The organism is Oerskovia sp. PE-21s (assembly GCF_056158145.1).
This window is the reverse complement of record NZ_JBUXJM010000009.1, coordinates 1-57,671: the sequence shown is the minus strand read 5'-3', so window position 1 is coordinate 57,671 and position 57,671 is coordinate 1. Positions and strand designations below refer to the sequence as shown.

52 protein-coding genes (1 of these 52 running past the window's edge) are annotated in these 57,671 nt (G+C 72.4%); 16 read left to right on the top strand and 36 right to left on the bottom strand.

Translation table 11 applies throughout. The features are described 5' to 3' along the window. A protein-coding gene (locus ACZDYF_RS16435) for an MFS transporter (protein WP_475059626.1) crosses the window boundary here: on the bottom strand, positions 1-462 show its 5' end (the start). The gene continues 843 nt to the left of window position 1, outside the view; 462 of the gene's 1,305 nt are visible here — the first part of the coding sequence; it begins with the start codon at positions 460-462; the stop codon falls past the left edge of the window. A gap of 435 nt (positions 463-897) precedes the next feature. Then, a complete protein-coding gene (locus ACZDYF_RS16430) occupies positions 898-1,755 on the bottom strand; it encodes a TrmH family RNA methyltransferase (protein WP_475060006.1) in 858 nt (285 codons plus the stop codon). 592 nt (positions 1,756-2,347) lie between these two features. Between ACZDYF_RS16430 and ACZDYF_RS16425 the strand changes: the two genes are divergently transcribed. Continuing rightward, positions 2,348-2,776, top strand: a complete 429-nt coding sequence (locus ACZDYF_RS16425) for a hypothetical protein (protein ID WP_475059623.1) — start codon at positions 2,348-2,350, stop codon at positions 2,774-2,776. A 99-nt stretch (positions 2,777-2,875) separates the two neighbouring features. Here ACZDYF_RS16425 and ACZDYF_RS16420 read toward each other — a convergent pair whose 3' ends face one another. The 6 genes from ACZDYF_RS16420 to ACZDYF_RS16395 all read right to left on the bottom strand — a co-directional run bounded on the left by ACZDYF_RS16420 (position 2,876) and on the right by ACZDYF_RS16395 (position 10,564). Further along, positions 2,876-4,810 (bottom strand): ABC transporter ATP-binding protein, encoded by a 1,935-nt coding sequence (locus ACZDYF_RS16420; RefSeq protein WP_425564158.1) that lies wholly within the window; start codon positions 4,808-4,810, stop codon positions 2,876-2,878. A gap of 158 nt (positions 4,811-4,968) precedes the next feature. Next, positions 4,969-6,708 (bottom strand): ABC transporter ATP-binding protein, encoded by a 1,740-nt coding sequence (locus ACZDYF_RS16415; protein ID WP_204808696.1) that lies wholly within the window; start codon positions 6,706-6,708, stop codon positions 4,969-4,971. A gap of 150 nt (positions 6,709-6,858) precedes the next feature. Beyond that, entirely contained in the window at positions 6,859-7,605 is a 747-nt protein-coding gene (locus ACZDYF_RS16410; protein ID WP_475059618.1) for a TetR/AcrR family transcriptional regulator, read from the bottom strand. 184 nt (positions 7,606-7,789) lie between these two features. Further along, complete coding sequence (locus tag ACZDYF_RS16405; protein WP_475059615.1) at positions 7,790-9,022, bottom strand: SPFH domain-containing protein; 1,233 nt, start codon at positions 9,020-9,022, stop codon at positions 7,790-7,792. Between the two features lie 154 nt (positions 9,023-9,176). Continuing rightward, positions 9,177-9,626 carry an NfeD family protein gene (locus ACZDYF_RS16400; protein WP_475059612.1) on the bottom strand — a complete coding sequence of 150 codons (450 nt, stop codon included), beginning with the start codon at positions 9,624-9,626 and terminating at the stop codon, positions 9,177-9,179. Between the two features lie 152 nt (positions 9,627-9,778). Continuing rightward, positions 9,779-10,564: an ABC transporter ATP-binding protein gene (locus tag ACZDYF_RS16395; protein ID WP_191791361.1), complete on the bottom strand. Its 786-nt coding sequence runs from the start codon at positions 10,562-10,564 to the stop codon at positions 9,779-9,781. 27 nt (positions 10,565-10,591) lie between these two features. Between ACZDYF_RS16395 and ACZDYF_RS16390 the strand changes: the two genes are divergently transcribed. Further along, positions 10,592-11,422 carry a hypothetical protein gene (locus tag ACZDYF_RS16390; RefSeq protein WP_475059604.1) on the top strand — a complete coding sequence of 277 codons (831 nt, stop codon included), beginning with the start codon at positions 10,592-10,594 and terminating at the stop codon, positions 11,420-11,422. Here ACZDYF_RS16390 and glgA read toward each other — a convergent pair. Beyond that, on the bottom strand, positions 11,386-12,606 hold the full coding sequence (gene glgA, locus ACZDYF_RS16385; protein ID WP_475059601.1) for a glycogen synthase: 1,221 nt from the start codon (positions 12,604-12,606) through the stop codon (positions 11,386-11,388). The genes ACZDYF_RS16390 and glgA overlap by 37 nt on opposite strands. 138 nt (positions 12,607-12,744) lie before the next feature. Between glgA and ACZDYF_RS16380 the strand changes: the two genes are divergently transcribed. Both ACZDYF_RS16380 and serB read left to right on the top strand, forming a co-directional pair. After that, positions 12,745-13,983 carry a glucose-1-phosphate adenylyltransferase gene (locus ACZDYF_RS16380; protein ID WP_475059597.1) on the top strand — a complete coding sequence of 413 codons (1,239 nt, stop codon included), beginning with the start codon at positions 12,745-12,747 and terminating at the stop codon, positions 13,981-13,983. Between the two features lie 4 nt (positions 13,984-13,987). Continuing rightward, positions 13,988-14,644: a phosphoserine phosphatase SerB gene (gene serB, locus ACZDYF_RS16375; protein ID WP_475059592.1), complete on the top strand. Its 657-nt coding sequence runs from the start codon at positions 13,988-13,990 to the stop codon at positions 14,642-14,644. Between the two features lie 90 nt (positions 14,645-14,734). On the opposite strand, the gene ACZDYF_RS16370 is transcribed toward serB, so the two are convergent. From ACZDYF_RS16370 to fabG, 3 genes are all read right to left on the bottom strand, one after another. Beyond that, entirely contained in the window at positions 14,735-15,232 is a 498-nt protein-coding gene (locus tag ACZDYF_RS16370; protein WP_318243782.1) for a SixA phosphatase family protein, read from the bottom strand. An 86-nt stretch (positions 15,233-15,318) separates the two neighbouring features. Next, positions 15,319-16,086: an enoyl-ACP reductase FabI gene (gene fabI, locus ACZDYF_RS16365; RefSeq protein WP_191791366.1), complete on the bottom strand. Its 768-nt coding sequence runs from the start codon at positions 16,084-16,086 to the stop codon at positions 15,319-15,321. Positions 16,087-16,249: 163 nt separating this feature from the next. Beyond that, complete coding sequence (fabG, locus tag ACZDYF_RS16360) at positions 16,250-16,978, bottom strand: beta-ketoacyl-ACP reductase (protein ID WP_030152232.1); 729 nt, start codon at positions 16,976-16,978, stop codon at positions 16,250-16,252. Between the two features lie 171 nt (positions 16,979-17,149). Between fabG and ACZDYF_RS16355 the strand changes: the two genes are divergently transcribed. Genes ACZDYF_RS16355 through ACZDYF_RS16345 form a run of 3 tightly spaced genes read left to right on the top strand, consistent with a single transcriptional unit; the run spans position 17,150 to position 18,895 of the window. Further along, the gene (locus ACZDYF_RS16355; protein WP_475059577.1) at positions 17,150-17,623 is read left to right on the top strand and encodes a DUF3099 domain-containing protein; all 474 of its coding nucleotides are present in this window, start codon (positions 17,150-17,152) and stop codon (positions 17,621-17,623) included. Then, complete coding sequence (locus ACZDYF_RS16350) at positions 17,616-17,864, top strand: hypothetical protein (protein WP_191791367.1); 249 nt, start codon at positions 17,616-17,618, stop codon at positions 17,862-17,864. Before ACZDYF_RS16355 ends, ACZDYF_RS16350 begins: the two co-directional genes overlap by 8 nt. After that, positions 17,861-18,895, top strand: coding sequence for an SURF1 family cytochrome oxidase biogenesis protein (locus tag ACZDYF_RS16345; RefSeq protein ID WP_475059570.1), 1,035 nt, complete (start codon positions 17,861-17,863; stop codon positions 18,893-18,895). Before ACZDYF_RS16350 ends, ACZDYF_RS16345 begins: the two co-directional genes overlap by 4 nt. A gap of 93 nt (positions 18,896-18,988) precedes the next feature. On the opposite strand, the gene ACZDYF_RS16340 is transcribed toward ACZDYF_RS16345, so the two are convergent. Beyond that, a complete protein-coding gene (locus ACZDYF_RS16340) occupies positions 18,989-20,587 on the bottom strand; it encodes an ABC-F family ATP-binding cassette domain-containing protein (protein ID WP_387484547.1) in 1,599 nt (532 codons plus the stop codon). Positions 20,588-20,982: 395 nt separating this feature from the next. Here ACZDYF_RS16340 and ypfJ point away from each other — a divergent pair, with 395 nt between their 5' ends. After that, complete coding sequence (ypfJ, locus tag ACZDYF_RS16335) at positions 20,983-21,888, top strand: KPN_02809 family neutral zinc metallopeptidase (protein WP_475059564.1); 906 nt, start codon at positions 20,983-20,985, stop codon at positions 21,886-21,888. A gap of 109 nt (positions 21,889-21,997) precedes the next feature. Continuing rightward, entirely contained in the window at positions 21,998-22,606 is a 609-nt protein-coding gene (locus tag ACZDYF_RS16330; RefSeq protein ID WP_475059557.1) for a dihydrofolate reductase family protein, read from the top strand. Between the two features lie 79 nt (positions 22,607-22,685). Here ACZDYF_RS16330 and ACZDYF_RS16325 read toward each other — a convergent pair whose 3' ends face one another. The 8 genes from ACZDYF_RS16325 to ACZDYF_RS16290 form a co-directional block, all read right to left on the bottom strand. Continuing rightward, the gene (locus ACZDYF_RS16325; protein WP_030152224.1) at positions 22,686-23,033 is read right to left on the bottom strand and encodes a metal-sulfur cluster assembly factor; all 348 of its coding nucleotides are present in this window, start codon (positions 23,031-23,033) and stop codon (positions 22,686-22,688) included. After that, on the bottom strand, positions 23,030-23,575 hold the full coding sequence (gene sufU / locus ACZDYF_RS16320) for a Fe-S cluster assembly sulfur transfer protein SufU (RefSeq protein WP_475059547.1): 546 nt from the start codon (positions 23,573-23,575) through the stop codon (positions 23,030-23,032). The genes ACZDYF_RS16325 and sufU overlap by 4 nt, the downstream gene beginning before the upstream one ends. A 93-nt stretch (positions 23,576-23,668) precedes the next feature. Continuing rightward, on the bottom strand, positions 23,669-24,967 hold the full coding sequence (locus ACZDYF_RS16315; protein WP_191791374.1) for a cysteine desulfurase: 1,299 nt from the start codon (positions 24,965-24,967) through the stop codon (positions 23,669-23,671). A gap of 81 nt (positions 24,968-25,048) precedes the next feature. After that, on the bottom strand, positions 25,049-25,816 hold the full coding sequence (gene sufC / locus ACZDYF_RS16310) for a Fe-S cluster assembly ATPase SufC (RefSeq protein ID WP_138824653.1): 768 nt from the start codon (positions 25,814-25,816) through the stop codon (positions 25,049-25,051). Between the two features lie 35 nt (positions 25,817-25,851). Beyond that, the gene (locus ACZDYF_RS16305; protein ID WP_030152220.1) at positions 25,852-26,193 is read right to left on the bottom strand and encodes a non-heme iron oxygenase ferredoxin subunit; all 342 of its coding nucleotides are present in this window, start codon (positions 26,191-26,193) and stop codon (positions 25,852-25,854) included. Positions 26,194-26,203: 10 nt separating this feature from the next. Further along, entirely contained in the window at positions 26,204-27,436 is a 1,233-nt protein-coding gene (gene sufD, locus ACZDYF_RS16300; protein WP_475059528.1) for a Fe-S cluster assembly protein SufD, read from the bottom strand. Further along, a complete protein-coding gene (gene sufB / locus ACZDYF_RS16295; RefSeq protein WP_191791376.1) occupies positions 27,437-28,891 on the bottom strand; it encodes a Fe-S cluster assembly protein SufB in 1,455 nt (484 codons plus the stop codon). A gap of 1 nt (position 28,892) precedes the next feature. After that, a complete protein-coding gene (locus ACZDYF_RS16290; protein ID WP_475059517.1) occupies positions 28,893-29,792 on the bottom strand; it encodes a helix-turn-helix transcriptional regulator in 900 nt (299 codons plus the stop codon). Between the two features lie 171 nt (positions 29,793-29,963). On the opposite strand from ACZDYF_RS16290, the gene ACZDYF_RS16285 reads away from it, so the two are divergent. Beyond that, a complete protein-coding gene (locus ACZDYF_RS16285; RefSeq protein ID WP_191791377.1) occupies positions 29,964-30,923 on the top strand; it encodes an ABC transporter ATP-binding protein in 960 nt (319 codons plus the stop codon). Further along, positions 30,920-31,726 carry an ABC transporter permease gene (locus ACZDYF_RS16280; RefSeq protein WP_191791378.1) on the top strand — a complete coding sequence of 269 codons (807 nt, stop codon included), beginning with the start codon at positions 30,920-30,922 and terminating at the stop codon, positions 31,724-31,726. Before ACZDYF_RS16285 ends, ACZDYF_RS16280 begins: the two co-directional genes overlap by 4 nt. Positions 31,727-31,766: 40 nt before the next feature. On the opposite strand, the gene ACZDYF_RS16275 is transcribed toward ACZDYF_RS16280, so the two are convergent. Continuing rightward, entirely contained in the window at positions 31,767-32,594 is an 828-nt protein-coding gene (locus tag ACZDYF_RS16275) for a hypothetical protein (RefSeq protein ID WP_475059505.1), read from the bottom strand. 194 nt (positions 32,595-32,788) lie between these two features. Between ACZDYF_RS16275 and ACZDYF_RS16270 the strand changes: the two genes are divergently transcribed. The 3 genes from ACZDYF_RS16270 to ACZDYF_RS16260 all read left to right on the top strand — a co-directional run bounded on the left by ACZDYF_RS16270 (position 32,789) and on the right by ACZDYF_RS16260 (position 35,762). Beyond that, a complete protein-coding gene (locus tag ACZDYF_RS16270) occupies positions 32,789-33,727 on the top strand; it encodes a COX15/CtaA family protein (RefSeq protein ID WP_475059498.1) in 939 nt (312 codons plus the stop codon). A 176-nt stretch (positions 33,728-33,903) separates the two neighbouring features. Next, positions 33,904-34,932 (top strand): ATP-binding cassette domain-containing protein, encoded by a 1,029-nt coding sequence (locus ACZDYF_RS16265; RefSeq protein WP_191791381.1) that lies wholly within the window; start codon positions 33,904-33,906, stop codon positions 34,930-34,932. Next, positions 34,929-35,762, top strand: coding sequence for an ABC transporter permease (locus ACZDYF_RS16260; RefSeq protein ID WP_475059488.1), 834 nt, complete (start codon positions 34,929-34,931; stop codon positions 35,760-35,762). Before ACZDYF_RS16265 ends, ACZDYF_RS16260 begins: the two co-directional genes overlap by 4 nt. Positions 35,763-35,825: 63 nt before the next feature. Here the strand turns inward: ACZDYF_RS16260 and ACZDYF_RS16255 are convergent, their stop codons facing one another. Continuing rightward, on the bottom strand, positions 35,826-39,206 hold the full coding sequence (locus tag ACZDYF_RS16255) for an AfsR/SARP family transcriptional regulator (protein ID WP_475059485.1): 3,381 nt from the start codon (positions 39,204-39,206) through the stop codon (positions 35,826-35,828). A 92-nt stretch (positions 39,207-39,298) separates the two neighbouring features. Then, positions 39,299-39,922, bottom strand: a complete 624-nt coding sequence (locus ACZDYF_RS16250) for a sugar O-acetyltransferase (protein ID WP_475059480.1) — start codon at positions 39,920-39,922, stop codon at positions 39,299-39,301. A 74-nt stretch (positions 39,923-39,996) separates the two neighbouring features. Between ACZDYF_RS16250 and ACZDYF_RS16245 the strand changes: the two genes are divergently transcribed. Together ACZDYF_RS16245 and ACZDYF_RS16240 are read left to right on the top strand one after the other, a co-directional pair. After that, entirely contained in the window at positions 39,997-40,569 is a 573-nt protein-coding gene (locus ACZDYF_RS16245) for a TetR/AcrR family transcriptional regulator (RefSeq protein ID WP_475059473.1), read from the top strand. Between the two features lie 171 nt (positions 40,570-40,740). After that, positions 40,741-43,038: an exo-beta-d-1,3/1,6-glucosidase gene (locus ACZDYF_RS16240; RefSeq protein ID WP_475059469.1), complete on the top strand. Its 2,298-nt coding sequence runs from the start codon at positions 40,741-40,743 to the stop codon at positions 43,036-43,038. 96 nt (positions 43,039-43,134) lie between these two features. On the opposite strand, the gene ACZDYF_RS16235 is transcribed toward ACZDYF_RS16240, so the two are convergent. The 12 genes from ACZDYF_RS16235 to ACZDYF_RS16180 form a co-directional block, all read right to left on the bottom strand. Then, positions 43,135-43,779, bottom strand: a complete 645-nt coding sequence (locus ACZDYF_RS16235) for an NUDIX domain-containing protein (RefSeq protein WP_204808661.1) — start codon at positions 43,777-43,779, stop codon at positions 43,135-43,137. 1 nt (position 43,780) lies between these two features. Beyond that, positions 43,781-45,457, bottom strand: coding sequence for a CTP synthase (locus ACZDYF_RS16230; protein ID WP_307824065.1), 1,677 nt, complete (start codon positions 45,455-45,457; stop codon positions 43,781-43,783). Positions 45,458-45,584: 127 nt separating this feature from the next. Continuing rightward, positions 45,585-47,273, bottom strand: coding sequence for a murein biosynthesis integral membrane protein MurJ (gene murJ / locus ACZDYF_RS16225; protein ID WP_475059459.1), 1,689 nt, complete (start codon positions 47,271-47,273; stop codon positions 45,585-45,587). Continuing rightward, a complete protein-coding gene (locus tag ACZDYF_RS16220) occupies positions 47,270-48,190 on the bottom strand; it encodes a hypothetical protein (RefSeq protein ID WP_475059456.1) in 921 nt (306 codons plus the stop codon). Before ACZDYF_RS16220 ends, murJ begins: the two co-directional genes overlap by 4 nt. Positions 48,191-48,195: 5 nt before the next feature. Further along, positions 48,196-49,269 carry a copper transporter gene (locus ACZDYF_RS16215; RefSeq protein WP_191791388.1) on the bottom strand — a complete coding sequence of 358 codons (1,074 nt, stop codon included), beginning with the start codon at positions 49,267-49,269 and terminating at the stop codon, positions 48,196-48,198. Positions 49,270-49,351: 82 nt separating this feature from the next. After that, positions 49,352-50,536 (bottom strand): putative cytokinetic ring protein SteA, encoded by a 1,185-nt coding sequence (gene steA / locus ACZDYF_RS16210; protein WP_364075297.1) that lies wholly within the window; start codon positions 50,534-50,536, stop codon positions 49,352-49,354. Between the two features lie 5 nt (positions 50,537-50,541). After that, positions 50,542-52,290 carry a DNA repair protein RecN gene (recN, locus tag ACZDYF_RS16205; protein WP_475059447.1) on the bottom strand — a complete coding sequence of 583 codons (1,749 nt, stop codon included), beginning with the start codon at positions 52,288-52,290 and terminating at the stop codon, positions 50,542-50,544. 2 nt (positions 52,291-52,292) lie between these two features. Further along, on the bottom strand, positions 52,293-53,288 hold the full coding sequence (locus tag ACZDYF_RS16200) for an NAD kinase (RefSeq protein WP_191791391.1): 996 nt from the start codon (positions 53,286-53,288) through the stop codon (positions 52,293-52,295). Beyond that, entirely contained in the window at positions 53,285-54,283 is a 999-nt protein-coding gene (locus tag ACZDYF_RS16195; RefSeq protein WP_475059439.1) for a TlyA family RNA methyltransferase, read from the bottom strand. Before ACZDYF_RS16195 ends, ACZDYF_RS16200 begins: the two co-directional genes overlap by 4 nt. 2 nt (positions 54,284-54,285) lie before the next feature. Beyond that, the gene (locus ACZDYF_RS16190; RefSeq protein WP_475059435.1) at positions 54,286-54,516 is read right to left on the bottom strand and encodes a hypothetical protein; all 231 of its coding nucleotides are present in this window, start codon (positions 54,514-54,516) and stop codon (positions 54,286-54,288) included. Between the two features lie 114 nt (positions 54,517-54,630). After that, positions 54,631-55,647, bottom strand: a complete 1,017-nt coding sequence (locus tag ACZDYF_RS16185; RefSeq protein ID WP_191791393.1) for an HAD-IIA family hydrolase — start codon at positions 55,645-55,647, stop codon at positions 54,631-54,633. Then, positions 55,644-56,423: a hypothetical protein gene (locus tag ACZDYF_RS16180; protein WP_475059427.1), complete on the bottom strand. Its 780-nt coding sequence runs from the start codon at positions 56,421-56,423 to the stop codon at positions 55,644-55,646. The genes ACZDYF_RS16185 and ACZDYF_RS16180 overlap by 4 nt, the downstream gene beginning before the upstream one ends. Positions 56,424-57,671 lie beyond the last annotated feature (1,248 nt).

The following is a 57,671-nucleotide window of genomic DNA, read 5'->3' as shown; positions in this document are numbered from 1 at the left end:
GCTCTTGGGGAAGAAGTACGAGGTCGAGGGCATGTATCCCGAGAAGACGCCGCCGCCGAGGCCCGCGGCGAGCGCGAGCGCGACGAGCAGCGCGTACGAGGGCTGCGTCGGGAGCATCACGACCCAGGTCCACCCGACGAACGGAATGATCATCAGGAGCGCGGACAGCGAGAGCATCTTGCGGGTCCCGAGCATGGGGGGGAGCATCATCCAGACGATGCGCAGCAGACCGCCCGTCAGGCCCGGCATCGCGAGCAGCCAGTACGACTGGCTCTCGGTGAGGTCCCACCCGGTGATCGTGCCGAGCGTCGGGATGAGCGCGCCCGGCAGGTACCAGATGATGAACGCGAGCATGAGGTTGAACGTCGTGACCCAGAGCGTGCGCCAGGCGACCTTCGAGTCCCAGCGCTGGGGGTCGTTGGGGTCCCAGTCGAGGAGGTCGCGGCGGGCGTCGGCGCTCACCTGGTGTGCGGGTCTGGGGGATACGTCGGCTGTGACCACCGGGGGTCTCCGTCCGAGAAGTGGGGCTGGGGCACCCACAACATATGGACGAGTTCACTCGTGCGTACCGGGACCTAGGTCCCGTCGCAGCGTCCTTGGTCCCGAACCGGGACACGGGCCGAGAAGGGCCGCTGACCTGCTGCTTTGCAGGCGTCAGGAGTTGTTGCGGATCAACTCGGACGGGCTCGTCCCCCGTGGCCCCGTGGTGCCCGACGGCGGGCCGCGCCAGGCGCGCGGGCGGCGGCGGGAGCGGGTTGTTTCGCCCGAAGAACGGGTTGCCGGCCTGGCGCGGAGCGTCGATGCCCGGACTTTGTGCTTTCCGTCACAAAGTTGACCGTTCGAGCGTCGAGAGGCAGCTGGTCGTTCAGCCGGTCGACCGCACCGCGCTCGGGACGGCTACGCCCGCGTCGCCCAGAACACCACCGCGGCGCTCGCCGCGACGTTGAGCGAGTCCACTCCCCCGGCCATCGGGATCTTCACGACGTGGTCGACGGCCGCGAGCGTCGAGCGGTGCAGCCCGTGACCCTCGGTCCCGAACACGAACGCCGACTTCTCGTCGCCCCGCTCGACGTACTCGTCGAGGGTGAGCGAGTCGTCCGACAGCGCGAGCGCCGCGACGGTGAAACCGTGCTCGCGCAGCTCCTCGACGCCGCCCGGCCACGACTCGAGCCGCGTCCACGGCACCTGGAACACCGTCCCCATCGAGACGCGGACGCTGCGCCGGTACAGCGGGTCCGAGCACCGCGGCGACACGAGCACCGCGTCCACCCCGAGGCCGGCCGCCCCGCGGAAGATCGCGCCGACGTTCGTGTGGTCGACGATGTCCTCCAGCACCGCCACGCGCCGCGCACCCTGCCCGTCGCGGGCGGTCGTGAGCAGCTCGTGCACGCTCGGCAGGACCGGCCGGTGCATCGCGGACAGCGCGCCACGGTGCAGGTTGAAGCCGGTGATCGACTCCAGGACAGCAGGTTCGGCGACGTACACGGGCACGGGTTCGCCCGTCCCGCCGGGCCCGTCGTCCAGCCCGACGGCGGAGATCGCCTCCTCGAGCCCGGGGAGCCACTTCTCCGCCATGAGGAAGGAGCGGGGCCGGTGCCCTGCCGCGAGCGCCCGGTGGATCACCGTGGTGCTCTCCGCGATGTACATGCCCTTCTCCGGCTCGTTCTTCGAGCGGAGCTCGACGTCCGTGAGGTTCGTGTAGTCGGCGAGGCGCGGGTCGGCGGGGTCGGTCACGTGGATGATCTGCACGCTCAGATTCTCCCGCACCCGCGGCGGCGGCCTGGCATCGGCTCCCCCGGTGCCGAACACGGGGTTGCGGTCGTTCTGACGGCGTTCGCGACCTCAACCTCGTGGTCGAGCCCCTGGAACCTTCTGCTCGGCGGTCGGGCGGCCCTCAGCGCACCTCGCCGGCCCGCCGGACGTCCGCCGGGAGGCCCGACCGATCCACCTCGCTCACCGCACCACGACCCAGATGCTGCTCGTTGTCGCCAGATGACACACCGAGGCGACAACGAGCAGCATCTCGCGGGCCCGACGGCGCCGCTCGCCCGAACACCACGCGCCGCTGCACCTCGTAGCTCGTCGCGAAGAGCAGCACCTCGGTCACGACCTTGGCCGGCAGCAGCGCGGCCCACCGCCCGGATCCGCGCACACGTGCCGGGCGCAGGTGCCGGCTGAGGGGTCGCTGTGAGGTCCGTCATGACGACGCCGCGTGATCGCCGTCACGACGACACGCTCCCACCGAACTCTCAGGTGAGACGTCGCTCACTCTTGCACCCCGGTACGACTAATACATACTTTCGGCCCGGTTCCCGCGTGATTTCATGGATGCATGAAGAAGCAGATGATGGCACTCGCTGCCGTGGGCGCGATCGCGCTCCTGAGCGCGTGCGGTACCGACACCACGACCGACAGCGGCTCGGCCACCGACGAGACCCCTGCGGGCGCGACGAACCTCCAGGTGTGCGCGAAGTACTTCGACGGCGGCGAGCAGTCCGTCGCGCAGCGCGTCACGGACGAGCTCGAGTACGACATGGCGGCCCTCACGGACGACCAGTCGAACGCGATGCGCAGCACCAACATCCAGCTCGAGGCGATCCTGCGCCTCGCTGGGCCCGAGGACACCAACCTCGTCATCAGCAAGATCAAGACCCCGTTCCAGATGGCTGACGACATCGCCGACGAGACCGGGACCGAGATCGACACCACCGGCGTGACCGACGCCGTGGCCGAGCTCCAGACGATCTGCGACAACGCCGGGTACACCGCTTCCTGACCCTCAGCAGCGACCTCGCCCTCATCCCGGGCGAAACCCCGAGAGCCGGTACCGCCCAGAAGGCGGCACCGGCTCTCGTCGTTCACGGGAGTCCCCGGGTCAGCGGGTCATCTCGCCCTCGGCGACCTCCTCGACCGCGGCGGCCGCGAACTGGCTCTCGTAGAGCCGCGCGTACGCGCCGCCCTTCTCGATGAGCACCTCGTGGTTGCCCATCTCCACGATCGCGCCGTCCTCCATGACGAGGATGACGTCGGCGTCGCGGATGGTCGACAGCCGGTGCGCGATGACGAACGACGTCCGCCCGGCGCGCAGCGCGTTCATGGCCTGCTGCACGAGCACCTCGGTGCGCGTGTCGACCGAGCTGGTCGCCTCGTCGAGGATGAGGATCGCCGGGTCGGCGAGGAACGCGCGCGCGATGGTCAGGAGCTGCTTCTCCCCCGCGCTCACGCCCGAGCCCTCGTCGTCGATCACGGTCGCGTACCCGTCGGGCAGCGTGCGCACGAACGGGTCCACGTGGGTCGCGCGCGTCGCCTCGAGGAACTGCTCCTCGGTGACCTCGACGCCGTCGGGCACGCCGTAGCGCAGGTTCTCCTCGATGGTGCCCTTGAAGAGCCAGGTGTCCTGGAGCACCATGCCGATGTTGGACCGCAGCCCGTCGCGGCTCATGGTCCGGGTGTCGACGCCGTCGAGCGTGATGCGCCCTCCGTCGACCTCGTAGAACCGCATGATGAGGTTCACGAGCGTCGTCTTGCCGGCCCCGGTGGGCCCGACGATCGCGACCGTCTGGCCGGGCTCGGCCACGATCGACAGGTCGTCGATGAGCGGGCGGTCGGGCACGTAGCGGAACGAGACGTCCTCGAACGCGACCCGGCCCTGCACGTCCGTGACCACGACTGCGGGCGACGGGTCCGGGGACTGCTCGTCGGCGTCGAGCAGCTCGAACACGCGCTCCGCGGAGGCGACGCCCGACTGCAGGAGGTTCATCATCGACGCGATCTGGGTGATCGGCTGCGTGAACTGGCGCGAGTACTGGATGAACGCCTGGACGTCACCGAGCGACAGCTGGCCGGACGCGACCCGCAGGCCGCCGACGACCGCGACGATCACGTAGTTGAGGTTCGCGACGAAGCCCATCGCGGGCTGGATGATCCCGGAGATGAACTGCGCCTTGAAGCTCGCGTCGTACAGCTCGGCGTTCTCGTCGGTGAACGTGTCGACGGCGGTCTGCTGGTGGCCGTAGACCTTGACGAGCGCGTGGCCCGTGTACATCTCCTCGACGTGCGCGTTGAGGCGCCCGGTCGCGGCCCACTGCTTGATGAACTGGGGTTGCGAGCGCTTGGCGATCATGGCCGTGACGAGCACCGACAGGGGCACCGTCACGAGGGCGATGACCGCGAGCAGGGGTGAGATCCAGAACATCATGGCGAGCACGCCGACCACGGTCAGGACCGAGGTCACGAGCTGCGAGAGCGTCTGCTGGAGGGTCTGCGCGACGTTGTCGATGTCGTTGGTGACGCGGCTGAGCACCTCGCCCTTCTTCTGCCGGTCGAAGTACGACAACGGCAGCCGGCCCAGCTTGGCCTCGACCTCGGCGCGCAGGCGGCGCACGGTGCGCTGCACCACGGACGTGGTCACGCGGCCCTGGATCCAGCCGAAGAGGAAGGAACCGACGTAGATCGCGAGGACCCACAGCAGGATGACGCGCAGCGCGGTGAAGTCGATGCCCTGACCGGGCACGACGTCCATGGCCGCGAGCATGTCGGCCTGCGTGGTCTGCCCCGTGGCGCGCAGGTTGTCGACGGCCTGCGCCTTGGTGATGTCCGCGGGCATCTGCGAGCCGATCACGCCCGCGAAGATGACGTTGGTGCCGTTGCCGAGCAGCTTGGGGCCCAGCACGGCGAGCGTCACCGACAGGACCGACAGGACCGTGATGACCACGACGGCGAGCCGCTCGACGCGCAGGTAGCCTGCGAAGCGCTTGAGCGAGCCGGTGAAGTTCATCGCCTTCTCGGTCGGCATGCCCATGCCGCCCATGGGGCCGTGGCCGCCGCCCTGGGGGCGCCCCTTGAGGCGCGTGGCTGACAGGTCGGGCTTGTCGCCCGCGGGTTCGTCCTGCACGCCGCCCGACGGCGTCACGTGCGGCTCGGCGTTCTTGTCGCCCGGGTTGTCGCTCGGGCGGGGGGTCTGGGTGCTCATGCTGCCTCCTGCGCCGAGAGCTGCGAGTACACGATCTCCTGGTACGTCTCGCACGTGGCCAGGAGCTCGTCGTGGGTGCCGGTGCCGACGATGCGGCCGTGGTCGAGCACGACGATCTGCTCGGCGTGCCGGATGGTCGCGACGCGCTGCGCGACCAGCAGGACCGTGGCCTCGCGGGTCCGCGGGGCCAGCGCGAGCCGCAGGGCCGCGTCGGTCGCGTAGTCGAGGGCCGAGAACGAGTCGTCGAACAGGTAGACGCTGGGCTTGCGGACGATCGCGCGGGCGATGGCGAGCCGCTGGCGCTGGCCGCCGGAGAAGTTGGTGCCGCCCTGCGCGACGGGGGCGTCGAGCTGCCCGTCGAGCTGCTCGACGAACTCGCGCGCCTGCGCGACCTCGAGCGCTTCCCACACCTCCTCGTCGGTCGCGTCCTCCTTGCCGTAGCGGACGTTGTCCGCGACGGTCCCGGAGAACAGGTACGCCTTCTGGGGCACGTAGCCGATCATCGACCACAGGTCCTGGAGCGAGACGTCGCGGACGTCGGTGCCGTCGATCCGCACGGACCCGGCCGTCGCGTCGAAGAGCCGCGGGACGAGCTGGAGCAGCGTGGTCTTGCCCGAGCCCGTGGACCCGATGATCGCGGTCGTCCCGCCGGGTCGCGCCGTGAACGTGAGGTCGTGGAGCACGGGGTCCTCGGCTCCGGGGTACCGGAAGTCGACGCCGGAGAACGTGATGACACCGGTCCGGTCGGCGCGGGCCGCCAGGCGCACGGGGGTCTGGGGCTCGACGACGGTCGTCTCGGTGTCGAGGACCTCGCCGATACGCTCGGCCGAGACCGCGGCGCGCGGGACCATCATGAAGATCATGGTCGACATCATCACGGCCATGAGGATGTACATGATGTAGCTGAGGAACGCGGTCAGGGCCCCGATCTGCATCCCGTCCTCGACGCGGTACGCGCCGAACCACAGGACGGCGACGCTGGTCGCGTTCATGACGAGCATGACGGTCGGGAACATGAGCGCCATGAGCTTGCCGACGCGCAGCGACGTGTCGTAGAGCCGGTCGTTCGCGACCGCGAACCGCTCCTCCTCGCGACGCTCGCGCACGAACGCCCGGATGACGCGGATGCCGGAGATCTGCTCGCGCAGCACGCCGTTGATGGCGTCGATGCGCTTCTGCATCTTGCGGAAGTACGGGACCATGCGGGACACGATCAGCCCGACGACGATCCCGAGCACGGGCACGACGACCAGCAGCAGCGCCGAGAGCTCGACGTCCTCCTGGAGCGCCATGATGACGCCGCCCACGAGCATGATGGGCGCCATGACCATGATGGTGAAGGCCATGAGCACGACCATCTGGACCTGCTGGACGTCGTTCGTGGTGCGCGTGATGAGCGACGGGGCGCCGAGCACGCCCATCTCCTGCGCGGAGAAGGACTGGACCCGCGTGAAGAGCCCGTTGCGTACGTCGCGCCCGAACGACATGGCGACCTTGGCGCCGAAGTACACCGCGACGATCGCGCAGATCACCTGCCCGAGGCTGATGACGAGCATGACGCCGCCCGTGCGCATGATGTAGGCGGTGTCGCCCTGCGTGACGCCCTTGTCGATGATGTCGGCGTTGAGGCTGGGCAGGTAGAGGGTCGCGATGGTCTGCACGAGCTGGAGCACGAGCAGGATCACGATCGGCGTCCGATAGGGACGCAGGTACGTCCGCAGTAGACGAAGGAGCATGTGGGGGTCCTGTCAGGGGTGGGGGCGAGAGGAGGACGGGGTTCTCGACAGTGCCCGACGGCGGAGCGCACGTCGAGCGTTTTCGGTGACCTCGCCGACGGGTCCAGCATGCGTCGCCGTGGCGACGACCGCGAGGGCGAGGCGGCGGCGTCAGGCGAGCGACGCCGTCGAGACGGGGACGGCGGGTGGGCCGTTCGCCTGGCACGGGTCCTCGAGGACGCCGTGCAGGAAGACGTCGACGATCTGGGTCGGGTCGAGCGGCCCGCCCTGCGAGATCATGGGGCTCGCGTGACCGTGCACGAGGAAGAAGAAGACGCTCGCCGCGACACGTGGCTCGGTGCGCAGCTCGGTGGCGAACGGTGCGATGCGCGCCTCGATCGCGCCGACGATGTCCTGGACGGCGGACATCCGGGCGTCCCGGTGGGAGTCCGCGCCCTGCTCGCCCTGGTCGCCATGGTCGCCATGGTCGCCGGGGCGGCGGCGCGGGCCGTGCTGACCGTGCTGGCCGTGCTGGCCGTGCTGGCCATGCTGGCCGTGCCGGTCCCCCATGAACTGGTGGGCGACCTGGACGATCTTGGCAGTCGCGCGCTGGCTCTCCTGGATGAGGCCTGCCAGGGCGACGAGCGTCGTCTCGAGCGATCCGTGCTCCGGGAGGTCGCGGATCGCGCGGACCAGGGGCGCCGGGTCGAGCGCCGCGACCAGGGCCGCGTGGAGGAGCTCGTCCTTGTCCTCGAAGGCCCGGAACAGCGTGCCCTCCGCCACGTTCGCGGCCTGGGCGATCTGGCGGGTCGTCACCGCGGCGCCGTAGCGCGCGAGGAGCGGGACGGTCGCGGAGGCGATCGCGGCGCGCCGGTCGTCGCGGCTCATGGGTCGGGCGCGGCCCGAAGGTGTCGTCACGCCCTCGACCATAAGTGAGTGAGCACTCACTCGTCAAGGTTGCCCGGCGCAACCGACGGGCCTCGGCCGTGGTGCCGCACGCCACCGGGGCGCACCGAGGAACGCCGGAGGGGCGCCGCTCGCGCGACGCCCCTCCGGGTATCCCTGTTCCTGCCGCAGCTCGTGCGGCTCGCTCCGGGCGACGCTACGGGCGGGCCTCCGGGCCACCCTCGACGCCGCCGTCCTCGGGCGCGTCCGCCTGGGGCGTGCCCAGGGGGCGCGGCGCGGCCGTCCCCGGCTCGGGGGCCGGCGCGAAGCGCTGACCGGGTCCACCGGGACGCTGCCCCCGCTCGGCCTGCTGGTCGAACGGCAGGCCCGAGTGCGTGCCGGCGCTCGTGGCGTCGGCCGTGGCGGCCTCGGCCTGACGACGAGCCTCGGCGAGGGCCTCGGCAGGGTCCACCAGCGCCGGGGTCCCGAACTTCACGCGGTCGCGGTCGCGCTCGCGACGTGCGGCCTCGGAGGCCTCCAGGCCGTCACCGGACGGGGTCGGGACGCCGCCGAAGCCCTGGGCGATCGAGCCCAGCGCGGCCGTGAACTCGGTGGGGACGACCCACAGCTTGCTCGCGTTGCCGTCGGCGATCTTCGGCAGCATCTGGAGGTACTGGTAGGCGAGCAGCTTGGGGTCGGCGTCGCCCTCGTGGATGGCGTCGAAGACCTGCAGGATGGCGCGGGCCTCACCCTCGGCGTTCAGGATCGCGGCCTGGGCGTTACCCTCGGCCCGCAGGATCGCGGCCTGCTTCTCGCCCTCGGCCGTCAGGACCTGGGACTGCTTGATGCCCTCGGCCGTGAGGATCGTGGCACGACGGTCACGCTCGGCACGCATCTGCTGCTCCATCGAGCCCTGCACGCTCGCGGGCGGGTCGATCGACTTGAGCTCGACGCGGTTGACGCGCACGCCCCAGCGTCCCGTCGCCTCGTCGAGCACACCACGGAGCTGGCCGTTGATCTGGTCACGGCTCGTCAGGGTCTGCTCGAGGTCCATGGACCCGACGACGTTACGCAGCGTGGTGACCGTGAGCTGCTCGATGCCCTGGATGTAGTTCGCGATCTCGTAGACGGCGGACTTGGGCTCGGTGACCTGGAAGTAGATGACCGTGTCGATGCTCACCACGAGGTTGTCCGACGTGATCACGGGCTGCGGCGGGAACGACACGACCTGCTCGCGCAGGTCGACGCCGGCGCGCACGCGGTCGACGAACGGGATGAGCAGGTGCAGTCCCGGCTCGAGCGTGCTCGAGTAGCGACCCAGCCGCTCGATGATCAGCGCGGTCGCCTGCGGGACGATCCGCACGGCCTTGACGAGGGCGATGATCACGAACAGCAGGATCAGCCCGAGCACGACGTACACGGCGATCATTCCGGGGTCTGGGTCACTCATCGATCTTCTCCTGAGGATGGTTCTCGGTGGGCGGACGGGTCACGCGGTACTGGTCGTGCGGTGCGGTGGAGGTCGGGCGAGCGGTCACAGGCGAGGGGCGGGACGCCGCACGGTTCCACGGCCTCTCCGAGGCGCCCGAGGACGGATGCCTGGGTCAGACCGTGTGGCTGTCCGGGGCGAGCGACTGGACGACCGCGGTCGCGCCGTCGATGCGCACGACCCGGACCTCGGCGCCGATCGGCAGCTCGGGCGAGCCGTCCACCGTCCGGGCGCTCCAGATCTCACCCTGGAGCTTGATCCGGCCGCTGAACTCGGTCACGCGGTCCACGACGACGGCGGTCCGGCCGATCTGGGCGGCGGCGCCGGTCTCGGCGAGGGGGACGCGGTGGCGCAGGTGGCGCAGGAGCCAGGGACGCAGGGAGAGCAGCAGCGCGGCCGACACGACGGCGAACGTGATGATCTGCAGCCACAGCGGTCCACCGGCCGCGTTCACGCCGGCTGCGGCGAACGCTCCGCCCGCGAACATGATCAGCACGAGGTCCAGGGAGATGATCTCGATGAGGATGAAGAGCAGACCTGCTCCGACCCACCACAACCAGTCCATGACGGTTCCTTCCGTCGTGAGGCTCGTTCGCTGCACGCCGTCGACGTGTCGACACCACCTGCGTTCTTTGCCCAGATTTTACCGGAAGAACGAGATCCGTGCACCTATCGGGCGTGTCGCGTACGCCACCGTGCGCGACCGACGACGGGCCGTCAACGAGCCGCGCGCGCCAGCCAGCGACCGCCACCGTGCGCGACGAAGAGCGGCAGCCCGAACGCCTCGCTGAGGTTCTCGGCCGTGAGCACCTCGGTCAGCGGCCCGGCACGGTGCACCGCACCGTCCTTGAGGAGCAGGACGTGCGTGAAGCCCGGCGGGATCTCCTCGACGTGGTGCGTGACCAGCACCAGCACCGGCGAGGCGGGATCCGTCGCGAGCTCCGAGAGCGCGCTCACGAGCTCCTCGCGCCCGCCCAGGTCGAGGCCCGCCGCAGGCTCGTCGAGGAGCAGCAGCTCGGGGTCCGTCATGAGGGCACGGGCGATCTGGACGCGCTTGCGCTCGCCCTCGCTCAGGGTCCCGAACAGGCGCTCGGCGAGCGGCAGGACGTCGAAGGCCGCGAGGAGGTCGTCGGCACGCTCGGCGTCGAAGTCCTCGTACGCCTCCCGCCAGCGGCCCGTGACGCCGTAGGCCGCGGTCAGCACCACGTTGCGCACGGTCTCCGAGCCCGGGATCTGCTCCGCGAGCGCCGCGCTGGCGAGCCCGATGCGGGGGCGCAGCTCGAACATGTCGGTGCGTCCGATGCGCTCGCCCAGCAGGTCCGCGGTTCCCGAGGTGGGGTGCATGCGTGCCGCCGCGATCTGCAGCAGGGTCGTCTTCCCGGCGCCGTTGCGGCCCAGGATCACCCACCGCTCGCCCTCGTTCACCTGCCAGTCCACGGAGTCGAGGATGGTCTTCGTGCCACGGCGCACCGTGACTGCCTGCAGGTCCAGAACCGAGCTCATGGGACACGACCCTATAGGTTGGCTGACGTGGAATCCCACTCGACCCTCCCGCTCCCCCGCGCCGTCGTCCTCGCCCTGTGGGTGCAGGCGCTCGCCCCGCAGCCCGGCGCGGCCCGGGTGCCCGACGACGCGCTGCTCCGCCGGGCCGTCGCGGCCGTCCGGCAGGACGACGAACCTCACTCGGTCGAGGGGTCGGACGACGCCTCGACCCTCCTCGACCTGCTCACGGCCTGGACCCGGGGCCCGGTCGAGGTCTGCGCGGCCCTCCCCGCCCCCGGCGACGTGCTGGGGGTGCCCGCCGCCGTGAGCGCGGACGCGACCGACGCGCAGGAGTGCCTGCTCGTGCAGTCCGCCGAGGGCGCGTGGGCTCTCGTGCCCGAGATCACCGAGTTCGGCTCCGTCTACGAGACGGGTCACCTGGTCGCCTGGCACATGACGCCCGTGCCGACGTGGCGCACCCAGGTGCTCGCCGCCGTCGGGCCGCTGGCCGACGCCGAGCGGGACCTGCGCGTCGCGCTGCTGACCGCGACCGAGGCCCTCGCCTCGCTCGACGTCGCGCGCTGGCGCGAGGACGCGGCCGAGACCATCGCGTCGCTGCGGTCCACGACTCCCCCGGACTGGCCCCTGCCCGCGGTGCGCGGGGAGGCCGAGGCGCGCCGCGTGCGCGTGCTCGCGCAGGCTGCTCGGCTGCGGGCGATCGTCGACCTCGCCACGGCCGACGACGGCGGCGCCGTCAACCTGTGGCAGGCCGACCAGCGCTCGACCGCGCTGCGCGAGGTCGACCGGGCCGCGCGGCGGGCCATGTCCGCCGCGACGGCGCGCTACTCGACCGGTCCGGACCCCAGCACGCTGCGGTAGACCTCGAGCGTGCGGTCCGCGATCGCGTCCCACGCGAAGTGGTCCTCGACCCGGGTGCGGGCCGCGCGGCCCATCTCCCGGGCACGCGCGGGATCGGACACGACCGCGACGAGCGCCGCGGCGAGGTCGGCCACGAAGCGGTCCGGGTCCACGGGGGTGCCCGTCCCGTCGTCGACCTGCTCGATCGGGACCAGGTGGCCCGTGACGCCGTCGTCGATCACCTCGGGGATGCCGCCCGTCGCGGACCCCACGACCGGCAGCCCCACGGCCATGGCCTCGAGGTTGACGATGCCGAGCGGCTCGTAGACCGAGGGGCACACGAAGACGGTCGAGGCCGCGAGGACCGCGACGAGCTCCTCGCGCGGGAGCATCTGCTCGATCCAGACCACGCCCGTGCGCTGCTCCGCGAGGCGCGCGACGGCGTCGCTCACCTCGGTCGCGATCTCGGGGGTGTCGGGCGCACCCGCGCACAGGATCAGCTGGACCTCGGGGGGCAGCTGCGCGGCCGCCCGCAGCAGGTACGGCAGGCCCTTCTGGCGCGTGATGCGCCCTACGAAGACCACGGCCGGACGCTCGGGGTCGATCCCGAGGTCGCGGACCACACGGTCCGCCGCGGCGACCTGCGCCTCGGACTCCGGACGGCGCCAGCCGTCCAGGTCGATCCCGTTGTGGACCACGTGGACCCTGGCCGGGTCGACGTCCGGGTAGCAGCGCAGGATGTCCGCACGCATGCCCGCCGAGACCGCGATGATGCCCGCGGCCGCCTCGTAGGCGGTCTTCTCGGCCCAGCCGGACAGCGCGTAGCCGCCGCCGAGCTGCTCGGCCTTCCACGGGCGCAGCGGTTCGAGCGAGTGCGCGCTGAGCACGTGCGGGATCCCGTGCAGGAGCGAGGCCAGGTGACCCGCGAGGTTCGCGTACCAGGTGTGCGAGTGCACGAGGTCCGCGCCCGCGACGTCGTCGGCCATCGCGAGGTCCACGCCGAAGGTGCCCAGGACGGCGTTCGCCGACGCGAGCGATCCGGGGACCGAGTAGCCCGTCACGCCCTCCTCGGCGCGCGGCCCGTCGAACGCGCGCACGCGCACGTCGATGCGCTCGCGCAGCACACGGGACAGCTCGGCGACGTGGACGCCCGCGCCTCCGTAGACGTAGGGCGGGTACTCACGGGTCAGCAGGTCGACTCTCACGCGCCACACGCTAGCGCGGTCCGCGCGACTCGTGCGCACCGCCCCGCCCGGGCAGCCGTCACCACGTCGTGGGACGAACCCCGACCAGCCTGCGGTTCGGTCACCGCGAACCGTGCGCGTGGCCTTAAGGTTTTGCCCATGGCCGCCCCACGTGTCCTTGCAATCGTCCTCGCCGGTGGCGAGGGTAACCGGCTCATGCCGCTCACCGCCCACCGCGCCAAGCCGGCCGTACCGTTCGGCGGTATCTACCGCCTGGTCGACTTCGCGCTGTCGAACCTGGTGAACTCGCACTACCTGCACATCGTCGTGCTGACGCAGTACAAGTCCCACAGCCTCGACCGCCACATCACCAAGACGTGGCGCATGTCGTCGTTGCTCGGGAACTTCGTCGCGCCGGTGCCGGCGCAGCAGCGGGTGGGCAAGCACTGGTACCTCGGCAGCGCCGACGCGATCTACCAGTGCCTCAACATCATCGAGGACGAACGCCCCGACATCGTCGTGGTCGTCGGTGCGGACCACGTGTACCGCATGGACTTCTCCCAGATGGTCGACGCGCACATCGCCTCGGGCGCCGAGCTCACCGTCGCCGGCATCCGCCAGCCCATCTCCATGGCCGACCAGTTCGGGGTCATCGACACCGACCCCGAGGACCCGGCCAAGATCCGCGCGTTCCTCGAGAAGCCGAGCGACCCCGTCGGTCTGGCCGACTCCCCCGGCGAGATCCTCGCCTCGATGGGCAACTACGTCATCGACGCCGACGCGCTCGTGGCCGCCGTGACCGCCGACGCAAGCGACCCGGACTCGCGCCACGACATGGGCGGCGACATCGTCCCGGCCTTCGTCGCACGCGGCACCGCAGGCGTCTACGACTTCATCCGCAACGACGTCCCCGGCTCGACGGACCGTGACCGGGACTACTGGCGTGACGTCGGGACCCTCGACGCGTACTACGACGCGAACAAGGACCTCATCTCGATCACGCCCGTCTTCAACCTGTACAACGACGAGTGGCCCCTGCACACCGGGTACGTCGGCCTGCCGCCGGCCAAGTTCGTCCACTCGGGCCAGGGCCGCCTGGGCCACGCCGCGGACTCGCTCGTCTCCCCCGGCGTCATCATCTCCGGCGCCACCGTCGTGGGCTCGGTCCTGTCCCCCGGCGTCTACCTGCACTCCTGGTCGTCCGTCTCCGACTCCGTCCTCATGGACGGCGTCCAGGTCGAGCGGCACGCCCAGGTCCACCGCGCGATCCTCGACAAGAACGTGATCGTCACCGAGCGTGCCCGCATCGGCCTCGACCCCGAGCAGGACCGTGCGCGGGGCTTCACGGTCACCGACTCGGGCATCACCGTCGTCCCCAAGGGAACCATCGTTGAATAGCACCATGACCGCCCGACCCGCCTCGACCCGCCGCCTCGTCGTGATGGACGTGGACTCCACGCTCATCACGCAGGAGGTCGTCGAGCTCCTCGCCGACCACGCCGGGACGCGCGACCTCGTCGCGGACGTCACCGAGCGCGCGATGCGCGGGGAGATCGACTTCGCAGAGTCGCTGCGCGAACGCGTCGCGACCCTGGCCGGGGTTCCGGTCAGCGCGTTCGAGGACGTGCTCGAGAAGGTCACGCTCACGCCCGGTGCCACCGAGCTCGTCGCCGAGCTCCAGCGCCGCGGGTGGACCGTGGCACTGGTGTCGGGCGGCTTCGAGGAGATCGTGGCTCCCCTGGCCGCACGGCTGGGGATCACGCACTTCCGGGCGAACCGCCTCGAGGTCGAGGACGGCCGCCTCACGGGACGCACGACCGGCCCCGTGATCGACCGGGCCACCAAGGAGGCCACGTTGCGCGACCTCGCTGCCGCCGAGGGCGTCGCCATGGCGGACACCGTCGCGATCGGCGACGGCGCCAACGACCTCGACATGATCGGCGCCGCCGGGATCGGGATCGCGTTCGCCGCCAAGCCTGTCGTGGTCGCCCATGCGCCCTACTCGGTGCCGGGGCCGCGCCTCGACGCGGTGCTGGAGATCATCGACGCACAGGCCTGAGAGCCCGACGACGACGGCCCCTTCCCCCGGTCAGCGGGAGAAGGGGCCGTCGTCGTCCTGCCTGCCCGTCGGGCCTCTGCGCGGCTCGGCTCAGCTCGCGGGGCGCCCGACGTACGTCAGGTCCGCGACGCCGTCGGTCCACTCGCTCCACGGCGTGAGGGACTCCAGCACGCTGTAGGTCGCGGTCGGGACACCGACGCGGACCTGCGCCAGGGCGCCCGAGTCGGAGCCGGGGGATGCCAGGTGCGCCGCCGTGGCGGCCATGGTCGGCTCGTGACCGATCACGAGGAGCGTCCGCACGCGGGAGTCGGCGCCGTGGACCAGGTCCACGACGTCCTTGACCCCCGCGGCGTACAGGGTGTCCGTCACCACGACCTCGGGGGCGACGTCACCCAGGTTCGCGGCGAGCAGCTCCCAGGTCTGGCGCGTGCGCAGCGCCGAGGAGCACAGGACGAGCTCGGGGACGAGCGCGGAGTGGGCGAGCGCGGCACCGACCCGGCCGGCCTGGCGCCGCCCGTTGAGCGCGAGCGGACGCAGGACGTCGTCGACGCCCCCCGCCGGCTCGGCCTTCGCGTGCCGGAGCAGCACCAGCCGGTGCGTACGGCCCGGGACCCCGGGCCCGGTGGCGTCGAACGACGCCGCCGATCGGCCATCTCGCACGTTCGTCCCTCTCGTCACAGACCCATGGCGTGCACGCCGCCGTCGACGTGCACGATCTCCCCGGTCGTCGCCGGGAACCAGTCTGACAGGAGAGCGACGACGGCGCGTGCGGCGGGCTCCGCGGTCATCTGGTCCCAGCCGAGGGGTGCGCGCGTCGGCCAGCCGTCCTCCATCTGCTCGAACCCGGGGATCGACTTCGCGGCCGTCGTGCGGATCGGGCCGGCGGAGACCAGGTTCGTGCGGATGCCCTCGGGGCCGAGGTCGCGCGCCAGGTAGCGGTTCGCGGACTCGAGCCCGGCCTTGGCGACGCCCATCCAGTCGTACACGGGCCACGCGAACTGTGCGTCGAACGTCAGCCCGACCACGGCGCCGCCGTTCGTCATGAGCGGCTTGGCGGCCACGGCGAGGGACTTGTAGGAGAAGGTCGAGACCTGCAGCGCGGTCGCGACGTCCTCCCAGCTCGCGGACAGGAAGTTGCCGCCCATGACGGACTGGGGCGCGAACCCGATCGAGTGCACGACGCCGTCGAGCGCGTCGACGTGCTCGCGGACCGCGTCGGCCAGGCCCGCGAGGTCCTCCTCGTTCGTCACGTCGAGCTGCACGACGGGCGCCTCGACCGGCAGACGCTTCGCGAACGCCTGCGTGAGCTTCATCTGGCGCCCGAACGAGGAGAGCACGACCGTGGCCCCCTCCTCCTGCGCGAGCCGGGCCGCGTGGAACGCGATCGAGGAGTCGGTGAGGACGCCGGTGACCAGGAGCTTCTTGCCTTCGAGCAGACCCATCAGTTCTTCTTCCGTTCTTTCGTCGTGCGCTGCTTGAGCGTACTCATGGACGACCCGCCCGGGTAGTTCTGGGCGGGTCGAGCGGTGTGGCGAGGGACACGCTGTGCTCCTCGGTGGCGTGCGCGGTGGTCCGAGACGCCTCGGACCGGGCCTGCCGGTGGACTCAGTGGCCCATGCCGAGGCCGCCGTCGACCGGGATCACGGCGCCGCTGATGTAGCCCGCGTCGGGCGAGGCGAGGAACTGCACGACGCCCGCGACCTCGTCCGCCTGGGCGAAGCGTCCCGCGGGGATGTTGGCCTTGTACTGCTTCTGCCGCTCCTCGGGCAGCTCGGCCGTCATGGCCGTCTCGATGAACCCGGGCGCGACCACGTTCGCGGTGATGCCGCGCCCGCCCAGCTCGCGCGTGATGGAGCGAGCCATGCCGACCAGCGCAGCCTTGGACGCCGAGTAGTTGACCTGGCCCGGGCCGCCGTACAGGCCCACGACCGAGGAGATGAGGACGATGCGACCGCGGCGCAGGCGGATCATGCCCTTGGAGACGCGGCGCACGCAGCGGAACGTCCCGGTGAGGTTCACGTCGATGACCGACTCGAACTCGTCGTCGGTCATGCGCATGAGGAGCTGGTCGCGGGTCACGCCCGCGTTCGCGACCAGGACCTCGACCGGGCCGAGCTCGGCCTCGATCGCGGTGAAGGCCGCGTCGACGGCGTCGGTGTCGGTGATGTCGCCCACGACGCCGAAGACCCCCTCGGGGAGGTCGCCGCTGCGGTAGATCGTCGCGACGCGGTCGCCGTTCGCGACGAAGCGCTCGGCGATCGAGCGGCCGATGCCCCGGTTGGCGCCCGTGACGACCACGGTGCGCGGGGCGGGGGAAGCGGGGGCTTCGGACACGACATCTCCTCGTTCGGGTGGCTGGGAGGCGACGCCTTCGGCGGGAGAGGTCCCGCACGGCCGGCACGTCGCCGCCACGACCGTACCCCGCGCGCCGGACCGCGTGCGCGCAGGGACCATCACAGGCCGCCGGGGTCCTTTGTCGGGTTCCGACAAACGTAGGATGGAGGGGTGAGCAGCAGCAACCAGGTGCCGAGCATCTCGAACGCACCGGAGTCGCTCGCGGAGGACCAGGCACGACGCACCAAGCGGTACCTCATCCAGATGGGGATCCGGCTGGTGTGCTTCCTCGGTGCGGTGATCGTCCACGGGTGGTTCTCGTTCGTCCTGATCGGCGCCGCGATCGTGCTGCCGTACGTCGCCGTGCTGCTCGTCAACGCGGGGCGCGACCAGAAGACCTACGACGTCTCCCCCATGGAGCGGCTCCAGGTCGAGTCCGCGCCCGACCGTCCGAGCCTCGGAAGGGTCGTCGAGCTCGACGACGAGGGCCAGGTCCGTGAGGACGCCCCCACCACGCAGGACGCCGCCGACGCGGCTCCCGACCAGACGGCGGGCCGGACCCGCGACCAGGCCGCCGAGCCGACCACCCGCCCGACCACCGACCGAACCGACCGAACCACCGACCAGGAGCCGCACGATGGTTGACCTCCTCCACCTCGCCGACCCCGTCGACGAGGGTGAGCTGATCTGCAGCGGCAAGGGGTGCCGCTCCGAGGCCGTCTGGGGGCTGCTCTGGAACAACCCCAAGCTGCACACGCCCGAGCGCCGCAAGGTGTGGCTCGCGTGCGACGACCACCGCGAGCACCTCGAGACGTTCCTCGGCGCCCGTGACTTCTGGAAGCAGACCGTCCCCGTCGCGGACCTCGAGCGCCGGCCCGAGCTGTGACCCAGCCCTCCCCCGGTCCCGACCTCTCCGCCGGACCTGCCGGACCTGCCGGACCGGACGTGATCCCTGGCCAGCACGCCGCCCGGCAGCCCGACGCGGGCCAGCTCGCGCACGACGTGGCGCGCGACGCCACGGCCGAGCCGCGGACCCTGCGCCAGTGGGTCACGCTCGCCCTCGGGGTGCTGCTCGTCGCCGCGCTGTGCGTCCTTGCGGGCCGGTGGCAGTGGCACCGGTACGAGTCACGCTCGGCGCAGATCGAGATCATCGAGTCGAACTACGACGCGGAGCCCGTGCCGCTCACGGACGTGCTCGACGGCCCGGGCGCCGTCCTGGACCCGCAGGACGTGTGGCAGCGCGTGACGCTCGAGGGCTCCTACGTCGAGGACGCCACGGTCCTGCTGCGCAACCGTCCGGCGGGCGGCAAGGCGGGCTTCCACGTCCTGGTGCCGTTCGTGACGTCCCCGACCGACGGCGGCGAGAAGGTCGTCATGGTCGTCGACCGCGGCTTCGTGCCCCTCGGGGCCGACGCGAGTGCCCCCGACGCGGTGCCCGCTCCCCCGGCCGGCACGGTCGAGGTGACGGTCAGCGTGCGCGCGGACGAGCCCGCGTCGCGTCGGGACGCCCCGGCAGGGCAGGTCCAGGCCATCAACACGGCCCAGGTCCTCGCTGAAGGGCCCGACGGCGCCGCGTGGGCCGAGGGGGCGACCGTGGGCGCGTACGGGTCGCTCCGGGCCGAGGACCCCGCTCCGGCGGCGTCGCTGCGTCCGCTGCCCGTCCCGGACACCGACCCTGGCTCGCACCTGTCGTACACGTTCCAGTGGTTCGTCTTCGCCGCAGGCGCGATCGGCGGGTTCCTCATCCTGATCCGCCGTGAGAAGCGCGAGACCGTCACCGCGGGCGACCTCCTCGGCGAGCAGCGGGCGTCGGGCCGTGCGCCGGGCGAGACCGCGCCGCGCCGCAAGCGCGGTCCCACGGCCGAGGAGGAGGAGGACGCGCTCATCGACGCGCAGCTCCCCGAGCCTCGCCCCTGACCGCGCGAGCGGCCGGACACGACGAACGGCCAGGAGACGACGAACGGCCCGCCTGCTCCTCGGAGCAGGCGGGCCGTTCGTCGTCCTGGCGCGTCAGGCGAGGGAGATGAGCTCCGCGTACGAGTCGTTCCACAGGTCCTCGTCGCCGTCGGGCAGCAGGAGGACGCGCTCCGGGGAGAGCGCCTCGACCGCACCGTCGTCGTGGGTGACCATGACGACCGCGCCCTCGTAGTTCTTGAGCGCGTCGAGGATCTCGGCGCGCGAGGCCGGGTCCAGGTTGTTGGTGGGCTCGTCGAGGAGCAGCACGTTCGCCCCCGAGACGACGATGGTCGCGAGCGCGAGGCGCGTCTTCTCGCCACCGGACAGGACGTTGGTCGGCTTGTTCGCGTCGTCGCCGGAGAACAGGAACGAGCCGAGGACCGAGCGCACCTGGGTGTCGGTGAGGTCCGGCGCGGCGTGGCGCAGGTTCTCGACGACCGTCACGTCCATGTCGAGCGTGTCGTGCTCCTGGGCGTAGTAGCCCAGCTTGAGCCCGTGCCCGGCGATGACCTCGCCCGTGTCGGGCTTCTCGACGCCCGCGAGGATGCGCAGCAGGGTCGTCTTGCCCGCACCGTTGAGCCCGAGGACGACGACGCGGCTGCCACGGTCGATCGCGAGGTCGACGCCCGCGAAGATCTCCTGCGACCCGTACGACTTGGACAGGCCCTCGGCCGTGATGGGCGTACGCCCGCACGGCGCCGGGGTGGGGAACCGCAGCTTGGCGACCTTGTCGCTCACGCGCTCGCCCTCGAGGCCCGAGAGCATGCGCTCGGCGCGCTTGATCATGTTCTGCGCGGCCACGGCCTTGGTGGCCTTGGCGCGCATCTTCTCGGCCTGCGCGAGCAGCGTGCCGGCCTTCTTCTCGGCGTTGGCACGCTCGCGACGACGGCGGCGCTCGTCGGTCTCGCGCTGCTCGAGGTACGCCTTGTAGCCCAGGTTGTACTGGTCGAGGACGCCGCGCGTCGCGTCGAGGTAGAAGACCTTGTTGACGGTCGCCGAGAGCAGCTCGACGTCGTGGCTGATGACCACGAACCCGCCCGAGTAGTTCTTCAGGTAGTCGCGCAGCCACAGGATCGAGTCGGCGTCGAGGTGGTTGGTCGGCTCGTCGAGCAGCAGGGTCTCGACCCCCGAGAACAGGATGCGCGCGAGCTCGATGCGTCGGCGCTGGCCACCCGAGAGGGTCTTGAGGGGCTGCGCGAGGATGCGGTCGTCGAGGCCCAGGTTCGACGTGATGCGCTGCGCCTCGCTCTCCGCGGCGTAGCCGCCCGCGGCCGTGAACCGCTCCTCGAGCTTGGGGTAGCGCTCCATCGCGGCGAGGTGGGTGTCCGCGTCGGCGCTCGCCATCTCCCCCTCGGTCTCACGCATCTTGCGGACCAGCACGTCGAGGCCACGTGCCGAGAGGACGCGGTCCATCGCGATCACGTCGAGGTCGCCCGTGCGCGGGTCCTGCGGCAGGTAGCCGACGTCTCCCGTGCGCACGATCTGCCCGGCCGTGGGCTGGGTCTCCCCCGCGAGGGTCTTCGTCAGGGTGGTCTTGCCCGCTCCGTTGCGACCCACCAGGCCGATCCGGTCTCCGGCTGCGATGCGGAAGGACGCCTCGTCCAGCAGGACGCGGGCGCCGACGCGCAGCTCGACGGCGTGGGCAGTGATCACAGAGAGTTCCTCCGGCAGGATGGTGAGGTGTTCAGGGGGCGTAGGGGTTCGCGCGGTCGCGCTGTGCGCGAGACACAAACGCCACCGATTCTAGTGCCGGGAGCCCGCGGACGGAACGGGATTTCGCGGGCTGGTCCGTCACAGTCGGGCTGCTGGTCGCGCCTGGGGTGCCGAGGACGGGGTTGCGGTCGTCCCGGGCGCCGTGGCGACCTCAGCCCCGTTCTCGGCCCCCGCCTGCCCGACGGCGGCGCTCGCCGTCCCGAGGCGGGCCGCGGGCGGGCGCGGGACGCGACCGAGGTGAGCGGCGCCGTCGGGCCGCTACCACCGACGGGCTCTCCTCGCCCGAGGTCGCACCGCGGGACGCCATGACCTGCGGCGACGAGTAGCGTTGACCCGTGACGTTCAACGAGGGTGGTTCATTCGAGGGCGGCCGGGTCCGCAAGGGCGGGCGCGGCAAGGGTCCCGTGATCGCGGGCGGTGGCCTCGCCGCCGTGCTCGTGGCGGTCGTGGTCGCGCTGCTCAACGGCGGCGACCTGGGCAGCGTGCTGGGGTCGGTGAGCGACCAGGTGGTCCAGCCTTCCGGGGCCGAGGACACCGCGCAGCAGCAGGTCGTCGAGGAGTGCACGGTCGAGCAGGCCAACACCGAGCGCGAGTGTCGGCTGTCGGCGACCGCCCAGTCGCTCGACGCCTACTGGGCCGAGGCGCTCCCCGCGCAGGTCGGCGTCGAGTACGTCCTCCCGGAGGTCTACAGCTTCTCGGCGTCGACCCAGACGGGGTGCGGTGCGGCGACCAGCGCTGTCGGGCCCTTCTACTGCCCGCCCGACCAGACCGTGTACATCGACGTCTCGTTCTTCGACGAGCTGCGCGACCGCTTCGGGTCCTCGGGCGGCCCGCTCGCCGAGGAGTACGTCACGGCGCACGAGTTCGGCCACCACATCGAACAGCTCTCCGGGGTCATGGCGTCGGCGGACCGGTCCGGCACCGGACCCGAGTCCGACTCGGTGCGCATCGAGCTCATGGCCGACTGCCTCGCAGGCATGTGGGCGGGGACCGCGGCGAAGACGATCGACCCCGACCGCGGCGTGCCGTTCCTGCAGGAGATCAGCCCGGACGAGCTGAACGACGCGCTCTCCGCCGCGTCCGCTGTGGGCGACGACCGCATCCAGCAGTCCGCGACCGGCTCGGTGAACCCCGAGGCGTGGACCCACGGGTCGAGCGAGCAGCGCCAGCGCTGGTTCATGACGGGCTACGACGGCGGGACGTTCCAGGACTGCAACGCGCTCGAGGCGTCGACGCTCTGAACGCCCAGCGGACCGATGAGTTTCCGGTCGTGCCGCCGTCTCAAGGGTGAGACCCGGCCGCCGTCGAGCGGCACCATCGCACGGGAACGACATGGACGGGGACGGACCGATGGCTGAGCTGCTCGTCGACTTCATCACCTCGCTCGACGGCTATGCGTCGGGCGAGGGCTGGCCCGGGTTCTGGGGGCTCGAAGGGCCTGAGTACCTCGGGTGGCTGCAGGAGCAACCCGAGGTCACCTACCTGATGGGTGCGAACACCTACCGGCTGATGTCGGGATTCGCGGCCGGTCAGATGCCGGAGGGGACGGACGAGTTCACGGCCGACGAGGAGGCCTCGGTCGACGAGCTCACGTCCGCGCGGAAGGTGGTCTTCTCCAGCACGCTGGAGGAGCCGCTGACGTGGCCCAACTCCACTCTGGTGCGGGGCGACGCGGTGGAAGCGGTCCGCGCCATGAAGGATCACGAGGACGGCATCCTGAGCACGATCGGCAGCCTCAGCCTGGCACGAGCGCTGCTGCGGGCCGGGCTCGTCGACCGGTTCCGGGTCGGCATGTTCCCCGTGATCACCGGAGCGACCGGGTCCGAGCGGATCTACGACGGCTACCCCGACGTGGCCCTCGAGATGATCGACCATCGCACCTTCGACACCGGCATCCAGTTCGTCGAGTACCGCCCGCGCGTCCTGGACGGCCCTCCCCTGGTGGCAGCCGACGGGTAGGGCGGACGGGTAGGCGCGCGAAGGCAGCGAGGTCCGCCGCCCGTGAGGGGCGACGGACCTCGTCGAAGCCTCGTCCAGATCAGACGTTGAAACCCAGCGCGCGGAGCTGGTCCTTGCCGTCCTGCGTGATCTTCTCGGGGCCCCACGGCGGCATCCAGACCCAGTTGACCCGGAAGCCGTCGATCAGCCCGTCGAGGGACTGCGCCGTCTGGTCCTCGATGACGTCGGTCAGCGGGCAGGCCGCCGACGTGAGCGTCATGTCGATGACCGCGTGGTTGTTCTGGTCGACCTGGATGCCGTAGACGAGGCCGAGGTCGACGACGTTGATCCCGAGCTCGGGATCGATGACGTCGCGCATGGCCTCCTCGACGTCGGCCGCGGTCGGCGGGGTCGGCGCCGCAGCAGCGGCGGGGGTCTCGGTCGTCATCGGTTCTCCTGGGGTGCCTGCGGGGACGTGGTCTGGTCGAGCTCGGGCTGGGTGGCGTGGGCGTCTGCGAGGACTCCCGACGTCGCCAGGGTGTCACGCAGCGCGGCCCAGCCGAGCAGCGCGCACTTGATACGGGCCGGGAACTGAGCGACCCCGGTGAAGGCCGTGGCGTCCCCGAGCTCGTCCTCGAGGTCGTCGTCGAGTCCCTTGCCGCGAGACTTCATGAGCTGGCGGAAGAGGTCGCCGAGGTGCTCGGACTCCGCGACGGGCGCGCCGGTCACGAGGTCGGTGAGCACGGACAAGGAGGCCTGCGAGATGCTGCAGCCCTGGCCCTCCCAGCTCACGCTCGAGATGGTCGGGGACTGCGGGTCGGCGGTGTCGAACTCGACGCGCATCGTGACCTCGTCGCCGCACGTGGGGTTGATCTGGTGCGACTCACCGTGGAGGTGACCCTCCGACAGGTCGACGAACCCTCGCCCGTGCGGGGACTTCGCGTGGTCGAGGATGACCTGCTGGTACATCTGCTCCAACGAGCTGCTCATTGCTGGGGTCCTGCTCCTTCGGTACATCCTGCGGTGCGCTGGAAAGCGGGGACGAGACGGTGCGCGCCCACGGTCGACGTGGACGTGCACGTGTCAGTCCACTGAGAAGAACGCCCGGACCCCCGCCAAACCTTCCCGGAACGCCGTGACGTCCTCGGACGTCGTGTACACCGAGGCCGAGGCGCGCGCCGTGGCGGCGATCCCGAAGCGGCGGTGCAGCGGCTGCGCGCAGTGGTGACCGACCCGCACGGCGATCCCGGCGGCGTCGAGCACCTGGCCCACGTCGTGCGCGTGGACGCCCTCGACGACGAACGAGACGACCGCGAGGCGGTCCTCCGGTGTGGCCGGGCCGATGATCCGCACGCCCGGGACGTCGGCGATCTTGAGGAGCTCGACCGCGAGGTCGTGCTCGTGGGCGGCGACGTTCTCCATGCCCAGCTCGTCGAGGTACTGCGCGGCGACGCCGAGGCCCACGATCTGCGCGACGGCCTGCGTGCCGGCCTCGAAGCGCTGCGGCGGCGGCATGTACGTGGCCTCGGTCATGGTGACGACCTCGATCATGGACCCGCCGGTCGTGACCGGGGGCAGCGCCTCGAGCAGCTCGCGCCGCCCGTAGAGCGCCCCGATCCCCGTGGGGCCGAGCATCTTGTGCCCCGAGAACGCCGCGAAGTCGACGTCGAGGGCGTGCAGGTCCACGGGCAGGTGCGGCACGGACTGGCACGCGTCGAGGAACGTGAGCGCCCCGACCTCCTTGGCCCGTGCCACGATCGGCGCGACGGGCGTGATCGCGCCCGTCACGTTCGAGGCGTGCGTGAACGCGACGACACGCGTGCGCTCGGTGATGACCGAGTCCGCCTCGTCGACGCGGATGCGCCCGTCGTCGTCGACGCCGAACCAGCGCAGCACGGCGCCCGTGCGCGCGGCGAGCTCCTGCCACGGCACGAGGTTGGCGTGGTGCTCGGCCTCGGTCAGGACGATCTCGTCGCCCGGCGCCAGGGCGAAGCGGCGGGCCGCCTCTCCCCCGCGGCCGATCGTCGCGTTCGACAGCGCGTACGTGACGAGGTTGATCGCGGCCGTCGCCCCGGACGTCCAGACGATCTCGTCGGCGTCGGCCCCCACGAAGCGGGCGACCGCCGACCGGGCGTCCTCGAACGCCTCGGTCGCCTCCTCCGCGAGCTGGTGCGCGCCACGGTGCACCGCGGCGTTGCGCTCCTCGTAGAAGTCGACCTCGGTGTCGAGGACGACCTGCGGCTTCTGCGACGTGGCGCCCGAGTCGAGGTAGACGAGCGGACGGCCACCCCGCACCGTGCGGGCGAGCAGCGGGAAGTCGGCTCGCACGGCGGCGAGCTCGGTGGCGCTCAGCCCGGCCCGCACGGTGTCGGTGGTGGTCATCGGAAGTCTCCTCAAGGTGTCAGGTGCCCGCCGAGATCTGGCGGGCGGGTGGCCGGCGGACCGGCCACCCGCAGGCCCAGGTCAGGCCGTGGCCGCGCCCGTCGTCAGGAAGCGGTCGTAGCCCTCGTTCTCGAGACGGTCGGCGAGCTCGGGGCCGCCCTCCTCGGCGATGCGGCCGTCGACGAACACGTGCACGAAGTCCGGCTTGATGTAGCGCAGGATGCGCGTGTAGTGCGTGATGAGCAGCACGCCGACGTCCGTGGACTCCTTGGCGCGGTTGACGCCCTCGGAGACGATGCGCAGCGCGTCGACGTCGAGGCCCGAGTCGGTCTCGTCGAGGATCGCGATGCTCGGCTTGAGGAGCTCCATCTGCAGGATCTCGTGGCGCTTCTTCTCACCACCGGAGAAGCCCTCGTTGACCGAGCGCTCCGCGAAGGACGAGTCCATGCGCAGGTTCTCCATGGCGCCCTTGACGTCCTTGACCCACGTGCGCAGCGCGGGGGCCTCGCCGTCGATCGCGGTCTTGGCGGTGCGCAGGAAGTTCGAGACGGACACGCCGGGGACCTCGACCGGGTACTGCATGGCGAGGAACATGCCCGCGCGGGCGCGCTCGTCGACCGTCATCGCGAGGACGTCCTCGCCGTCGAGCGTCACGGTGCCGCTCGTGATCGTGTACTTGGGGTGGCCGGCGATCGAGTAGGCGAGGGTCGACTTGCCCGAGCCGTTAGGGCCCATGATCGCGTGGGTCTCGCCCGCGTTGATGGTCAGGTCGACGCCGCGCAGGATCGGCTTCGGCCCTTCCTTGGTCTCGACGCTGACGTGCAGGTCGCGGATCTCCAGAGTGGACATGTGGTGTTCTCCAGTATTCGAGAAAGTTCAGGGGGTCAGGACGGGGAGACGGTCTGGTCGATGTCGACGAGCACGCGCTCGCCGTCGATCGTGACCGGGTAGACGGGCACGGGGCGCATCGCGGGCAGCGCGGTGGGCATGCCGGTCCGCAGGTCGAACTGCGAGCCGTGCAGCCAGCACTCGATGAAGCAGCCCTCGACCTCGCCGTCGGACAGCGAGACCGCGCCGTGGGAGCAGATGTCCGAGATGGCGTGCCAGTTCCCGTCTCCGTCGCGGACGACCGCGACCTCGACAGGGCCGCTCTCGCCCTCGAGCTCCACACGCAGCGCCTCCTCGGGCGCCACGTCGTCGGTCATGCAAGCAAGCTGTGCAGTCATGCGGGTCGGGTCACCGGCCTTCGATGACGCTCATCGACTTGGCGAGCTCGGCCTCGATCGAGGTGAGCAGGCGCTCCTCGACCGACGGGACGCCGATCTCCTGGATGAGCTCGGCGAAGAACCCGCGGACCACGAGGCGACGCGCGTCGGTCTCGGGGATGCCGCGCGCCTGCAGGTAGAAGAGCTGCTCGTCGTCGAAGCGGCCGGTCGCCGAGGCGTGCCCGGCTCCCTCGATGAGGCCCGTCTCGATCTCGAGGTTCGGCACCGAGTCCGCGCGCGCGCCGTCCGACAGGACGAGGTTGCGGTTGAGCTCGTAGGTGTCGGTGCCCTCGGCCTCGGTACGGATCAGCACGTCGCCGACCCAGACCGTGTGCGCGCCCTCGCCCTGCAGCGCGCCCTTGTAGGTGACGCGCGACTTGCAGCTCGGCACGGCGTGGTCGACGAAGAGGCGGTGCTCCTGGTGCTGGTCGGCGTCCGCGAAGTACAGGCCGACCATCTCGACCTCGCCACCGGTACCGGTGAACTCGGCGTCCGGGGTCACACGGACGACGTCTCCGCCGAAGGTCACGACGACGTGCTTGAGCTTGGCGTCGCGGCCGATGCGGGCGCGGTGCGAGCTCGCGTGCACGGCGCCCTCGCTCCAGTCCTGCACCGAGACGACCGTGAGGTGCGCGCCGTCCTCGACGACGATCTCGACGGTCTCGGTGAGCGTCGCGGAGCCCACGTGGTCGATGACCACGACGGACTCGCTGTGGCGCTCGGCGTGGACGAGCAGGTGCGTCGCGGTGGGCTCGTCGGACAGTCCTTCGATGCGCACGGACGTGATGTCGCTGGCCACCGCCTCGGCGGGGATCGTGACGACGGTCGCCTCGGCGAACGCGTTCCACGCGGTCACGGCGGTGCGGTCGCCCGGGACGCCCGCGCGGCCGAGGCGCTCGTCGTCACGGCCGACGATCGCGACGTTGACCTCGGGGGCCTCGACCACCGTCGTGCGCACGCCGGCGCTGCCGAGCTGGGTCGAGAACAGCGGGGCGAGGCGCTTGACCGGGGAGAAGCGCCACTCCTCCTCGCGGCCCGTGGGCTCGGTGATGACGGCCGGGTCGAACGAGGTGATGCGCTCGGCGCGCGAGCCCTGCGGCGTGCCGCCGACCCCGTGCGAGTGAGCGCCGTCCTGGACGGCCTGGGAGTGGTCCGTGCTCAGGGCGACCGGCCCGGTCTGTGTGGTGCTCGCAGTAGTAGTCATTTAGCCGACGGACCCTTCCATCTGCAGTTCGATGAGGCGGTTGAGCTCGAGCGCGTACTCCATGGGCAGCTCACGGGCGATGGGCTCGACGAACCCGCGCACGATCATGGCCATGGCCTCGGTCTCCGCCATGCCTCGGGACATGAGGTAGAACAGCTGGTCCTCGCTCACGCGCGACACGGTCGCCTCGTGACCCATCGACACGTCGTCCTCGCGGACGTCGACGTACGGGTAGGTGTCGGACCGGGAGATCTGGTCGACGAGCAGCGCGTCGCACAGAACGGTGGAGGCGGAGTGCTCCGCTCCCTCGAGGACCTGGACAAGACCGCGGTAGGACGTGCGCCCACCGCCGCGCGCCACGGACTTCGAGACGATCGAGGAGGACGTGTGGGGGGCGGCGTGCACCATCTTGGCGCCCGCGTCCTGGTGCTGGCCCTCGCCCGCGAACGCGATCGACAGCGTCTCGCCCTTGGCGTGCTCGCCGAGCAGGTAGATCGCGGGGTACTTCATGGTGACCTTGGAGCCGATGTTGCCGTCGACCCACTCCATCGTCGCGCCCTCGGCGGCCGTCGCACGCTTGGTGACGAGGTTGTACACGTTGTTCGACCAGTTCTGGATGGTCGTGTAGCGCACGCGGGCGTTCTTCTTGACGATGATCTCCACGACCGCGGAGTGCAGCGAGTCGCTCGAGTAGATCGGGGCGGTGCAGCCCTCGACGTAGTGCACGTACGAGCCCTCGTCCGCGATGATCAGCGTGCGCTCGAACTGGCCCATGTTCTCCGTGTTGATGCGGAAGTAGGCCTGGAGCGGGATCTCGACGTGGACGCCCGGGGGGACGTAGACGAACGAGCCGCCGGACCACACGGACGAGTTGAGCGCGGCGAACTTGTTGTCACCCGAGGGGATGACGGTGCCGAAGTACTCCTGGAAGAGCTCGGGGTGCTCGCGCAGCGCGGTGTCGGTGTCGAGGAAGATGACGCCCTGCTTCTCGAGCTCCTCGTTGATCTGGTGGTAGACCACCTCGGACTCGTACTGGGCCGCGACGCCGGCGACGAGGCGCTGCTTCTCCGCCTCGGGGATGCCGAGCTTGTCGTAGGTCTCCTTGATGTCCTCGGGCAGGTCGTCCCACGAGGTCGCCTGCTTCTCGGTGGACCGCACGAAGTACTTGATGTTGTCGAAGTCGATGCCCGACAGGTCGCTGCCCCAGTTGGGCATGGGCTTCTTGTCGAACAGGCGCAGGGCCTTGAGGCGGTAGTTCAGCATCCACTCGGGCTCGCTCTTGAGCGCGGAGATGTTGCGCACGACCGCCTCGGAGAGGCCACGCTGCGCCGTCGCGCCGGCGTCGTCCTTGTCGTGCCAGCCGTAGCCGTAGGAGCCGATCGAGGCGATGATCTCCTCGTCGGACTGGCCGGTGCTCTGGGACACGCCGGCGGTGTCCTGGGTGGGAGCGCTCATGTCATTCCTTCCACGTTCCGTCGACGACGGAGGGGGGCGGTGGGGCGGTGGTCGATGAACCTGTCGGTTCGGGGTGTCGTGCTGGGAGGTGCGCCGGGGCGCGCGGTCCGCGCGCGGTGGCACGGCGTCCGGTGGTCTGGTGCCCGACGGCGTCGCTCGCCTCGGGGGCGCGGGTCACCGCGGGGAGCACGGGGACGTTGGTCGTGCAGGCGTGCCCGCCGCCCGCGAGGGTCGCGAGCCGCTGGACGTGCGAGCCGAGGAGCTGGGAGAAGACCTGGGCCTCGGCGTCGCAGAGCTGGGGGAACTCCTCGGCGACGTGCTGGACGGGGCAGTGTCCCTGGCAGAGCTGGACGGTCGCGGTCCCGGCGACGGGGCGCACGCTCGCCGCGAACCCGTCCTCCGCGAGGACCGTGGCGAGCTGCTCGGCACGGCCCGCGACGTCGTCGGCCGTGATGCGGCTCGCGTAGCGGTCGGTGAGCTCCTCGAGGCGGCGGTGCGCGAACTCCTCGACCGCGTCCTCCCCGGCGACGTCCCGCAGGTAGCGCAGCGCCTGGGTCGCGAGGTCGGGGTAGGCCCCCGAGAGCTCGGACTGGCCGCGGTTCGTGGCGACGTAGTGGCGGGCAGGACGCCCGCGCATCCCGGTGCCCGCGCCCGACTCGTGGACGGCGATGAGCCCGTCGGTCTCGAGCTGGGCGAGGTGGCGGCGGACGCCTGCGGGCGTGAGGCCGAGGTCGGTCGCGAGCGAGGCAGCGCTCACGGGACCGTCGGAGACGATGAGCGCGAGGACGCGCTCGCGCGTGGTGCCGTCGCCGTCGACTGGGGCGTGCGTGTCGTTCGGGCCCTGGAGGGCGAGGGGTCCTGCGGACGGCACGGCGCGGGAGGTACGTGCGTCGTCGCTCATTCCTCACCTCCACGTCGTCGGCCTGCTGGGTTCCTTCCGCCTGGCCCACGGGCGCGCAAAGATCCCGGGAGGCGTCATCGATATAGGTAACAGTCTCATGCGCTAATTGTTCCGACGCAAGCAAGGCGTACCTCACAGCCACCCCCAGCCGGCTCCCCTACAATCGCCACCGTGCCCGACTCCCCCGCCGTCGTCCTCCAGGACGTGGTCAAGCGTTATGACGGCCGGGCGGTCGTCGACCACCTGAGCCTGACCGCCTCCCGAGGCGCCGTGACCGCCGTCCTCGGCCCCAACGGGGCCGGCAAGACCACCACGATCGAGTGCTGCGAAGGCCTGCGCGCCCCCGACGAGGGCAGCGTGCGGGTCCTCGGCCTCGACCCCCTGCTGAACGCGCGCGACCTGCGCCCGCGTGTCGGGGTCATGCTCCAGGACGGCGGGCTGCCCACGGGCGTGCGCGCGCTGGAGATGCTGCACCACGTCGCGTCGATGTACGCGAACCCTCGCGACGTGGCGGAGATCACGGAACGCCTGGGGCTCGCGAGCTTCGCCCGGACGACGGTCCGGCGCCTGTCGGGCGGTCAGCGTCAACGCCTCGCGCTCGCCGCGGCGATCGTAGGCCGCCCCGAGGTCGTGTTCCTCGACGAGCCGAGCGCGGGCATGGACCCCCAGAGCCGCCACGCGGTGTGGGAGCTCGTGCGCGAGCTGCGCGCGGACGGCGTCGGGATCGTCCTGACGACGCACCTCATGGACGAGGCCGAGGACCTCGCGGACCACGTGTACATCGTGGACCACGGGCAGGTCATCGCCTCGGGCGCGACCGCCGAGCTCCTGCACGCGGGCCCGTCCGCGGACGGGAACCGCACGCTGCGCCTCGAGGCCCGCGAGGGCCTGGACACCGGTGCGCTCCGCAAGCGCGTCGAGTCCGGCCCGACGACGTCGCCCGCCTCGGCGTGGACCGTCACCGAGACGCAGCCCGGCTCGTACAGCGTGACCGGGCCGGTCGACCCGTCGACCGTCGCGGTCGTGACCGCGTGGCTCGCGGACGAGGGCGCGCTCGCCTCGCGCCTGACGATCGGCCGCCGCACCCTCGAGGACGTGTTCCTCGACCTGACAGGACGAGAGCTCCGATGACCGACCAGACGACGGCCGGCCCGGTCGCCTCGGACCCCGCCGCGCCGGCCGCGACAGACGGAGCCGCCCCCGCGTGGCGCCGGGTCGCGTCGCAGACGGCGTTCGAGACGCGCATGATCCTGCGCAACGGTGAGCAGCTGCTCGTGACGATCATCCTGCCCGTGATGCTGCTCGTCGGGCTCGCTCGCACGTCCTTCATCGACCTCGACACGCAGGGGTACTCGCGCATCGACTTCGTGACCCCGGGCGTCCTGGCGCTGGCCGTCATGTCGACGGCGTTCACGTCGCAGGCCATCGCGACGGCGTTCGACCGTCGCAACGGCGTCCTGCGGCTGCTGTCCACGACGCCGCTGGGCCGCGGAGGCCTGCTCGCGGGGAAGATCCTCGGGGTGCTCGCGGTCGAGGTGGTCCAGGTGGTCGTGCTCGGCGGGGTCGCGCTCGCCCTGGGCTGGTCCCCGGACCCGGCGGGGATCCTGCCCGCGCTGCTCGCGGTGCTGCTCGGCACCGCGGCGTTCACGAGCCTCGCACTCCTGCTCGCGGGGACGCTGCGCGCCGAGGGCGTGCTCGCGGTCGCGAACCTGCTGCTCGTCCTGCTGACAGTCGCGGGCGGCGTGCTCGTCCCTGCGGCCCAGCTCCCCGGGGCGCTCGAGCAGGTCGCGCTGCTGCTGCCGTCGGGCGCGCTCGGCGAGGCCATGCGGGGAGCGCTGCTCCTCGGCGAGGTGCCCGCGTTCTCGGTGGTCGTGCTGCTCGGCTGGACCGCGGCCCTCGGGTGGGGAGCGGGCAAGCTGTTCCGCTGGCACTGAGGGTCTGCCGGCACCGAGGGGCCGCCGGCCCCAGGTCGCCTCAGGCGCCGGGCCAGGCCCCCGCGGCCTCTGCCGCCGTGGCGGGCAGGCGCAGCCACTCCAGCACGGCGGTCCACGCCTTCTCGTCGATCGTCGTGCCCGTGCACTCGAAGGACAGGACGGTGCTGGTCCGCATCGCCACCCCGGAGTAGCTCGTGCGGGTGGTCGCCCGAGCCAGGACCCGGCTCCGGACGGGCGATCCTGAGCGCTCGACGGTCCACTCCTGGGTCGCGACGTTCGTCCCCCTGCGCGGTTCGGTCCGCTCCTCCCCGAGCACGAGCGACTCCGACTCCGCGGACACGTTCTTCGCTCCCCGCTCGGCGGCGAGGACGTCCCGGAGCACCGCGAACGACGCGTCCCGCGCGGCGCCCGGGACGTCGTCCGTCGGGCCGTCGGTCGGGGCCGCGGTCGTGGTGGTGGACAGGGCGCAGCTCCCGTTCGAGCTCAGGACGGTCCACCCGTCACGGGCCTGGAACCTGTGGGACACCGAGAACCCCTGGGGCTGGAGCACCATGAGCGGGGTGTAGGTGTCGACCAGCACCCGGCGCAGCTCCTCAGGGTCCGGCACGTGCTCGTCGGGGACGTCCGTGGGCGCTGTCACCACGGGCGGTTCCTGGGTGCCGTCCCCTGCTCCGTCCACGGTGGTCGAGGTCGGGCTCGGCGTCGGGTCCGACGGCGCGCTCGTCCCCCCACCGTCCGTCTCGTGCGCTGCGCTCGGGCCGGGCTGCGCCTGGCCCCCTGACGTGCAGCCTGCGAGGACGCCCAGGGTCAGGGTCACCGCCAGCAGGCGGCCGGGCCGAGCGACGACGGACGGACGGCGAGCAACCATGCGAACCCCCTGGACGGTCGAGACAAAGTCTCGTCAGAGTATCGGTCGCGTCAAGAACTCGCCTGCTCGACGCCCGCCCCTCGGAGCCACGCCGCTCGCTCTCCCCCGGACCCGCGCCCGATCCGGGCCAACATCACACCCGGACGCCGCGCCCGGATGGCGGGCGCCGCTCCGCGCGCGGCTACCTTTGGACGGTGAGCAGCGCAGAACTCGCCCCCGTACCCACCTCCCCCGCCTGGTACGCGAAGGTCGACCGCTTCCGCCGCTGGACCCGACCGGTCCTCGTCGCGAACCTCGTCGGCCAGATCGGCATCATCGTGACCGGGGGCGCGGTGCGTCTGACGGGCTCGGGGCTCGGCTGCTCGACGTGGCCGCTGTGCGAGCCCGGGAGCTTCACGCCCGAGTTCCACTCCGCGATGTCGATCCACCCGATCATCGAGTTCGGCAACCGCACGCTCACGGGCGTGCTGGGGATCATCGCGGTCGCGCTCCTGCTGCTCGTGTGGACGGACGCCTCGCGCTCGTCCTCGTACCGGCGACTCGGCTGGGCGCCGCTCGGTGGCGTCGCGGCGCAGGCCGTGATCGGCGGCATCACGGTGCTGCTGCACCTGCACCCCGCGGTCGTCGGGTTCCACTTCCTCGTCTCGGCCGCGCTCGTGTGGGTCTCGGCGTACCTGCTCTACCGCCACGGCGAGGGCGACAAGGCGCCGGTGGCCGTCGTCGACGCGGGCACCCGTGTCGTGGGTCGCGTGCTCGCGGCCGTCTCGGTGCCGCTCCTCGTCCTGGGGGTCCTGGCCACGGGCTCGGGCCCGCACGGGGGCGACGACGAGGTCGCGTACCGCTTCGCCCTCGACCCGGCGCTCGTCAGCAAGCTCCACGCGGCCGCGGTGTGGCTCTTCCTGATCGTGCTCGTCGTGCTCGCGGTGCGGGTCCTCCGACAGGCCGACGCGCCCGCCCGTGCCCGCAAGGCCGTCGTGGTGCTGGTCGCCGTGACGCTCCTGCAGGGCCTGATCGGCTACGTGCAGTACTTCACGGGCCTGCCGGAGATCCTGGTCGCGGCGCACATGCTGGGCGCCGGCCTGCTCATCACGTCGCTCACCTGGACGCTGCTCTCGTTCCGCGTCCGCGACTGATCGCTCCGGGCGCCGCACGGCGTTCCAGACGGGCCACCGTCCCCTCGGGACGGTGGCCCGTCTGCGTCCAGGGAGCCGCCGGGGGCCCCGGCGGCGACAGCGACGTGACAGCGCCCTGACACCGCCGTGACAGGCACCTCCCGGAGGCTGGGTCCATCAGCCACCAGGAGGAATCCATGACCCACGAATGGGCGGTCGAGGCGCACGGCCTCGTCAAGACGTTCGGCGACAACCGGGCGGTCGACGGCGTCGACCTGAGCATCCGCACCGGCTCGGTGTACGGCGTGCTCGGCCCGAACGGCGCCGGCAAGACCACCACCATCAGCATGCTCGCGACGCTCCTGCGCCCCGACGCGGGCGAGGCCCGGGTCTTCGGGCACGACGTCGTCCGCGAGTCCCAGGTCGTGCGCCAGCTCATCGGCGTCACGGGCCAGTACGCCTCGGTCGACGAGACGCTGAGCGCGACCGAGAACCTCGTGATCTTCTCGCGCCTGCTCGGACTGGGTCGGGCCGAGGCTCGACGCAAGGCCGCCGAGCTCCTCGAGACGTTCGGCCTGACCGAGGCGGCCACGCGCCCCCTGAAGAACTTCTCGGGCGGCATGCGCCGTCGCCTGGACCTCGCGGCGAGCCTCATCGCGCAGCCGCCGCTGATCTTCCTCGACGAGCCCACGACGGGCCTCGACCCTCGCACCCGCGCGCAGATGTGGGACACGATCCGCGAGCTCGTCGCGACGGGTTCGACGGTCGTGCTCACGACGCAGTACCTGGACGAGGCGGACCAGCTCGCGGACCGGATCGCGGTCATCGACCGGGGCCGCGTGGTCGCGGAGGGCACGGCCGACGAGCTCAAGGACGCGGTGGGCAACCAGTCGCTCCAGCTCGGGCTCGTCGCGGCCGCGGACCTGGGGTCGGCGCTCGACATCGTGACGACGTTCGGCGTGCCCGCGACCACGTCCCCCGAGGCCCGGCGCATCACGGTCCCGGTGACGGGCCCCGACGAGGTCACGGACCTCCTGGTCCGGCTGCGCGAGGCCCGCATCGCGGTCGACTCGATCAGCATGGACAAGCCGAGCCTCGACGAGGTGTTCCTGACCCTCACGGGCCACGGCGTCGCGGCCGACGTCGAGGACGACAGCCCGGGCACGGCTGCCGCCGGCGACGTCGCCCACGCCACCACCAGCACGCGAGAGGAAGCCCTGCGATGACCACGACCCTCACCGCTCCCCGTCAGCAGATCCAGGCCGGCTCCGACCGCAGCCTGTCCAACCGCACGAGCGCCGGCCAGACGGTCCGCCACACGGTCACCATGGCGTACCGCGGGCTCCTGAAGATCCGCCGGACGCCCGAGCAGCTCGTCGACGTGACGGTCCAGCCGATCCTGTTCACGCTCATGTTCACGTACATCTTCGGCGGCGCGATCGCGGGCGACGTCGTGAGCTACCTGCCGACCATCATCCCGGGCATCCTCGTGCAGACCGTCATCACGACGTCGGTCGTCACGGGCGTCCAGCTCCGCGAGGACATGGACAAGGGCGTGTTCGACCGCTTCCGCTCGCTGCCGATCGCGCGCATCGCGCCGTTGTCGGGCGCGCTGCTCGCGGACACCGTCCGGTACGGCATCGCGACGACGCTCACGTTCGCGATGGGCTACGCCATGGGCTACCGCCCCGAGGGCGGCCTGGGTTCGGTCGTCCTGGCCGGCCTGCTCGTGATCGTGTGCTCGTGGGCCGTGAGCTGGATCTTCGCGTTCTTCGGCGTGATCGCCCGGACGGCGTCGAGCGTCCAGGGGATCTCGATGATCATCCTGTTCCCGCTCACGTTCCTGTCGAACGCGTTCGTCCAGCCCGACACCATGCCGGGCTGGCTCCAGGGCTTCGTGAACCTCAACCCGGTCTCGCACCTGGTCACCGCGGTGCGCGAGCTGACGAACGACGGGGTGCTCGGTGCGGACGCCGTGATCTCGCTCGTCGGCGCGGCGGTCATCGTCGCGATCTTCGCCCCGCTCACGGTGCGGGCGTACATGCGCAAGGCCTGAGCGTCGCGATCGACCACGGGCGGGCGGTGCCCCGGCGGATCCTGCCGGGGCACCGCCCGCCCGTCATGCCGTGGGCCGGGTCCAGGGTGCGGTGCGCAGGATCTTGATGACCCGGTCGGGCAGGTCGTCGTGCCCCAGCTGCCCGACGGCGTCGCGCACCTCGTCCACGTGCGCGTCACCGTGCAGGGTGCGCGCCCAGGCGACGTGCGCGGGCGTGCGGAGCGAGGGAACGTCCTGGCGTGCTCCCATGCGGCGCGCGAGCTCGAGGAGGGTGAGCCCGTCGTCGACCCGGTCGAGGCCCGGGGAGGCCCACAGGTACGTCCCGAGGGCGAGCGCGGCCGTGCCGAGGACGGGGTAGTCGACCATGCCGGGCGCGGCGCGATGACCGGCGACCATCCGCACCCGCAGCTCGCGGGCCAGGCGCTCGGCCTGGGCCGAGGGCAACGCGTCCGGCTCCCACGGCCCGGTCGTCCCGTGCGCGGGCAGCAGCAGGGTCGACAGCCAGCCGGCCGCGAACATCGTGTACCAGGGCGAGCGGCGCGCGGCCCCGCTCCCGACCGCCGCGTTGGCGGCCTCGAGCTCGGCCAGGGCGCGCGCGTGGTCACCGCGGGCGACGGCGATCTCGGCCAGCCCGGCGTGCCCGATCGAGCGCAGCTCGTGCGCGGTCCCCCCGATCCCGGAGGGCACGGGGTCGTCGTCGGTCTCGACGAGCGACGTGAACAGCGGCTCTGCCTCCGCGACGCGCCCGACGAGCGCGAGGTTGGTCGCCTCGAGCCAGTCGAGCTGGCGCAGGTCCTCGTCGGCGTGCAGCCTGCCGAGCCCCTCGCGGGCCGTGTCCACCCACTCGAGCGCCCGCGCGGCGTCGCCCTGCTCGCTCGCGAGCTGGGCGAGGAAGAGCGCCGACGTCGCGGCTCCCCACGTGTCCTGGGTGCGCGTCGCGAACCCGTGCGCGACCGTGACCTGGGCGATCGCCTCGTCGAGGCGTCCGTTGTTCTCCGAGAGCTGCGCGCTGAGCAGATGAGCCACGAGCGCGACGAACGGGTCGTCGGACGTGTGGAGCTCGGCGAGCCGCGGCCCCATGCCGAGCGGGTCGCCCGCGTCGGCCAGGAGGTCGGTGAGCGCGGCCGCGCGCGAGCCGATGTCGGCGTCGCGGTGCAGGCGCCGCAGCCTCGCCGCGGCCCGGACCCCGGTGGCCGGGTCCCCGTTGGGCGTCGAGGCGGTGAGCAGGAACAGCACGATGCCCGCCTCGCGCGTGAGCTGCTCGACGGGGACGTCCGGTATGCCCCGCACGAGCCTGCCCTGCCAGCCCGCGACGACGCGCAGCACGTCGCGGCCGAGCCCGACGACCTCGGTGTGCGCCCCGCGCAGGGACCAGTGCAGGCCGAGCGCGTGGAAGACGGGCAGGACCACGTCGGCGCGGTCGGCCGCGAGCGCCGTGCGCAGCACGTGCAGGAGGTTCTCCTGCTCGACGCGCAGGGCGAGCATCGCGGGGACCTGCGTGGTCCCTTCGAGGCGGGCGACCTCGCGACGTGCGAGGTCGACCGCCCATCGGTAGGTCGTTTCCTGGGCGGTCTCGCGCTCACCGGCCTCGTCGAGCGCGAGCGCGCCGAACTCACGCACGGTCTCGAGCATGCGGTAGCGCGCGGTGCGGCACAGAGGTTCGTCGGTCACGGTCAGGAGGGACTGGTTGACGAGCGCCTCGACGTCGTCGAGCCCGACGGCGCAGGCCGCCTGGGCTGTCTGCACGCCGAACCCGTCGGGCAGCAGGGACAGGCGGCGCAGCAGCTCCTGCTGGGGCGCGGTGAGGAGGTTCCAGCTCCAGTCGATGACGGCGTGCAGGGTCCGGTGGCGCGCGGGGGCGCTGCGGTCGCCCGTGGTGAGCAGCGCGAAGCGGGCGTCGAGGCGGCGCTCGATCTCCTGGACGGACAGCGTGCGCACGCGCGCCGCAGCGAGCTCGATCGCGAGCGGCAGGCCGTCGAGGTGCGCGCAGAGCCGTTCGACGACGTCGTCGGGCAGGTCGGCGCCGGGGCGGGCCGCGAGCGCCCGGGCGCGGAAGAGCTCGACGGCGGGCCCCGTCCCGCCGCCCAGGACGCCGGTCGTCGCGAGCGGTTCGAGAGGGTGCACCTGCTCGCCGCCGACCTGCAGGGGTGACCGGCTGGTCGTGAGGATCGTGAGCCCGGGGGCCACGGCGAGGAGCTCGGCGGCCCACGCGGCGGCCTCGTCCACGACGTGCTCGCAGTTGTCGAGCACGAGCAGGGTCTCGGTCTCCCCGAGACGGTCCGCGACGAGCTCGTGGACCTCGGTGCGCGCGACCTGGTCCCCGAGCCGCAGGCCCCGCGTGTCACGGATCTCCAGGGCGGACGTGAGGGCCAGGCCGACGTCCTGGCCCGTGCGCACGCTGGCGAGCTCGACGACGGCCACGAGCGGGGTCGTCGCGCTCGCGCGGCGCGCGACCTCCTGGACGGCCCGGGTCTTGCCCATCCCGCCCGGCCCGAGCACCGTGACGAGCCGGGAGCGCGCGAGCAGGTCGAGGATCGTGACGACGTCGGCCTCGCGCCCGACCAGGGCGTTGGGCGCCGCACGCAGACCGAGCACCGTGCCGCGGCGTGGTGGGCGGGACGACGGCGCGAGGGCTGCGGTGCCGTCGGTGCTGCCGCTGCCGGCGACGACGGGAGCGGTGGCGGTGGTCGTGGCGGTGCCCTGCAGGATGCCCGTGTTGAGCGCGACCAGGTCGGCACGCGGGTCGGCGCCCAGCTCGTCGGCGAGCCGGGTGCGCAGCGCCCCGAAGGTGCGCAGCGCGTCGGCGGAGCGGCCGGCGCCCACGTAGGCGCGCAGGAGCGCGAGGTGCGCGTCCTCGTCGAGCGGTGCCCGCTCGACCGCTCGCTCGGCCCACCCGACGGCGTCCTGGTGGTCGCCCGCGGCGAGGAGGGCGTCGAGGAGGGCCTGCTCTGCCTCGGCGCGGCGGCGCTCGGCCGTCGCGACGAGATCCTCACCGACCGGGCTGCCGACCAGGTCGAGCAGGTCGTCGCCGGGTTCGCCCCGCCACAGGTCGAGCGCCGCGCGTGCGGACGCGACGGCCCCCAGGGCGTCTCCCGCCGCGAGCGCGACCGCGGCCTCACGGGTGCGCTCGCGAGCGACGTCGAGGTCGCTCTCGGTGAGCAGCACGTAGCCGCCGGGGGCCGAGACGAGCGCCCCCTCGGCCAGCACGGCGCGCGTGCGGGAGACGAGGCTCTGGAGCGCCGCACGAGGGTCCGCCGGCTGCTCGTCGGGCCAGAGGTCCGTGATCAGCGCCGAGGCGCTCACGGTCCGACCCTGCGCGAGCACGAGCGCGACGACCAGGGCTCTCGCGCGAGCGCTGGAGGGAGCGACGAGGGCCCCGTGGCGCCCTTCGACGACTACCGGCCCGAGGACGAGAGCGCGAGGGCGCGGAACCGACGAGGACACCCGCCACACTCTAGTGCGCGCGGGCCGCGCACCCTGGAGGTGACGCCGGGGCCCGACGGCGCGCGACGCCGTCGGGCCCCGGTCCGTCCGCGTCAGGCGACCGGCGTCCCCGCGGCGAGCGCCTCGCGGTCCTGGTCGTCGACCGGGCGCAGCACGCGGCACGGCGAGCCGACCGCGAGCACGCGCGGCGGGACGTCGCGCGTCACGACGCTGCCGGCGCCGATGACCGAGCCCGCGCCGATCGTGACCCCGGGCAGGACGACGACGTTCGACCCGATCCAGACGTCGTCCTCGATGCGCACGGGCAGCGAGAACTGGGTCCCGCCGCGACGGGCCTCGGGCGAGAGGGGGTGACCGGCCGTGGCGATCGTGACGTGCGGGGCGAACAGGACCCGGTCACCGACGTGGATGTCGGCGTCGTCGACGAGGACCAGGTCGAAGTTGGCGTAGACGTGGTCCCCGAGGTGCACGTGCGACCCGTAGGACACGCTGAGCGGCGGCTCGATCCACACACCCTCGCCGATCGACCCGAACAGCTCGCCCAGGATGGCGGCACGCTCGGCGACCTGGCCCGGTCGTGAGTGGTTGAAGTCGTAGGCGAGCTCCTTGCCCGCGACGCGCTCGGCCTCGAGCTGCTCGAGGCCGTCGCCGAAGTCCACGTAGGGCTCGCCCGTGTTCATGCGTGCTCGGACGGAGCGGTACTGCTCGGTGGTCATCGTGGTCTCCTGGTCGTTCGGTGGGCGTCGCACGCTACCGGTCGGCAGGGTGCGGTCACGCATAGGATCGTCGGGTGGCGAGGGACGGGGTGTACGCGAAGGGGCGGCTCAAGCGCGAGGAGATCCTCGACGTCGCGCTCGAGGTCTTCGCCGACGAGGGGTACCGCGGCACGAGCCTGCGGACCATCGCGGCGCGCTGCGGGCTCACGGTCGCGGGGCTCATGCACTACTTCGACTCGCGCGAGGACCTGCTGACCCAGGTGATCGTGCGACGGGACCAGACCGGTCGGCCCCTGCACCACGACGCTCCCCGCACGCTCGCCGAGAACGTCCGGGGCAACGCCGATCGCCCCGGCCTCGTCGAGCTGTTCGTGTCCCTCACGGCCGCGGCCCGCGACCGTGAGCACCCGGCGCACGAGGTCCTGGCCCAGCGGTACGCGGGTCTGCGGGCCACGCTGCGCGACGACGTCGTCGCCCGGCAGGAGGCCGGCGAGCTGCCCGGGCGCCTCGACCCCGACGCTCTCGCCCGTCTGATCCTGGCGACCGCCGACGGAGCGCAGCTCCAGTGGATGGTCGACGACGAAGCGAGCCTCGAGGGCCCGCTCGACACGCTGCTGTACGACGTGCTCGGCCTGGCGCGACCCTAGTCCACGGCCGCGCCGGGGGTTCTGGCGGCGTCCCTCCACCCTCTCGCTCCTTCGCGCCGGACCATTTACCTATCAGTGTATGGTTTTCTCGGACCGCCCGCGGACGCCCCCAGGCCCACCGCACCGGACCTCCGCCCCCGCGCCACCGTCGTCGTCTCGAAGGGACACCCCATGCCCGACCGCCTCCCCTACCAGGACCCCACCCTCCCGGTGCCCTCCCGCGTGGCCGACCTCGTCGGCCGCATGACGCTCGCGGAGAAGGTCGGACAGATGATGCAGCTCAACGCGGCCGACGGCGTCGAGCGGCTCGTGACCGAGATCCACGTCGGCTCGATCCTGCACACCTCCCCCGAGAACGTCCTGCGCGCACACGAGCTGGCGTCCGCGACCCGCCTCGGGATCCCCCTGCTCATCGCCGAGGACTGCATCCACGGGCACTCGTTCTGGGAGGGGGCGACGATCTACCCGACCCAGCTCGGCATGGCCGCCACCTGGAGCCCCGGGCTGCTCGAGCAGGTCGCCCGGGCCACAGCGGTCGAGGTCGCCTCGACCGGCAACCACTGGACCTTCTCGCCCGTCCTGTGCATCACGCGCGACCTGCGCTGGGGCCGGGTCAGCGAGACGTTCGGCGAGGACCCGTTCCTCATCGGCGAGCTCGCGTCCGCGATGGTCCGCGGGTACCAGGGCGAGGGTCTGAGCGACCCGACGGCGATCCTCGCGACCGCCAAGCACTTCGCCGGGTACTCCGAGACCCAGGGTGGGCGCGACGCGAGCGAGGCCGACATCTCACGGCGCAAGCTGCGCTCCTGGTTCCTCCCGCCGTTCGAGCGCGTCGCGCGCGAGGGGTGCCGGACCTTCATGCTGGGCTACCAGTCGATGGACGGCGTCCCGATCACGGTCAACGACTGGCTCCTGAGCGAGGTGCTGCGCGGCGAGTGGGGCTACACCGGGACCCTCGTCACGGACTGGGACAACGTGGGACGCATGGTCTGGGAGCAGCACATCCAGCCCGACCACACCCACGCCGCGGCCGCGGCGGTCCGCGCGGGGAACGACATGGTCATGACGACCCCGCAGTTCTTCGAGGGAGCGCAGGACGCCGTCCGCCAGGGGCTGCTCGACGAGGTCGACCTCGACGCCGCCGTGGCACGCATCCTCACCCTGAAGTTCGAGCTCGGCCTGTTCGAGGACCCACGCCGCCCCGACCCGGCCCGGCAGGCCGAGGTCATCGGCTGCGCGCAGCACGCGGACCTCAACCTCGAGGTCGCGCGGCGCTCGCTCGTCCTGCTCACCAACGACGGGACCCTCCCGCTCGACGGCGGGCACGTCGCCGGGCCGGACGGACGCGCGGCCCGCGCCGACGCCCCGGGGCGCCCCGTACGCCGGGTCGCGGTCGTCGGGCCCAACGCGGACGACCCGGACACCCAGCTCGGCGACTGGGCCGGACGGTCCGGTCAGGCCGACTGGCTGACCGACGGGCACCCGCGCGAGATGACCCAGACGGTGCTCGACGGGTTCCGCGACCACGTCCCCGCCGGGTGGACCGTCACGCACGCACGAGGTGCCGACATCCTGACGCTCGTCCCCGACCCGGACGGCGAGCTGTTCCCCGACGGGCAGCCCCGCCCCCAGGTCGTGCTGCCTGCCGCACCGGACGCCGACCTGATCGCCGAGGCCGTCGCGGCCGCGCACGACGCCGACTACGTCGTGGCAGTCGTCGGGGACCGGATCGAGCTCGTGGGCGAGGGACGGTCGACCGCGACGCTCGACCTCGTGGGCGCACAGGTCGCGCTCCTCGACGCGCTCGCCGCGACCGGGACCCCGCTGGTCGTCGTGGTGGTCGCGTCCAAGCCGCTCGTCCTGCCGCCCTCGGCACGCGACGCGGCCGCGATCGTGTGGGCCGCCAACCCCGGCATGCGCGGCGGGCGGGCGATCGCCGAGCTCGTGCTCGGTCTGGTCGAGCCGTCGGGCCGCCTGCCCCTGTCGTTCGCGGAGCACGTCGGGCAGCTTCCGGTGTACTACAACCAGCTCCCCGGCCAGCACGGGACCCGCTACGCCGACCTCACGCAGCGCCCGCCCTTCGCGTTCGGCGAGGGCCTGAGCTACACGACGCTCGAGTACTCGGCGCTGACCGTCCTCGACACCGCGCTGGGGCTCGACGACACCGTGCACGCGCAGATCACGGTCACCAACACGGGCGCGCGGCCGGCCCGGGAGACCGTCCAGGTCTACGTGCGCGACACCGTGACGTCCGTGACGTGGGCCGAGAAGGAGCTCAAGGCGTACCGGCAGGTCGACCTCGCCCCAGGCGAGTCGCGGATCGTCGAGCTCGAGGTCCCCGTCGCGGACTGCACGCTCGTCGACGCCCAGGGTCGGCGCGTCGTCGAGCCCGGCGCGTTCGAGCTGCTCGTCGGACCGTCGTCGCGGGACGAGGCGCTGCTCGTGGCGGGCTTCACGGTCACGAGCTGAGGCGAGCACCCCGGGCGACCACCCCGGGGGTACGACGAAGGGCCCGACGGCGCGTGACGCCGTCGGGCCCTTCGTGGCAGTGCTGCGGTACGCCCCTCAGGCGCGCGGGTCTCCACCGCGCCGCTCGGGCCACGGGCTGTCGGCCGGGCGCAGGGCGGACCAGCCGGTCGCGCGCGCGGCGGCGGCCGCCAGGATCCCGACGACGGCCGACGGGTTGTGCAGGTCCCCCGCCAGGACCGCGGACACGGCCTCGTCGAGCGGCACCCAGCGCAGCTCCATGCCCAGCTCCTCGGCCTCACGCTCGTGGCGCTCGGCCTCGGGGACCTGCGACAGGTCACGCGCGAGGAAGACCCGCAGGGCCTCGTTGCTGCCGCCCGGCGACGTGTAGTAGTCCGCCAGGACGTCCCAGCGCGCAGCGCGCAGGTCCGCCTCCTCGAGCAGCTCCCGGGCGGCCGCGGCCTGCGCGTCCTCCCCGTCCACGTCGAGCAGACCGGCCGGCGGCTCCCACAGCTCGCGCCGCACCGGGTGCCGGTACTGGTGCAGCAGCAGGACCCGTTCGTCCTCGTCGAGCACGACGATCGCGACCGCACCGGGGTGGTCGACGAACTCGCGCGTCACGACGCCGCCCTCGCCCAGGTCCACGGACTCCGAGCGCAGGTCGAAGATGCGGCCCGCGTGCAGGACACGCTCCTCGCTGACGTCCCGGGCCACCGGGACGTCCGCGAGCGGGCGGACGCTCACGTCAGGCCGTCCGAGCCTCGAGCGCCGCCGCGACCAGGCCCGCGAACAACGGGTGGGCACGCGTCGGACGGCTCTTGAACTCGGGGTGCGCCTGCGTGCTCACGTAGTACGGGTGCACGTCGGCCGGGAGCTCGACGAACTCGACGAGCGACGAGTCGGGCGAGGTGCCCGAGATGACCAGGCCGGCCTCCTCGAGGCGCGCGCGGTAGGCGTTGTTGACCTCGTAGCGGTGACGGTGACGCTCCGTGACCGACTCGGAACCGTAGGTCTTGGCGACCACGGAACCAGGACGCAGCGCGGCCTCGTACGAGCCCAGACGCATGGTGCCGCCCAGGTCGCCCCCACCGTCGACGATCGCGAGCTGCTCCTCCATCGTGGCCACGACGGGGTTCTTGCTCTCCGGGTCGAACTCGCTCGACGACGCGTCCTCGATGCCCAGCACGTTGCGCGCGTACTCGATGACCATCGACTGCAGGCCCAGGCAGATGCCGAGCGTCGGGACCTTGTTCTCGCGGGCCCAGCGCAGGGCGCCGAGCTTGCCCTCGATGCCGCGCACGCCGAAGCCGCCCGGGACCAGGATCGCGTCGGCCCCGCCGAGCGCGTCCTCGGCACCCTCGGGCGTCTGGCAGTCGTCCGAGGGGACCCAGCGGATCGTGACCTTCGCGTCGTTGGCGAAGCCACCCGCACGCAGCGCCTCGGTCACGGACAGGTAGGCGTCCGGCAGGTCGATGTACTTGCCGACGAGCGCGACCTCGACCTGGTGCTCGGGCTGGTGCACGCGCTCGAGGAGCTGCGACCACCCGTCCCAGTCCACGTCGCGGAACGCCAGGCCCAGACGGCGCACGACGTACGCGTCGAGGCCCTCCGAGTGCAGCACGCGCGGGATGTCGTAGATGCTCGGCGCATCGATCGCGTTGACCACGGCCTCGTTGTCCACGTCGCACATGAGCGCGATCTTGCGCTTCACGGGCTCGGGGACCACGCGGTCCGCGCGCAGCACGATCGCGTCGGGCTGGATACCGATCGAGCGCAGCGCGGCGACCGAGTGCTGCGTCGGCTTGGTCTTGAGCTCGCCCGACGGGCCGATGTACGGCACCAGGGAGACGTGCAGGAAGAAGACGTCGTCACGGCCGAGCTCGTGCCGGACCTGACGGGCGGCCTCGAGGAAGGGCTGGGACTCGATGTCGCCGACCGTGCCGCCGATCTCCGTGATGATCACGTCGACGCCCTCGCCCGCCTGGGCGCGCATGCGCGACTTGATCTCGTCGGTGATGTGCGGGATGACCTGCACCGTGTCGCCGAGGTACTCGCCGCGACGCTCCTTGGCGATGACCTGCGAGTAGACCTGGCCCGTCGTCACGTTGGACGAGGCCGGGAGCTCCACGTCGAGGAATCGCTCGTAGTGCCCGATGTCGAGGTCCGTCTCGGCGCCGTCCTCGGTCACGAAGACCTCGCCGTGCTGGAACGGGTTCATGGTGCCGGGGTCGACGTTGAGGTAGGGGTCGAGCTTCTGCATCGTGACGCTCAGGCCACGGGATCGGAGCAAGCGACCCAGGCTCGAAGCCGTCAGCCCCTTACCGAGAGAGGAGGCCACGCCGCCGGTCACGAAGATGTGCCGGGTGCTGTGGTCCGAGCGGCCGCCGGTGAGGGCGTGGGGTCTGTTCAGGTGATCTGCCACGGAACTCCATCCTAACAGTGACTCGTCGGGGCCGCTCCGGATCCGGGGGTCCGCGACCGTGGGATGACTCTCAGTCGGGCTGTTCGCCCTCCAGTCTGCGCCCGGCGGGCGGGTACCGCCCAGCCCGTCAGGCGTCCGGGCTCGCGTCGGCGGGTGCAGTGCCCCGCCCGCGCCGCACCAGCCCGACGACGGACGACCGGTCCGCGACGAAAGCCAGCCCGACCACGACGAGGGCCGCCAGGACGGCAACCCCGACGCCGACGGCGAGCGCCGCCGCGACGTGCGCGTCGTCGGGCAGGAGGACCGCGCTGAGGCCCCGTCCTGCCGCACTGCCGAGCGCCACGCCCAGGATCACGACGGCGACCGTGCGCGGCACGTGGGCCACCGCCTCCGGGCCGGCGTGCCGACGCACCGCGAGCAGGAGCAGAAGGCCCGCGACCGTCATGCCCACCGCGGTCGCGAGGCCGAGGAGCGCCAGCACCCTCACCTGGTCGCCCTCCCCGAGCGCCGCAGGGCCCACGACCGCCAGTACGGCGACGACGCCCCACCCCGTCGCCGTCGCGACCACGGCCGCGCGCTGACGGTCCAGGACGTAGAGAGCGCGCGACAGGTGCAGGATCAGGGCGAAGCCCACGATGCCCGGCGCCATGGCGGCCGTGGCCACGCCCAGGCCCTCGACCGACGAGCCGGTGACGACGTCGAAGACCGACTCGACGGCGGCCGAGGCCGCCACGAGCGCCGCCACACCCACCCCGGACACCAGGAGCAGGGTGCGCGTCGTCGACGCCAGCAGCCTGTCGAAGAGCTCGCGGCTCCCCTGGGCGACGTGCTCGGCCAGGCGAGGGAACGCGCTCGTCGCGAGCGGGAACGCGAGCACCGCGTACGGCAGCAGGTAGACCTGCTGCGCGTAGAAGTACGTCGGGAAGGTCGCCTCGGGCCCGGAGGTGTTCGCCGCGTACATCGCCGCGAGCACAGAGACCTGCTGCGCGACGAGCGCCCCGACCCCGGCGAACGCGAGGTTGCGGGCCCGGACGCCCTCACCGCCAGGGAAGCGCAGGGTCGGGCGCAGCCGGGTGCCGGTGCGCGCGACGGGCAGGACGAGAGGCAGGGCCAGCGCCGCGACCCCGAGCGTCGTCCCCCAGCCCAGCCATGCGATCGCGCTCGACGACAGCGCCGCCACGTCCTTCTGGTCCCCGTCCGCCAAGCCCGCGAACACCAGGTACACCCCGATGACCACGAGGCTCGAGACGAGCGGTGCGAAGGCCTGCCAGAAGAAGCGCTTGTGGGCCTGGAGGATCCCGCCGAGGATCACGGCGAACCCGTACAGCGGGATCTGCAGCGCGAAGACGCGCACGAAGAGCGCCGTGACGTCGACCAGATCGGGGTGCTTGCCCATCAGCACGTACGCGATGGGGTACGCCAGCGCAGCGAGGAGGGCGCCCAGCGGGACCAGGACCAGGAGGGTCCAGCCGAGCAGCGCGGACGCGATCTTCGAGACGTCGACGCGGGCACCTCGCGCGATGGGCCCGGCGAGCAGCGGGACGACCGCGCCCGCGAGCGCACCGCCCGCCGCGACCTCGAACAGGACGTTGGGCAGGATGTTGGCCGACGTGTACGCCGTCCCGATGCCCTCGGTGCCGACCGCCGACGCCATGACCAGCGACCGGGCGAAGCCGACCAGCCGGCTCGCGATCGTCACGACCGTGATCATGAGCGCCGCCCCCGCGAGCGTCTGCGTGCCCGCACGCAGCCGGGAGCCGCGTGCGGGTCGTGGCGCGGGCGCGGTCTCCGGGCCCGGCGTCACGTCCTCGCTCAAGCCGGTGCGTCCTGTCCGGACGGCGACGGGTCGGTGGTCGTCGCGGTGCTGGCAGGGGTGGCGGTGGTGGCGGTAGTGGACGCCGGACGGCGGCCCCACTGGTCCACGCGGCGCAGCACCCGGTTGCCGTCGATGACCTTCGAGAAGCTGACCTTCTCGCTCGCCACGTTGAGGCCCAGGATGCTGGCGAGCGCGAGCAGGCGCACCGCCCGTGGCGCACCGAACGCGATCTGCGTGCCGACCAGAGCGCCGAGCGCGTTCGCGCCCCCGTCGCCGAGCATGTCGCGCTCGCCCAGGTCGCCGGGAGCGGCCGCGGCCGCGGCACCGAGCACCGCGCCCGACGTCGCTCCCACGGGCGTGGCCGCGAGCGGGACCGCCAGGGCCGCGCCCGCCTTGAGCGCGCGCCCGGGACGCAGGTCGAGAAGGTTGAAGAGGTTGGCGCTGAGCGCGACGATCGAGCCGTTGACCGCGACGTCCGTCAGGTACCCGAGGGCCGAGCCGGTCCGGCGCGTACCGATGAAGGCCGCCGTGAGCGACGTCGTCCCGATCCCCAGGACCTTGAGGCCCCCCGTGGTCACTCGCCCCTCGAGCAGCGCACCGACGTGCCCCTTGATGCCCTTGGTCCGGGTCGAGGCGTCCTCGGCGAGGTCGTCGACCAGCCCGAACGCGCCGCCTCCCGCGGTCGCCAGTGCGGCCGCGGTGCGGGTGCGGGCGTCGGGTCCTGCGACGAGAGCCCCTGCCACGAGACCCGCGGCGACCGCCGGGCCCTCGAGCAGGCTGATGGGCTCCCCACGGTGGTTGGTCCGGGTCCAGCGTTCGTCCCCACCGGGCGGGGTGGCGTCGAGGTACGCGCGGGCGGTCGCCGTGGCGGCGGCCGAGGTGAGTGCGGCGCCGACGGCGCGCAGGAAGGTGCCCACTGGTCTCAGCCCTCCGTCTGCTCGCCGGTCGTGCCGGTGTCACCTGTCGTGCCGGTGTCGCCGGTGTCGGTGGCCGTGCCCGGGGCCCCGAGGGGCGCGCGGTCGACGGGCGGGAGCTGGACGGCCGGCGGGATGACCGCCGTCGCGCCCTCCTCGAAGCCGAACTGACCGACCTTGTCGCCCAGGCGTGCCGCAAGAGCCAGCGGGACCGAGATCTGACCGGCAGGCTCTTCGATGCCGCTGACCGTGGAGAGGACCGCCGCGAGGTCGGCGTCGGCCGTGATGGTCGAGATCAAGTCGCCCGGCACGGGGGTCGAGCCCGCGACGAGCGAGCCCTCGGACCGCGCCTGCGCTGCCTGGGCGAGCAGGACCTCGATGTCGACCGCGTAGGCCTTGGCCTCGTCGACGGAGGCTTCCTCCGTCGTGCCGGCCGCAGGGACGGCCTTCGGCTGGGGTTCCAGGAGAAGGATGACGTCGGCGGGCACGTCCTGCTGCTGCACGACCTCGAGGAGCTCTGCCTCGGCCAGCTTCTGCTCGATCAGCACGGCCTCCGAGGTGCGGGCCTCGGGGGCGGCGAGCTGCTTCGCGCTGAGCGACGTGGCGAGCGCGGCAGCCAGCTTCTCGTCGGTCCCGGCGTCCTCGACACCGGACACGAGGTTGGTCACCTCGGTCGCGACGGTCTTGCGCGCGTCCGTCTGGTCCTTCGACGTCCAGGCATCGTGGAGCCGGACGTGCCCGACGACGCTCGCGCCGGCGCTCTCCAGCTGCTTCTGCACGGCCTCGTAGCGGTCGCCGTCGACCTTGCCGAGGTCGACCACGGCGACCCGGCGGTCCTGGAGGGAGCCGGCGACGAGCTGGGGGCCGGCCGCGACGATGAACTCCTCGTTGTCGGCGGCCTCGAGGTTCGTGGCGTCGAGCTGGTCGCGCAGCTCGTTGCGCTCGAGCCGCAGCTGCTCGACCTGTCCCGTGAGCTGGTCACCGATCGCACCCTGGAGCGGACCCGCGCCCAGGATGATCCCGACCGCCAGCGCCAGGAAGACCGAGATCAACGAGACGATGTGGTACCTGAAGTCGATCACTGTGCTGTTGCGTCCTTCGTGTCCGTACGGGGCGACGTGCGGTCGGTGCGCGTCAGGGAGATGAGGTCGGTCGTCCGGCGGCTCATGCGCCCCCGAACAGTGCGCCGATCCACGAGACGAAGTCGTCGAACCGGGCGCCGATGATGCCGAAGACCGTCTGTCCGGCGGCGGTGGACCACATCGCCATGATCACGGCGAAGAGCCCCGCGAGGGACAGCAGCGTGAGCTGCAGGTTCGAGATCCGGTGCTGGTAGAGGCGCGAGACGCCCTTGGCGTCGACGAGCTTGCCGCCCACGCGCAGGCGCGTGAGGAACGTGGAGGCCATGCCCGAGCGGCCCTTGTCGAGGAACTCCACGAGCGTCGCGTGCGTGCCGACGGCGACGATGAGCTCTGCTCCCTTGTCGTCGGCCATGAGCATCGCGATGTCCTCGCTCGTGCCCGTCGCCGGGAAGACCACCGGCTCGACGCCGAGCGCCTGGACCCGTTCGAGCCCCGGAGCCTTGCCGTCACGGTAGGCGTGCACCACGATCTCGGCACCGCACGAGAGCGCGCGGTCCGAGACCGAGTCCATGTCGCCCACGATCATGTCGGGCTTCCAGCCGGCGTCGAGGATCGCGTCGGCGCCGCCGTCGACCCCGATGAGCAGGGGGCGGTACTCCTTGATGTAGGGGCGCAGCGTCGCGAGGTCCTCGCGGTAGTGGTAGCCGCGCACGACGATGAGGACCTGCCGGCCCTCGATGTCGGTACGGATGTCCGGGACGCCCACGCCGTCGAGCAGGAGCTCCCGCTCGCGCCGCATGTAGTCCATGGTGTTCTCGGCGAAGCGCTCGATCTCCTCGGACAGCCCTGCACGGGCCTCGTCGAGGCTCACCGCGATCGTCTCGGAGGTCTGCCGCACGCCCTCGGCGAGCAGGTCCTCGCCCGCGTAGACCTTGCCGTCCTCGAGGCGCAGCTCGCGACCGTCCGAGATGCTCATGATGCCGCTGCCGAGGTCGTCGATCAGGATGATCCCGGCGTCGACCAGGATCTCCGGACCGAGGTTCGGGTAGCGGCCCGAGATCGACCTCGCGGCGTTGAGCACCGCGAGGGGCTTGGCGGTGACGAGGGCGTCGGCCGCGACCCGGTCGATGTCGAGGTGGTCGATGACCGCGACGTCACCGGGCTTGAGCCGCTTGGTGAGTGCCTTGGTGCGGGCATCGACGCGGGCGGGACCGCTGGTTCCCGGTTCCGCCACGTCGGACGTAGTTCTGCGCAGAGTGATTCTCATCGCCGCTATCGTCCCACGACCGAGGACTCGAGCAGTTCGAGCGCGTGCTGGCGGGCGGCGTCGGACTCCTCCTGCCCCGAGAGCATGCGCGCCAGCTCGCGGACGCGGTCCTCGCCCGTGACCTCGTGCACGCCCGTGACCGTGACCGGGTCGACACCGTCCGCGCCACCGGGCGACTTGGTGACCACGAGCTGGGAGTCGGCGAACGCGGCGACCTGCGCGAGGTGCGTCACGACGATCACCTGGGCGGTGCGGGCCAGGGACGCGAGGCGTCTGCCCACCTCGACGGCCGCCCGGCCGCCGACGCCCGCGTCGACCTCGTCGAAGACGAACGTGGGCAGCGGTGCGGCGTCGTCGGTGCCTGCGTCCGCGCCCGACGTGGCCAGCGCCACCTCGATCGCGAGCATCACGCGGGACAGCTCACCGCCCGAGGCACCCTTGCCGAGCGGGCGCGGCGGGGAGCCGGGGTGCGGGACGAGCGAGAGCGTCACGACGTCGGCGCCCCACGGGCCGGGCTCGTCGGCGGGGGTCACGTCGACCACGAGGCTCGAACCGGTCATGGCGAGCCCCGCGAGCTCGTCCGTCACGGCGCGCGCGAGGCGCTCCCCCGTCGCGGTGCGTGCGGCGGTGATCCGGGCGCCGAGACCGGACAGCGTCGCGCTGAGCTCGTCGGCCCGCTCGGTCATCGAGCGCAGGCGCTCGCCGCCGTCGTCGAGGTCCAGCAGTCGCAGCCCGGCGTCGCTGGCCCAGGCCAGGACGTCGTCGATCGTCTCGCCGTAGGTGCGGGTGAGCCCGCCCAGGGCGGCCAGGCGCGTGTGCGCCTGCTCGAGGCCCCCGGGGTCTGCCTGGAGGTCCTCGACGTAGCCCGAGACCTCGGTCGCGATGTCGGCGAGCGCGTAGCCGACGCCCGCGATGCGCTCGACGAGCCCGGCCAGGCTCGGGTCGAGGTGGCTCGCGGTCTCGAGCGCACGCCGGGCGCGCTCGACGGCCGACGTCGCGTCGCCGGGCGCGTCCGTCCCGTCGAGGGCGTCGTCACCCACGATCGCGTCGTGGGCCGCCTGGGCTCCCAGGCGCAGCTCCTCGGCGTTCCCGAGACGCGCGACGAGCGACGTCAGCTCGGTGTCCTCGCCGGGCTGCGGGTCGACCCGCTCGATCTCGGTGAGGCCGATGCGCAGGAGCTCCGCCTCGCGCGCGCGCTCCTGGGCGCGGGCCGTGAGGTCGGCGATCTCCTCGAGCAGGCCGGTGCGCTCGGCCCACGCCGCCCGGTACTCGTCGAGCAGCTCGGCGTGCGCGCGCCCCGCGAACGCGTCGAGCGCGACGCGCTGGTGGCTCGGGGTGCGCAGGCGCAGCTGGTCGGCCTGGCCGTGGACGGTGACGAGGTCGTCGGCGATCTCCGCGAGCACGCCCTGGGGCACGCTGCGGCCGCCCAGGTGCGCGCGCGAGCGCCCCTCGGCCGCGACGGTGCGCAGGACGACGACCGTCCCGTCGTCGTCGACGCTCCCGCCGGCCTCGTCGATGCGCTGCCCGACGGCGTCGCGCCCGCTCACTCGCAGGCGCCCCTCGACCACGGCACCGGTCGCGCCGGGGCGGACCGACGACGGGTCGGCCTTGCCGCCCATGAGGAGGCCCAGGCCGGTCAGGACCATGGTCTTGCCGGCGCCGGTCTCGCCCGTGATGACGGTCAGTCCGGGGTGGAGGGGGACGCGCGCGGAGCGGATGACGCCGAGGTTCTCGATCGAGATCTCTTCGAGCACGGTCAGTCCTCCTTCGGGTCGGGAGCGGTGGGACGCGGGCTGCCCAGCCGTGCGGCGTCGACGGCGTCGGCTGCGGCCTGGCGGGCGACGCGGACAGCGTCCGCGGCGTCCTCGGCGACGCGGCCGCGCCAACCGACCACCGGCAGCGAGAACTTGGAGACGAGCCGGTCCGTGAAGGGAGCCGTGGAGAGCCTCGCCAGGAGGATCGGTGAGTCCCCGCGCGAGACCTCGACGCGGGCGCCTGCCGGCAGGTCGATGCGGCGACGACCGTCGCACGTGAGCACCGCGGCGCCCGAGCGTTGCAGCAGCTCGAGAGCGAAGGTCGAGCGTGGGCCGACGACGAGCGGGCGCGCGAACAGGGCGTGCGCCGCGAGCGGGACGAGCAGCATCGCGTCGACGTCGGGCCACACGACCGGTCCCCCGGCCGAGAACGCGTGCGCCGTCGAGCCGGTCGCGGTCGACATGACCACGCCGTCGCAGCCGAACGACGACAGCGGCCGACCGTCGACCCCGATCGCGACCTCGATCATGCGTTCGCGGGACGCCTTCTCGACCGTCGCCTCGTTGAGCGCCCAGCCGATCCGTGGCTCGTCCTCGCCGGGCAGCGTGACGCGGACCTCGAGCACACCGCGCTCCTCGACCACGTAGTCGCGGGCGGCGAGGCGCTGGACGGCGGCGGGCAGGCCCTCACGCTCGGCCTCGGCGAGGAAGCCCACGTGGCCGAGGTTCACTCCGAGAAGCGGGACCCCCGTGCCGTGCGTGAGCTCGGCGGCACGCAGGATCGTCCCGTCACCACCGAGGACCATGACGACCTCGGACTCCGCGACGCCCTCCCTCGTGCGCAGCTGGGCCATGTGGTCGCCGAACGTCTCGGCGAGGTCGTCGTCGTGCAGCCCGACCTCGAAGCCCGCGTCCTGGAGCTCCTTGACCGCCTCGTGCAGCGCGACGACCGCCTCGGGCCGTCCACCGTGCGTGACGATCAGCACTCTCCTGGTCACAGGGCTCCTCCGGTCGGTCGTGGGTCCGCGGCGGTGCCGCGGTCCTGGGTGGGCGCCCCGTCGTCGGGCACCGGTTGCGAGTCTGTCAGGTCCGCGCGCCCGCGCGCGTCCGGCGGCGACGTGACATGGGCGACGCTCCCGCCGACCAGTGCCACGACGGGGACGGTCGTCACGGTCGAGGACACCGCGGCCTCGACCGCGCGCTCGAGCGCCGGCACGTCGGGCGGCGCGGGTGCGTCCGTCGCGCGCAACCACACGAAGAACTCGCGGTTGCCGCTGGGCCCGGGCAGCGGGCTGGGGACCACGCCGACGGACCGGAGCCCCAGCGCGGCTGCGTCGAGGGCCACGTCGAGCACCGCGTGGGCGTGCAGGGTCCGGTCGCGGACCACTCCCCCGGTGCCGAGGCGCTCGCGTCCGACCTCGAACTGCGGCTTGACCATGAGCAGCAGGTGCGTGCCGGGAGCCACGACCGCGGCGACGGGCGGCAGGACCAGGCGCAGCGAGATGAACGACAGGTCGGCCACGACGACGTCCGGGGTCTCGTCGAGGTCACCGGGGGCGAGGTCGCGGACGTTGAAGCCCTCACGGACCACGACGCGCGGGTCCTCGCGCAGGGCGGGCACGAGCTGGTCGTGCCCGACGTCGACCGCCACGACCCGCCGCGCACCACGGCGCAGCAGGACGTCGGTGAAGCCGCCCGTCGAGGCGCCCAGGTCGAGGCACGACGCGTCCGCGACCCGTGGGGCGCTGTCCGGGGCCGCGGCGGTGATCGCGTCGAGCGCTCCGGCGAGCTTGAACGCGGCCCGGGAGGCGTAGCCCGGGTCCGTGGGGTCCTGCTCGACGGTGATCGACTGCGCCTGCGTCACGGTGAGCGAGGGCTTGGCGACGGTCCGGCCGTCGATCGTGACGCGTCCGGCGGCGACGAGGTCGGCGGCCTGGCGCCGTGACCGGGCGAGGCCGCGGCGGACGAGCTCGGCGTCGACACGTGTGCCCACGCTCAGTCCTCCGCGTCCGCGAGGCGCGCCTGCAGGGCCTCGTGGATCGCGTCGAACACCGCGACGTGGTGGATCAGGGGTGCCTCGGCCAGCTCGTCGAGCCGGCCGAGCGCCGCCGCGACCGCGTCGTCGCCCGGGTCGTTGCCCGACGCCGTCGCACCGGTCCGCACGTCCCCGGGGGTGGGGACGGGGGTTGAGGTGGGAACGCCGTCGTCGACGGTGTCCTGCGCCATGCGTGTACCTCCAGTCCGTGTCCAGGGTGCGGTGCGTCGCACCGGCACGGCGGGCGCCGCCACGAGGGGCGCGCGTCGCCGCACCGGTGCAACGCTACCGGTCGGGACAGGATCTCAGCGGCTACCGACAGCCAGCTCGGGCACGGTGTCGGCGTCGACCGTGCCGCCCGTGTCGACCGTCGACCAGGCCGCGCCGCACGCGGCACGGATCAGGTCGACGCCCTCGGGGCCGGTCAGCTCGAGCGAGCCGTCCGTGACGCGCGCGGCGGAGTCGCCGCACGTCCACCAGCCCTCGCCGCCCTGGGTGGGCGCCGCGTGCGGCTCGAGGAGGCTCAGGAGGTCCGCACCGATGTAGTGCGGGCGCAGCCCAGGCTCGGCGAGGACCGCGTCGCGGCCCCCGTTGACACCCGTCAGGACGTGCAGGCCCGGGTAGCCGCCCGAGCGGGCGCCCGCGAGGTCGGTGTCCAGGCGGTCACCCACGACGAGCGGTGAGGACGCCCCCGCTCGCTCGATCGCGAGCCGGTACATCGTCGGCGAGGGCTTGCCCGCGCTCGACGGCTCGACCCCCGTCGCAGCCTGGACGGCACGCACGAGCGAGCCGTTGCCCGGCGCGAAACCCCGAGCCGTGGGCAGCGACAGGTCGAGGTTGCTCGCGACGTGCCAAGCACCCCGCTGGACCGCGTAGGCGGCCTCGGCGAGCTGGGCCCAGCCGAGCTCGGGGGCGAACCCCTGCGCAACCGCGACCGGCTCCTCGTCGGCGCTCTCGACGATCACGAAGCCCGCGTCGTGCACGGCCGTGAACAGGCCCGCACCACCGACCACCAGGACACGGGCGCCCGGCTCCAGGCGAGTCCGCAGGAGCGCGGCCGCTGCTTGTGCGGCGGTCATGACCTCGTCGGACGACGTGGGGATGTCGAGCTCGGTGAGCTGCGAGGCCACCGACTGCGGCTCGCGCGACGCGTTGTTCGTCACGAACACGAGGCGCATGCCCGCGGCACGAGCTCCCCCGAGGCCGGTCGCGGCGTTCGGGATGGGCTCGTGCCCGCGGTAGGCGACGCCGTCGAGGTCGACGAGGGCCAGGTCGTAGCGTTCCGCGAGCGGGACGTCGCTCGAGATCAGCCCCAGGCTCACTTGGTCTCCTCGTCGCTCTCCACGCCCGACGCCGCAGCGTCCTTCTCGTCCCCGGGCTCGTCCGTCGACGTCGCGGCCGAGCCGTCGGTCTCGTCGTCGCTGTCCGCCTCGTCGTCGATCTCGACGGCGTCCTCGGTCAGGTCATAGACGACGACGTCCTCGTCGAGGGACGTGCTGAGGGCAGCGGCCAGCGCACGGGGGTCGACGTCCGCGAGGATCGCAGCCGCTTCCTCGGTGCGGCCTGCGGCCTCCAGGACGCTGGCCTTGGCCTGCAGCACACGAAGGGCGAGATCACCCGTGGCGTCGGCCGCGGGGATCTGGTCGAGCACCGCGAGCGCGGCCTCGAACTCGCCGAGGTCGACGCGCGCACCGCTCACGACGAGAGCGAGCTCCGTACGACCCGTGGCGTCGAGGGTGCTCGCCTCCTCCGAGGCGGCCAGGGCGATCGCCCGCTCGGGGCGCTCCAGCCCGCGCTCGCAGTCCGCCATGATCGGCAGGTGCTCCGACGATCCGTTGAGACGACGCACGGTGCGCAGCTCACGCAGCGCCTCGGCATACCGGCCCGTCTGGTAGGCCGTCAGCCCAGCGGCCTCACGGACCACGTCGACGCGGCCGGCGCGGCGCACCGCAGCCTGGGCGTGCTCGTAAGCCAGCTCGGGGTCGGTGTCGATCAGCTTGCCGGCCATGACGAGGTGGCGCCCGACGACCGTCGCGTTCTCCTTGCTCAGCGTCCGCAGACGACCGCGCACGTCGCGATCGAGGTCCGAGAACTGCACGGCCTCGTCGATCTCAGGGCCCGCGTGGCGCTGGTCCTGCGGCGGACGCGACTGGCGCTCGCCCTGGTCTGCCGCCCGCTGCGGGCGGTCACCGTAGCTCTTGCGCTCGCCGCCACCGTAGGACCAGGCACCAGACTGCGGGCGGTCACCGTAGGAGCGGCGCTCGCCGCCACCGTAGGACCCGCCACCAGACTGCGGGCGGTCACCGTAGCTCTTGCGCTCGCCAGAGCCCGAGGACTGCGGACGGTCACCGTAGGAGCGACGCTCGCCGGAGCCCGAGGACTGCGGACGGTCACCGTAGGAACGGCGCTCGCCGGACCCCGAGGACTGGGGGCGGTCACCGTAGGAGCGACGCTCGCCGGAGCCCGAGGACTGGGGGCGGTCACCGTAGGAGCGGCGCTCGCCGCCACCGTAGGACCCGCCACCAGACTGAGGGCGGTCACCGTAGGAACGGCGCTCGCCGGAGCCCGAGGACTGGGGGCGGTCACCGTAGGAGCGACGCTCGCCAGAGCCCGACGACTGCGAACGGTCACCATAGGAGCGGCGCTCGCCGCCACCGTAAGACCCGCCACCAGACTGCGGGCGGTCACCGTAGGAGCGACGCTCGCCACCGCCGGACTGGGGGCGGTCGCCATAGGAGCGACGCTCACCAGAGCCCGAGGACTGCGGACGGTCACCGTAAGAGCGACGCTCGCCGGCCCCCGAGGACTGAGGGCGGTCACCGTAGGAGCGACGCTCGCCGCCACCGTAGGACCCGCCACCAGACTGCGGACGGTCACCGTAAGAGCGACGCTCACCGGAACCCGAGGACTGCGGGCGGTCACCGTAGGAACGGCGCTCGCCAGAGCCCGAGGACTGCGGGCGGTCACCGTAGGAACGGCGCTCGCCGCCACCGTAGGACCCGCCACCGGACTGCGGGCGGTCGCCGTAGGAGCGACGCTCGCCGGAGCCCGAGGACTGGGGGCGGTCGCCGTAGGAGCGGCGCTCGCCGGAGCCCTGGTGGCGGTCACCGCCGGCGCGCGGGGGCTTGCTCGAGCTTCCGTCGCGACGGGGCGCTCCCTGACCACGGCCCTGAGAGCCGGAGGAACGACCGGTGTCGCCGGACCGCCCTGCCCCGGAAGACCTACGGTCGCGGTCGTCGGCGTGACGTTCTGGGCTGTCGTTCACAGCGGTGTCCCTTCGATATGCACTGACGTTCATCATCCCACGAGCAGGGTCGTGGGGGCTTGCCCGGTAGGTCACAGGCAC

Bases quoted from the DNA above. Each gene is read 5' to 3' on its own strand.
- ACZDYF_RS16425 (WP_475059623.1), top strand. From the start codon at position 2,348: ATGGCACTCGCTGCCGTGGGCGCGATCGCGCTCCTGAGCGCGTGCGGT.
- ACZDYF_RS16420 (WP_425564158.1), bottom strand. From the start codon at position 4,810: ATGGGCGGCATGGGCATGCCGACCGAGAAGGCGATGAACTTCACCGGC.
- ACZDYF_RS16415 (WP_204808696.1), bottom strand. From the start codon at position 6,708: ATGCTCCTTCGTCTACTGCGGACGTACCTGCGTCCCTATCGGACGCCG.
- ACZDYF_RS16405 (WP_475059615.1), bottom strand. From the start codon at position 9,022: ATGAGTGACCCAGACCCCGGAATGATCGCCGTGTACGTCGTGCTCGGG.
- ACZDYF_RS16400 (WP_475059612.1), bottom strand. From the start codon at position 9,626: ATGGACTGGTTGTGGTGGGTCGGAGCAGGTCTGCTCTTCATCCTCATC.
- ACZDYF_RS16395 (WP_191791361.1), bottom strand. From the start codon at position 10,564: ATGAGCTCGGTTCTGGACCTGCAGGCAGTCACGGTGCGCCGTGGCACG.
- ACZDYF_RS16380 (WP_475059597.1), top strand. From the start codon at position 12,745: ATGGCCGCCCCACGTGTCCTTGCAATCGTCCTCGCCGGTGGCGAGGGT.
- serB (WP_475059592.1), top strand. From the start codon at position 13,988: ATGACCGCCCGACCCGCCTCGACCCGCCGCCTCGTCGTGATGGACGTG.
- fabI (WP_191791366.1), bottom strand. From the start codon at position 16,086: ATGGGTCTGCTCGAAGGCAAGAAGCTCCTGGTCACCGGCGTCCTCACC.
- ACZDYF_RS16350 (WP_191791367.1), top strand. From the start codon at position 17,616: ATGGTTGACCTCCTCCACCTCGCCGACCCCGTCGACGAGGGTGAGCTG.
- ACZDYF_RS16330 (WP_475059557.1), top strand. From the start codon at position 21,998: ATGGCTGAGCTGCTCGTCGACTTCATCACCTCGCTCGACGGCTATGCG.
- ACZDYF_RS16325 (WP_030152224.1), bottom strand. From the start codon at position 23,033: ATGACGACCGAGACCCCCGCCGCTGCTGCGGCGCCGACCCCGCCGACC.
- sufU (WP_475059547.1), bottom strand. From the start codon at position 23,575: ATGAGCAGCTCGTTGGAGCAGATGTACCAGCAGGTCATCCTCGACCAC.
- ACZDYF_RS16315 (WP_191791374.1), bottom strand. From the start codon at position 24,967: ATGACCACCACCGACACCGTGCGGGCCGGGCTGAGCGCCACCGAGCTC.
- sufC (WP_138824653.1), bottom strand. From the start codon at position 25,816: ATGTCCACTCTGGAGATCCGCGACCTGCACGTCAGCGTCGAGACCAAG.
- ACZDYF_RS16305 (WP_030152220.1), bottom strand. From the start codon at position 26,193: ATGACTGCACAGCTTGCTTGCATGACCGACGACGTGGCGCCCGAGGAG.
- sufD (WP_475059528.1), bottom strand. From the start codon at position 27,436: ATGACTACTACTGCGAGCACCACACAGACCGGGCCGGTCGCCCTGAGC.
- sufB (WP_191791376.1), bottom strand. From the start codon at position 28,891: ATGAGCGCTCCCACCCAGGACACCGCCGGCGTGTCCCAGAGCACCGGC.
- ACZDYF_RS16290 (WP_475059517.1), bottom strand. From the start codon at position 29,792: ATGAGCGACGACGCACGTACCTCCCGCGCCGTGCCGTCCGCAGGACCC.
- ACZDYF_RS16280 (WP_191791378.1), top strand. From the start codon at position 30,920: ATGACCGACCAGACGACGGCCGGCCCGGTCGCCTCGGACCCCGCCGCG.
- ACZDYF_RS16275 (WP_475059505.1), bottom strand. From the start codon at position 32,594: ATGGTTGCTCGCCGTCCGTCCGTCGTCGCTCGGCCCGGCCGCCTGCTG.
- ACZDYF_RS16265 (WP_191791381.1), top strand. From the start codon at position 33,904: ATGACCCACGAATGGGCGGTCGAGGCGCACGGCCTCGTCAAGACGTTC.
- ACZDYF_RS16260 (WP_475059488.1), top strand. From the start codon at position 34,929: ATGACCACGACCCTCACCGCTCCCCGTCAGCAGATCCAGGCCGGCTCC.
- ACZDYF_RS16250 (WP_475059480.1), bottom strand. From the start codon at position 39,922: ATGACCACCGAGCAGTACCGCTCCGTCCGAGCACGCATGAACACGGGC.
- ACZDYF_RS16240 (WP_475059469.1), top strand. From the start codon at position 40,741: ATGCCCGACCGCCTCCCCTACCAGGACCCCACCCTCCCGGTGCCCTCC.
- steA (WP_364075297.1), bottom strand. From the start codon at position 50,536: ATGAGAATCACTCTGCGCAGAACTACGTCCGACGTGGCGGAACCGGGA.
- ACZDYF_RS16190 (WP_475059435.1), bottom strand. From the start codon at position 54,516: ATGGCGCAGGACACCGTCGACGACGGCGTTCCCACCTCAACCCCCGTC.